The organism is Kribbella ginsengisoli (genome assembly GCF_039537185.1).
GTDB lineage: Bacteria > Actinomycetota > Actinomycetes > Propionibacteriales > Kribbellaceae > Kribbella > Kribbella koreensis.
In genome coordinates this window covers 1-55,386 of sequence record NZ_BAABAA010000002.1, presented here as the reverse complement: position 1 = coordinate 55,386, position 55,386 = coordinate 1, and the positions used below count along the sequence as shown (strand labels likewise).

The 55,386-nt window shown below is 68.4% G+C and carries 59 protein-coding genes (1 of these 59 only partly in view); 39 read left to right on the top strand and 20 right to left on the bottom strand.

What is annotated here, in order from left to right:
* On the bottom strand, positions 1-772 hold the 5' portion of the coding sequence (locus ABD768_RS07505) for an ATP-binding protein (protein WP_343982569.1). It extends 1,589 nt beyond the left edge of the window; the window shows 772 of its 2,361 coding nt (coding positions 1-772); its start codon is at positions 770-772; the stop codon falls past the left edge of the window.
* A gap of 130 nt (positions 773-902) precedes the next feature.
* Between ABD768_RS07505 and ABD768_RS07500 the strand changes: the two genes are divergently transcribed.
* The 6 genes from ABD768_RS07500 (at position 903) to ABD768_RS07475 (ending at position 9,356) form a co-directional block, all read left to right on the top strand.
* Positions 903-1,199, top strand: coding sequence for a response regulator transcription factor (locus ABD768_RS07500; RefSeq protein WP_343982572.1), 297 nt, complete (start codon positions 903-905; stop codon positions 1,197-1,199).
* A gap of 56 nt (positions 1,200-1,255) precedes the next feature.
* Positions 1,256-2,167 (top strand): N-acetyl-1-D-myo-inositol-2-amino-2-deoxy-alpha-D-glucopyranoside deacetylase, encoded by a 912-nt coding sequence (gene mshB / locus ABD768_RS07495; RefSeq protein WP_344838791.1) that lies wholly within the window; start codon positions 1,256-1,258, stop codon positions 2,165-2,167.
* 45 nt (positions 2,168-2,212) lie between these two features.
* Positions 2,213-4,555: a tetratricopeptide repeat protein gene (locus ABD768_RS07490; RefSeq protein WP_344838788.1), complete on the top strand. Its 2,343-nt coding sequence runs from the start codon at positions 2,213-2,215 to the stop codon at positions 4,553-4,555.
* A gap of 20 nt (positions 4,556-4,575) precedes the next feature.
* Positions 4,576-6,939 carry an ATP-binding protein gene (locus tag ABD768_RS07485; protein WP_344838786.1) on the top strand — a complete coding sequence of 788 codons (2,364 nt, stop codon included), beginning with the start codon at positions 4,576-4,578 and terminating at the stop codon, positions 6,937-6,939.
* 57 nt (positions 6,940-6,996) lie between these two features.
* Positions 6,997-7,512, top strand: coding sequence for a flavin reductase family protein (locus ABD768_RS07480; RefSeq protein ID WP_344838784.1), 516 nt, complete (start codon positions 6,997-6,999; stop codon positions 7,510-7,512).
* Positions 7,513-7,577: 65 nt separating this feature from the next.
* Positions 7,578-9,356 carry a VanW family protein gene (locus tag ABD768_RS07475; RefSeq protein ID WP_343982584.1) on the top strand — a complete coding sequence of 593 codons (1,779 nt, stop codon included), beginning with the start codon at positions 7,578-7,580 and terminating at the stop codon, positions 9,354-9,356.
* A 73-nt stretch (positions 9,357-9,429) separates the two neighbouring features.
* Here ABD768_RS07475 and ABD768_RS07470 read toward each other — a convergent pair whose 3' ends face one another.
* Positions 9,430-9,861 carry a type II toxin-antitoxin system PemK/MazF family toxin gene (locus tag ABD768_RS07470; protein ID WP_343982586.1) on the bottom strand — a complete coding sequence of 144 codons (432 nt, stop codon included), beginning with the start codon at positions 9,859-9,861 and terminating at the stop codon, positions 9,430-9,432.
* Positions 9,862-9,920: 59 nt separating this feature from the next.
* Here ABD768_RS07470 and ABD768_RS07465 point away from each other — a divergent pair, with 59 nt between their 5' ends.
* Positions 9,921-11,354, top strand: a complete 1,434-nt coding sequence (locus tag ABD768_RS07465; protein ID WP_344838780.1) for an MFS transporter — start codon at positions 9,921-9,923, stop codon at positions 11,352-11,354.
* On the opposite strand, the gene ABD768_RS07460 is transcribed toward ABD768_RS07465, so the two are convergent.
* Positions 11,331-12,269, bottom strand: a complete 939-nt coding sequence (locus ABD768_RS07460; RefSeq protein WP_343982592.1) for a GNAT family N-acetyltransferase — start codon at positions 12,267-12,269, stop codon at positions 11,331-11,333. The two genes, ABD768_RS07465 and ABD768_RS07460, sit on opposite strands and share 24 nt — an antisense overlap.
* Positions 12,270-12,399: 130 nt before the next feature.
* Here ABD768_RS07460 and fdxA point away from each other — a divergent pair, with 130 nt between their 5' ends.
* Entirely contained in the window at positions 12,400-12,726 is a 327-nt protein-coding gene (fdxA, locus tag ABD768_RS07455; RefSeq protein ID WP_131285641.1) for a ferredoxin, read from the top strand.
* Between the two features lie 121 nt (positions 12,727-12,847).
* Here the strand turns inward: fdxA and ABD768_RS07450 are convergent, their stop codons facing one another.
* Entirely contained in the window at positions 12,848-13,825 is a 978-nt protein-coding gene (locus ABD768_RS07450; protein WP_343982601.1) for a VldE C-terminal domain-containing protein, read from the bottom strand.
* A 115-nt stretch (positions 13,826-13,940) separates the two neighbouring features.
* Positions 13,941-14,879, bottom strand: coding sequence for a 2,3,4,5-tetrahydropyridine-2,6-dicarboxylate N-succinyltransferase (gene dapD, locus ABD768_RS07445; protein ID WP_343982604.1), 939 nt, complete (start codon positions 14,877-14,879; stop codon positions 13,941-13,943).
* An 89-nt stretch (positions 14,880-14,968) separates the two neighbouring features.
* On the opposite strand from dapD, the gene ABD768_RS07440 reads away from it, so the two are divergent.
* The 4 genes from ABD768_RS07440 (at position 14,969) to ABD768_RS07425 (ending at position 18,458) form a co-directional block, all read left to right on the top strand.
* A complete protein-coding gene (locus ABD768_RS07440) occupies positions 14,969-15,808 on the top strand; it encodes a nucleoside hydrolase (RefSeq protein ID WP_344838776.1) in 840 nt (279 codons plus the stop codon).
* A 69-nt stretch (positions 15,809-15,877) separates the two neighbouring features.
* Entirely contained in the window at positions 15,878-16,738 is an 861-nt protein-coding gene (locus ABD768_RS07435) for a phosphotransferase family protein (protein ID WP_344838774.1), read from the top strand.
* Positions 16,735-17,616: a Rossmann-fold NAD(P)-binding domain-containing protein gene (locus tag ABD768_RS07430; protein WP_344838772.1), complete on the top strand. Its 882-nt coding sequence runs from the start codon at positions 16,735-16,737 to the stop codon at positions 17,614-17,616. The genes ABD768_RS07435 and ABD768_RS07430 overlap by 4 nt, the downstream gene beginning before the upstream one ends.
* An 80-nt stretch (positions 17,617-17,696) precedes the next feature.
* Positions 17,697-18,458: a MerR family transcriptional regulator gene (locus ABD768_RS07425; protein ID WP_344838769.1), complete on the top strand. Its 762-nt coding sequence runs from the start codon at positions 17,697-17,699 to the stop codon at positions 18,456-18,458.
* Between the two features lie 8 nt (positions 18,459-18,466).
* On the opposite strand, the gene ABD768_RS07420 is transcribed toward ABD768_RS07425, so the two are convergent.
* From ABD768_RS07420 to ABD768_RS07410, 3 genes are read right to left on the bottom strand one after another with little or no spacing between them, the layout of a single operon-like run.
* A complete protein-coding gene (locus ABD768_RS07420; RefSeq protein ID WP_343982618.1) occupies positions 18,467-19,465 on the bottom strand; it encodes a LacI family DNA-binding transcriptional regulator in 999 nt (332 codons plus the stop codon).
* A 49-nt stretch (positions 19,466-19,514) separates the two neighbouring features.
* Entirely contained in the window at positions 19,515-20,516 is a 1,002-nt protein-coding gene (locus ABD768_RS07415) for a ribokinase (protein ID WP_344838766.1), read from the bottom strand.
* Positions 20,513-21,181, bottom strand: a complete 669-nt coding sequence (locus ABD768_RS07410; protein ID WP_343982624.1) for a KpsF/GutQ family sugar-phosphate isomerase — start codon at positions 21,179-21,181, stop codon at positions 20,513-20,515. The genes ABD768_RS07415 and ABD768_RS07410 overlap by 4 nt, the downstream gene beginning before the upstream one ends.
* Positions 21,182-21,320: 139 nt before the next feature.
* On the opposite strand from ABD768_RS07410, the gene ABD768_RS07405 reads away from it, so the two are divergent.
* Genes ABD768_RS07405 through ABD768_RS07395 form a run of 3 tightly spaced genes read left to right on the top strand, consistent with a single transcriptional unit; the run spans position 21,321 to position 24,398 of the window.
* Positions 21,321-22,667, top strand: a complete 1,347-nt coding sequence (locus tag ABD768_RS07405) for an ABC transporter substrate-binding protein (RefSeq protein ID WP_344838763.1) — start codon at positions 21,321-21,323, stop codon at positions 22,665-22,667.
* 8 nt (positions 22,668-22,675) lie between these two features.
* On the top strand, positions 22,676-23,611 hold the full coding sequence (locus ABD768_RS07400; protein ID WP_344838761.1) for a carbohydrate ABC transporter permease: 936 nt from the start codon (positions 22,676-22,678) through the stop codon (positions 23,609-23,611).
* Entirely contained in the window at positions 23,601-24,398 is a 798-nt protein-coding gene (locus ABD768_RS07395) for a carbohydrate ABC transporter permease (RefSeq protein WP_344838758.1), read from the top strand. The genes ABD768_RS07400 and ABD768_RS07395 overlap by 11 nt, the downstream gene beginning before the upstream one ends.
* Before the next feature lie 19 nt (positions 24,399-24,417).
* Here ABD768_RS07395 and ABD768_RS07390 read toward each other — a convergent pair whose 3' ends face one another.
* On the bottom strand, positions 24,418-24,762 hold the full coding sequence (locus ABD768_RS07390) for a TraR/DksA family transcriptional regulator (protein WP_344838755.1): 345 nt from the start codon (positions 24,760-24,762) through the stop codon (positions 24,418-24,420).
* Positions 24,763-24,794: 32 nt separating this feature from the next.
* Entirely contained in the window at positions 24,795-25,451 is a 657-nt protein-coding gene (locus ABD768_RS07385) for a maleylpyruvate isomerase family mycothiol-dependent enzyme (RefSeq protein ID WP_344838752.1), read from the bottom strand.
* A gap of 63 nt (positions 25,452-25,514) precedes the next feature.
* Between ABD768_RS07385 and ABD768_RS07380 the strand changes: the two genes are divergently transcribed.
* From ABD768_RS07380 to ABD768_RS07350, 7 genes are all read left to right on the top strand, one after another.
* A complete protein-coding gene (locus tag ABD768_RS07380; RefSeq protein WP_344838749.1) occupies positions 25,515-26,120 on the top strand; it encodes a CGNR zinc finger domain-containing protein in 606 nt (201 codons plus the stop codon).
* A gap of 16 nt (positions 26,121-26,136) precedes the next feature.
* Positions 26,137-26,838, top strand: a complete 702-nt coding sequence (locus tag ABD768_RS07375) for a VOC family protein (RefSeq protein ID WP_343982646.1) — start codon at positions 26,137-26,139, stop codon at positions 26,836-26,838.
* Positions 26,825-27,886, top strand: a complete 1,062-nt coding sequence (gene dapE, locus ABD768_RS07370) for a succinyl-diaminopimelate desuccinylase (protein WP_344838746.1) — start codon at positions 26,825-26,827, stop codon at positions 27,884-27,886. The genes ABD768_RS07375 and dapE overlap by 14 nt, the downstream gene beginning before the upstream one ends.
* A gap of 54 nt (positions 27,887-27,940) precedes the next feature.
* On the top strand, positions 27,941-28,810 hold the full coding sequence (locus tag ABD768_RS07365) for an LOG family protein (RefSeq protein WP_343982652.1): 870 nt from the start codon (positions 27,941-27,943) through the stop codon (positions 28,808-28,810).
* A 109-nt stretch (positions 28,811-28,919) separates the two neighbouring features.
* Positions 28,920-29,924: a DivIVA domain-containing protein gene (locus tag ABD768_RS07360; RefSeq protein WP_344840713.1), complete on the top strand. Its 1,005-nt coding sequence runs from the start codon at positions 28,920-28,922 to the stop codon at positions 29,922-29,924.
* On the top strand, positions 29,924-30,361 hold the full coding sequence (locus tag ABD768_RS07355) for an SRPBCC family protein (protein ID WP_344838742.1): 438 nt from the start codon (positions 29,924-29,926) through the stop codon (positions 30,359-30,361). The genes ABD768_RS07360 and ABD768_RS07355 overlap by 1 nt, the downstream gene beginning before the upstream one ends.
* A complete protein-coding gene (locus ABD768_RS07350; RefSeq protein ID WP_343982665.1) occupies positions 30,358-30,921 on the top strand; it encodes a DNA-3-methyladenine glycosylase I in 564 nt (187 codons plus the stop codon). The genes ABD768_RS07355 and ABD768_RS07350 overlap by 4 nt, the downstream gene beginning before the upstream one ends.
* Here the strand turns inward: ABD768_RS07350 and ABD768_RS07345 are convergent.
* Positions 30,918-31,796 carry an MBL fold metallo-hydrolase gene (locus tag ABD768_RS07345; protein ID WP_344838739.1) on the bottom strand — a complete coding sequence of 293 codons (879 nt, stop codon included), beginning with the start codon at positions 31,794-31,796 and terminating at the stop codon, positions 30,918-30,920. The two genes, ABD768_RS07350 and ABD768_RS07345, sit on opposite strands and share 4 nt — an antisense overlap.
* Positions 31,797-31,899: 103 nt before the next feature.
* Here ABD768_RS07345 and ABD768_RS07340 point away from each other — a divergent pair, with 103 nt between their 5' ends.
* Both ABD768_RS07340 and snpA read left to right on the top strand, forming a co-directional pair.
* Positions 31,900-32,745, top strand: a complete 846-nt coding sequence (locus ABD768_RS07340; RefSeq protein WP_344838736.1) for a LysR family transcriptional regulator — start codon at positions 31,900-31,902, stop codon at positions 32,743-32,745.
* Between the two features lie 200 nt (positions 32,746-32,945).
* A complete protein-coding gene (snpA, locus tag ABD768_RS07335) occupies positions 32,946-33,614 on the top strand; it encodes a snapalysin (protein ID WP_344838733.1) in 669 nt (222 codons plus the stop codon).
* A 69-nt stretch (positions 33,615-33,683) separates the two neighbouring features.
* Here the strand turns inward: snpA and ABD768_RS07330 are convergent, their stop codons facing one another.
* Entirely contained in the window at positions 33,684-34,475 is a 792-nt protein-coding gene (locus ABD768_RS07330; RefSeq protein ID WP_343982678.1) for an enoyl-CoA hydratase/isomerase family protein, read from the bottom strand.
* 32 nt (positions 34,476-34,507) lie between these two features.
* Positions 34,508-35,347 carry a PaaX family transcriptional regulator gene (locus ABD768_RS07325; protein WP_344838730.1) on the bottom strand — a complete coding sequence of 280 codons (840 nt, stop codon included), beginning with the start codon at positions 35,345-35,347 and terminating at the stop codon, positions 34,508-34,510.
* A gap of 185 nt (positions 35,348-35,532) precedes the next feature.
* Between ABD768_RS07325 and ABD768_RS07320 the strand changes: the two genes are divergently transcribed.
* On the top strand, positions 35,533-35,700 hold the full coding sequence (locus tag ABD768_RS07320; protein WP_012923066.1) for a DUF3117 domain-containing protein: 168 nt from the start codon (positions 35,533-35,535) through the stop codon (positions 35,698-35,700).
* Between the two features lie 123 nt (positions 35,701-35,823).
* Positions 35,824-37,359, top strand: coding sequence for a leucyl aminopeptidase family protein (locus ABD768_RS07315; RefSeq protein ID WP_344838727.1), 1,536 nt, complete (start codon positions 35,824-35,826; stop codon positions 37,357-37,359).
* A gap of 109 nt (positions 37,360-37,468) precedes the next feature.
* Here ABD768_RS07315 and glgA read toward each other — a convergent pair whose 3' ends face one another.
* Entirely contained in the window at positions 37,469-38,623 is a 1,155-nt protein-coding gene (gene glgA / locus ABD768_RS07310; protein ID WP_344838724.1) for a glycogen synthase, read from the bottom strand.
* Between the two features lie 202 nt (positions 38,624-38,825).
* A complete protein-coding gene (locus ABD768_RS07305; protein ID WP_343982690.1) occupies positions 38,826-39,365 on the bottom strand; it encodes a GNAT family N-acetyltransferase in 540 nt (179 codons plus the stop codon).
* Between the two features lie 65 nt (positions 39,366-39,430).
* Between ABD768_RS07305 and glgC the strand changes: the two genes are divergently transcribed.
* The 8 genes from glgC to ABD768_RS07265 all read left to right on the top strand — a co-directional run bounded on the left by glgC (position 39,431) and on the right by ABD768_RS07265 (position 47,771).
* Entirely contained in the window at positions 39,431-40,657 is a 1,227-nt protein-coding gene (gene glgC / locus ABD768_RS07300) for a glucose-1-phosphate adenylyltransferase (protein ID WP_343982693.1), read from the top strand.
* On the top strand, positions 40,654-42,111 hold the full coding sequence (kynU, locus tag ABD768_RS07295) for a kynureninase (protein WP_344838720.1): 1,458 nt from the start codon (positions 40,654-40,656) through the stop codon (positions 42,109-42,111). The genes glgC and kynU overlap by 4 nt, the downstream gene beginning before the upstream one ends.
* Positions 42,108-43,424, top strand: coding sequence for an FAD-dependent oxidoreductase (locus ABD768_RS07290; protein WP_344838717.1), 1,317 nt, complete (start codon positions 42,108-42,110; stop codon positions 43,422-43,424). The genes kynU and ABD768_RS07290 overlap by 4 nt, the downstream gene beginning before the upstream one ends.
* A 34-nt stretch (positions 43,425-43,458) precedes the next feature.
* On the top strand, positions 43,459-44,967 hold the full coding sequence (locus ABD768_RS07285) for a 2-hydroxymuconic semialdehyde dehydrogenase (RefSeq protein WP_344838715.1): 1,509 nt from the start codon (positions 43,459-43,461) through the stop codon (positions 44,965-44,967).
* On the top strand, positions 44,964-45,383 hold the full coding sequence (locus tag ABD768_RS07280; protein WP_343982702.1) for a RidA family protein: 420 nt from the start codon (positions 44,964-44,966) through the stop codon (positions 45,381-45,383). The genes ABD768_RS07285 and ABD768_RS07280 overlap by 4 nt, the downstream gene beginning before the upstream one ends.
* Before the next feature lie 16 nt (positions 45,384-45,399).
* Positions 45,400-45,918: a 3-hydroxyanthranilate 3,4-dioxygenase gene (locus tag ABD768_RS07275; protein WP_343982704.1), complete on the top strand. Its 519-nt coding sequence runs from the start codon at positions 45,400-45,402 to the stop codon at positions 45,916-45,918.
* Between the two features lie 91 nt (positions 45,919-46,009).
* Positions 46,010-47,020, top strand: coding sequence for an amidohydrolase family protein (locus ABD768_RS07270; RefSeq protein WP_344838711.1), 1,011 nt, complete (start codon positions 46,010-46,012; stop codon positions 47,018-47,020).
* A gap of 16 nt (positions 47,021-47,036) precedes the next feature.
* Positions 47,037-47,771, top strand: coding sequence for an alpha/beta hydrolase family protein (locus ABD768_RS07265; RefSeq protein ID WP_343982710.1), 735 nt, complete (start codon positions 47,037-47,039; stop codon positions 47,769-47,771).
* A gap of 37 nt (positions 47,772-47,808) precedes the next feature.
* On the opposite strand, the gene ABD768_RS07260 is transcribed toward ABD768_RS07265, so the two are convergent.
* The 3 genes from ABD768_RS07260 to ABD768_RS07250 all read right to left on the bottom strand — a co-directional run bounded on the left by ABD768_RS07260 (position 47,809) and on the right by ABD768_RS07250 (position 50,629).
* Positions 47,809-48,867 carry a Fic family protein gene (locus ABD768_RS07260; RefSeq protein ID WP_344838709.1) on the bottom strand — a complete coding sequence of 353 codons (1,059 nt, stop codon included), beginning with the start codon at positions 48,865-48,867 and terminating at the stop codon, positions 47,809-47,811.
* A gap of 146 nt (positions 48,868-49,013) precedes the next feature.
* Complete coding sequence (locus ABD768_RS07255) at positions 49,014-49,688, bottom strand: O-methyltransferase (RefSeq protein ID WP_343982716.1); 675 nt, start codon at positions 49,686-49,688, stop codon at positions 49,014-49,016.
* 158 nt (positions 49,689-49,846) lie between these two features.
* On the bottom strand, positions 49,847-50,629 hold the full coding sequence (locus ABD768_RS07250; RefSeq protein ID WP_328327915.1) for a DeoR/GlpR family DNA-binding transcription regulator: 783 nt from the start codon (positions 50,627-50,629) through the stop codon (positions 49,847-49,849).
* Positions 50,630-50,730: 101 nt separating this feature from the next.
* Between ABD768_RS07250 and ABD768_RS07245 the strand changes: the two genes are divergently transcribed.
* Both ABD768_RS07245 and ABD768_RS07240 read left to right on the top strand, forming a co-directional pair.
* Positions 50,731-51,615 (top strand): SIS domain-containing protein, encoded by an 885-nt coding sequence (locus ABD768_RS07245; RefSeq protein ID WP_343982720.1) that lies wholly within the window; start codon positions 50,731-50,733, stop codon positions 51,613-51,615.
* Entirely contained in the window at positions 51,612-52,085 is a 474-nt protein-coding gene (locus ABD768_RS07240; RefSeq protein ID WP_343982723.1) for an SRPBCC family protein, read from the top strand. Before ABD768_RS07245 ends, ABD768_RS07240 begins: the two co-directional genes overlap by 4 nt.
* On the opposite strand, the gene ABD768_RS07235 is transcribed toward ABD768_RS07240, so the two are convergent.
* Both ABD768_RS07235 and ABD768_RS07230 read right to left on the bottom strand, forming a co-directional pair.
* The gene (locus ABD768_RS07235; protein WP_344838703.1) at positions 52,018-52,644 is read right to left on the bottom strand and encodes a GNAT family N-acetyltransferase; all 627 of its coding nucleotides are present in this window, start codon (positions 52,642-52,644) and stop codon (positions 52,018-52,020) included. The two genes, ABD768_RS07240 and ABD768_RS07235, sit on opposite strands and share 68 nt — an antisense overlap.
* A complete protein-coding gene (locus ABD768_RS07230; protein ID WP_343982729.1) occupies positions 52,634-53,803 on the bottom strand; it encodes an MFS transporter in 1,170 nt (389 codons plus the stop codon). Before ABD768_RS07230 ends, ABD768_RS07235 begins: the two co-directional genes overlap by 11 nt.
* A 73-nt stretch (positions 53,804-53,876) precedes the next feature.
* Between ABD768_RS07230 and ABD768_RS07225 the strand changes: the two genes are divergently transcribed.
* From ABD768_RS07225 to ABD768_RS07215, 3 genes are all read left to right on the top strand, one after another.
* A complete protein-coding gene (locus ABD768_RS07225) occupies positions 53,877-54,419 on the top strand; it encodes a CGNR zinc finger domain-containing protein (RefSeq protein ID WP_344838700.1) in 543 nt (180 codons plus the stop codon).
* Positions 54,420-54,495: 76 nt separating this feature from the next.
* On the top strand, positions 54,496-54,717 hold the full coding sequence (locus tag ABD768_RS07220; protein ID WP_343982735.1) for a biotin/lipoyl-binding carrier protein: 222 nt from the start codon (positions 54,496-54,498) through the stop codon (positions 54,715-54,717).
* A gap of 165 nt (positions 54,718-54,882) precedes the next feature.
* Positions 54,883-55,386: sigma-70 family RNA polymerase sigma factor (locus tag ABD768_RS07215; protein WP_344838697.1), on the top strand; the 504-nt coding region annotated here is incomplete at its 3' end.

Sequence of the window (55,386 nt, the reverse complement as noted above, 5' to 3'; positions counted from 1 at the left end):
GCATCTCGATGGACTCCTCCAGCGGCGGCTCGCCCAGCTGGAACTGGCGACCGCCCAGCCCGGCCATACTGCGCCTGCTCGTCACGATGACCGCGCAGCCGCCCGAACCCGGGAGGAGCGGCCGGACCTGGTCCTGGTCGGAGGCGTTGTCGAGCACCAACGCCATGCGGCGCCCGGCGAGCGCAGTACGGAAGCGGGCGGTTGCTGTGGCCAGGTCGACGGGAGGTGTCTCGCCCAGGTCCTCCAGTAGGTAGGTCAGGGCGTCCAGTGGCTCCAGTGGCGGGCCGATGCCGAAGCCGCGCAGGTCCAGGTACAGCTGGCCGTCCGGGAAGTGGTCCGCGACCTGGTGGGCGGTGTGGATGGCTAGCGTTGTCTTGCCGATGCCACCCATGCCTGTGATGGCGGTCACGCTGACGCCCTTGGAAGTGGTCAGGTAGTTGGTGAGCAGCTCCATCTCCCGGACCCGGCCGGTGAAGTCGCCGCTGGCGAACGGCAGCTGCCTGGGGGAGGCCGCCAGGGACGGCTTCGGCGCCGGCTTCTCGGACTTGCCGCGGCGGGAGGCGGCAGCGGCCAGCGCTGCCGTCTGGTCGGCGTCGAGGTGGAGCGCCTCGGCCAGCGCGTCGACCGTGCTCAGCTGGGGGTAGCGCCGGGTCCCGCGCTCGAGGGTGCTGATCGCCTGGACGCTCACGCCGGAGCCTTCGGACAGCTCCTCCTGGGTCAGCCCGGCGGCCGCCCGGTGCCGCCGGAGCAGCGCCGCGAACTGCGAGTCCACTCCCGTACCTCCCGATCGACACTTTCGGCCAGGGCCTATTTGTATGGGTGAACTGTATGGGTTGTACCTGGTGACCCGGTTTGCAGCGGTCGAGAATTGAACTCGCACGACGACTGGGGAGGAGATGTGCATGTCGGTTTACCAGGCTGTTCCTGCGGTGCGACGCGAGGACTTCGCACCGGAGGTCGTCTGTGAGGTCTACGAGCTGGGCACGCATCGCAAGACGCAGGCCGCGGCCAACGAGCTCACCAGCCGCCAGGTCACGATCGGCCGGCTGATGGCCACGGGCGCCAAGGACGCCGCGATCGCCCGCCAGCTCGGGCTCTCGCTGCGGACCGTCCGGGCCGAGATCAGCGCGCTGATCGCCGGACTCGGCGCCCGGTCGCGCTTTCAGGCAGGCTGCCTGCTGGTCCGCCGGTTCGGGTGAGAACCGGTGGTCTAGCTACCCCGGGAACTGTCCGCCGGCCCACGTAGGCTGGCGGTATGAGTGAGCTTCCCGACCGCCGCCTGCTGCTGGTCCACGCCCATCCTGACGACGAGACGATCAACAACGGCGCGACGATGGCCCGGTACGTCGCCGAGGGCGCGCAGGTCACGCTGGTGACCTGCACCCTCGGTGAGGAGGGCGAGGTCCTGGTCCCCGAGCTGGCGCATCTGGCCGCGGACCAGACCGACGAGCTCGGCAAGCACCGGATCGGCGAGCTGGCCGCGGCGATGGCCGAGCTGGGCGTCACCGACCACCGGTTCCTCGGCGGGCCGGGCAAGTACCGCGACACCGGGATGATCTACAACGCCGAGGGCAACGCGGACGTCCCGCCGGACACCCGGCCGGACAGCTTCTGGAAGGCCGACCTGCTGGCCGCGGCGAACGACCTGGTCCCGGTCATCCGGGAGATCCGCCCGCAGGTCCTGGTCACCTACGACCAGTGGGGCAACTACGGCCACCCCGACCACATCCAGGCGCACCGGGTGGCGACCTACGCGGCCGCCCTGGCCGCGGCGCCGGCGTACCGGGAGGACCTGGGCGAGGCCTGGGAGATCACGAAGATCTACTGGCCGACGATCGCCGAGACGAGCATGCGGGAGAGCCTCCGCAAGCTCCGCGAGGCCGGCGACACCACCACCTTCGAGGGGATTGACCCCGACGGTCCGATGCCGCCGATGATCACTCCGGACCGGCTGGTCGACTGCGTCATCTCGGCCGGTGAGTACCTCGACCGCAAGATGAACGCGATGAAGGCGCACGCCACCCAGATCACCGTCGACGGCCCGTTCTTCGCCCTGTCGAACAACACCGGCAACGAGATCTTCGGCGACGAGGCCTACCGCCTGGTCAAGGGCACCGCGGCCCCCGGCCCCAGCGGCGTCGAGACGGACCTCTTCGCCGGTCTCTGATCCGCACGACGTCCAGTCCGGGCGGCCGGGATTACCATCGCCGGTATGGCCTTCGCCCCGGGGTTCGGAGTGGTCTTGCGCGGCTTCCGCCGGGAAGCCGCGTTGACGCAGGAAGCACTGGCCGAGCGGGCTGGGCTGAGTGTCGAGGCGGTCCGTCTCCTCGAGGCGGGTCGCCGGCGTAATCCGCGGCCGAGCACGGTCCGGCAACTGGTCGAAGCGCTCGGCCTGTCCGAGCAGGATGGCGCCCGTCTGCTGGAGGCCGCCCGTCGGCGGGTTGCGGCGACCGGCCACGAGCTGCCCCCGGACATCGACGACTTCTCCGGCCGGGCGACCGAACTCCAGGCGCTACTGGATTCGCTGACCAGTACCGCGCCCGCGGTCGCGCTCGTGTCTGTCGCGGGGATGGGCGGGATCGGAAAGACAGCGCTCGCGGTACGCGGGGCACGGCTCCTGAAAGGCACCTTCCCGGATGGCTTCCTGTATCTGAACCTCGGGGCGCATGGCGGCGGCGAACCAGCTCAGCCGCTGGAACTGCTGCAGAGGCTGCTCCGGGCGCTCGGGGTCGACGAGGGGCAGATCCCGGACGAGGTCGAGATGGCGGCCGCACGGTATCGCTCGGTTCTGGCCGGCCGGAGGGTCCTGGTTCTCCTCGACGATGCGGCCGGCACCTCTCAGGTCTCGCCACTCATTCCGGGCAAGGGTGGTTCGGCCGCGCTGATCACGAGCCGCAAACAGCTCACCGAGCTGCCAGGCCTACGGCAGCTGCGGCTGGATGTGTTGTCGGACGCCGAGGCGCTGGAGCTACTGGCGGCGCTGCTGGGCGAAGGCCGGGTCGAGGAGGAACAGGAAGCCGCGCTCGCGGTGGCCCGGTTGTGTGGGCATCTTCCGTTGGCGCTGCGGATCGCGGCCGGCTATCTGTCGGGGCAGCACGAGAAGAGCATCGGACACCTGGTGACCGAGCTCGAGTACTCACGCACGAGGGTTCTGTCCGCCGACGGAAACGGGGTTCGCGCGAGCGTCGACCTGTCCTTGCGGGCCCTCGCCGACGACCCGCGCCCGATCGCCCGGACGGCTGCCGAGGTGTTCCCGATCGCGGCCCTGCTCGGTGCCGATGACTTCGGACTGCCTGCGGCGGCAGCCGCGATGGACCGGCCGACGCGCGAGGTCGAGGACGCGCTCGAGCACCTGGTGGACATCAGCCTTCTCGAGACCCCGCAGCTGCATCGCTACCGGATGCACGACCTGGTCGCGGAGGTCGGCCGCGAGTTGGCGCAGGCGACTCTCGGGACGGCTGGTACCGAGGTTGTCCGGCTGCGGATCCTCGACCACTACCTGGCGCTGGTCTGGCGGATCGACGAGCATGCGGCACCACGTGAGGCGCTGGGCGAGTGGCCCGACCCACAATGGTCGTCGGCGGCCGAGGACCTCGATCTCGAGGCCGCGATCGAACTCCTCGACGCGGACCGCCACAGCTTGGTGGCCATCGCCCGCGCGGCGGCCGGCGGCTCCGAGGCCGAGCGTCGTGCGGTGATCCGGATCGCCGCCGGGATGAACAACTACGGCTTGTCCCGCAAACGGTGGAGCGAGTGGCGGGCGGTCCTGCAGGCCGCGGTCACCGTCGTCGGCGAGCTCGACGAGCCGGTCGCCGCGGGCATGGTGCATTTCGATCTGGGCATCGTCCACAACGAGCTGGACGACTTCGAAGCCGGCGCCGCGCAGCTGGCTCAGGCGGTCGGCTATGCCCGCGAAATAGCAGTGGCGGCGTTCCAGGCGGCCGCCGAGCTGCATCTGAGTCACGCTCTGGAGCGAGCGAACCGGCTGGCCGAGGCCCGGGCGATCGTGGAACGAGTGCAGCAGCAGCAGTGGGACGAGCAGATCGCCTCCTGGATCGCCTTGATCCTGGGAATGGTCGCCGGCAAGGAGAAGGATCTGTCCGGGCAACGCGCGGCCTTCGATCGCTCGATCGAGCTGTACCGCGTGGCGGGGGCGCCCGCGCGTGCCCTGGCGATGCGTTATCGGACCATCGGCGAGTCATTGGCCGAGGCCGGCGAGTACGAGGAAGCCGAAGCGGCCTTCCACCAGGCGCTGTCCCTCTATCGTGCCGAGAACGACGCGATGGACATCGCCGCGATCCTCGAATGCCTGGGGACTACCTATGTCGCCGCCGGTCGCTTCGACAAGGCGGAGGCGGTTCTGCTGGAGGCACTGCCGCTCGTCCGGGAGCAGCAACAGTGGGACTGCGAGGCCCGTGTCCAGGTTGCCATCGGCCGGCGTCTGGCCGCGCTGGGGCAGTTTGGCGAGGCCGAAGACGTCTGGCGGGAGGCGTTACGGATCTATCAGGACCACGGGGCGGCGGCAGCTGATGGCGTGCGTGAGTTGTTGGCGTAGGGGCAACTAGGATCGCTGGTATGAGCACCCGGCTGGGTGGATTGTTGCGGGCGCACCGGACTGCGGCTGGGTTGAGTCGGGAGGCGCTGGCTGAGCGGGCCGCTTTGAGTGTCGAGGCGATCCGGGCGCTGGAGAACGGGCGGCGGCGGTATCCGCGGGCCAGCACGATCGAGCACTTGGCCGGGGCGCTGGGGCTGCCGGAGGCCGAGCAGGAGTTGCTGGTGCAGGCCGCGCAGAGGCCGGTGGCGCAGGCTGTTCCGCGACAGATGCCGGCGGATCTCGCCGACTTCGTCGGCCGGGAGCAGGCGCTCGACGAGCTGGTCGATGCACTGACGGCTGTTCCGGGCCATCCGGGCGGAGCCGTGCTGGTGGCGATCGCCGGGATGGGTGGCATCGGCAAGACCTCGCTGGCGGTCCGCGCCGCCCAGCAGACCGTCGATGAGTTCCCCGATGGTCAGTTGTACGTCGACCTGCGTGGGCACGGTGGTGACCCGGTCCCGCCGCTGGAGGCGCTGGGCCGGGTGTTGTGGACCCTTGGCGTGCGCGACGTACCGGATGAGCTGGCGGCCGCGTCTGCGCGGTACCGGTCCCTGCTGGCCGGACGGCGCGTGCTGCTCGTGCTCGACAACGCGGCCAGTACTACCCAAGTGGGACCGCTGCTGCCCGGTACTGCGGAGACGGTCACCCTGGTCACCAGCAGGCGAAGGCTGAGCGGGCTGGACGGAGCCAAGCATCTACCTCTCGACCTGCTCTCCGAGGCCGAGGGGCTGGAGCTCCTGGCGTCAGTGGCCGAGAACCGGACGGACCAGGAGCCCGCTGCAGCCGCCGAGGTCGTCCGGCTGTGCGGGCGGTTGCCACTGGCCCTGCGGATCGCCGGCACCTACCTCGCCGACCGGCCCGGACTCTCAGTCAAGCAACTGGCTGCAGCACTGGCCGACGAGCAGTCCAAGCTCGGCGTGCTGTCGTCCACTGGGCTGGGCGATGGCGTGCGGTCGAGCCTTGGCGTCTCCGTCGAGGCGCTGGCGGCCAGTGCCCGCAAGGTCGACCAGACGGCTGCCCGGGCACTCCCGCTGGTGTCCCTGCTCGCGGGGGACGACTTCTCGCTGCGGGTTGCCGCTGCTGCGCTCGATCTGCCCGTGTTCGAGGTCGAGACGGCGCTCGAGCACCTGGTCGACGTCAATCTGCTCGAGACGCCGGCGCTGCGGCGGTACCGGATCCATGACCTGATCCGGGCTGTCGGGCACGATCTGGCCTTGTCGATGACGACCGAGGAGGACCGGGCCGCGGTGAGGCTCCGGGTGCTGGATCAGTACGTCGCGACGCTCTGGCGCGCGGATGAGCTGGACCCCCAGTCGCCGGTGCGGGTCAAGTGGCACGACCCGGCCTGGGTGGCCGGCGCGCTGGACCTGCCCGATCTGGAGAGCGCCCTCGAGGAGTTCGACGCGGACCGTAACAACCTCGTCCTGGCGACCCAGGCCGCGGCGGCCGGGTCAAGGGCAGAACGCGAGCGGGTCGTGCGGATCGCGGCCGGCGCCAGTCTGGCGTGCCGGTACCACCGGCGATGGCTGGAGTGGAAGCAGCTCAACCAGTTCGCGGTCGGGCTGGTCGACGAGCGATCGGATCCGATGGCCGCCTTCATGATCCATTTCGACCTGGGACTGGCACAGGCCGAGCTGGGCGACTTCGCCGGCGGAGCGGAGCATCTGGCCGTGGCTCGCCGGCTGGCCGCGGAGCTGGGCGACGGCGAATACCAGGCCAAGAGCCTGATGAACCTGGCGCACGTGCTCGAACAGGCCGACCGGCTGGAGGAGGGACGGCAGGCCGCGCAGGACTCGATGGCTCAGGCGATCAAGATCGGCAACGAGAACGTGGAGGCCTATTCGCGGCTGATCCTCGGCCAGATCGCCGGGAAGGAGGGCGAGTTCGAGGCTCAGCGGGCGGCCTTCGAGGCGGCGCTCGACGTGATCCGGCGGACGGATCGGCCGTCCCGGGTGGCGGCGCTGCAGTTGACGATCGCCGAGGCATACCGGACGACCGGCCGGTACGACGACGCTGTCGACGCACTGCGGCAGGCCGAGGTGATCCACCGCGCGAGCGGGTCGGACGGTGGGGTGGCCGAGGTGCTCGATCATCTCGGCGCCGTGTGGTTCGAGCTCGGGCGCTATCAGGACGCCCTGAGCACCCAGCAGAACGCGCTGAAGCTGGCGGTGGTGGTCCAGGAGCAGGATCGGGAGGCGAGCGTGCGGCTGCGGATGGGACAGACGCTGGCCGCGCTCGGCCGGGCCGGCGAGGCGCGCGCCGAGTGGCAGGCCGCATTGCGCTTCTACGACAGCCACGGCAGCCCGCGATCGGAGCAGGCGAGGAAGCTGCTGGCCGGGCAGTGACTGGTTCCACAGCCGTGAGTTGAGGCGTCAACCTTCCCGGGGTCATAGAGTGCTGGAGTGACGACAGACCCCGGCGGCAGCATCGATTCCGGGGAGTTCCGTACGGCGATGGGCCGGTTCGCCTCCGGGATCACCATCATGAGCACCCTGCAGGACGGCGTCGCGCACGCGATGACCGCCAACGCCTTCACCTCCGTCTCACTGGATCCGCCGCTGGTCCTGGTGTGCGTCGACCACGGGGTCCGGATGCACGACGCGGTCCTCGACTGCGGATACTGGGCGCTCTCGGTGCTGTCCGACGCGCACGGGGAGATCGCCGAGCGGTTCGCCAAGTCGGGCCGGGACCTCTACCGGCAGTTCGACGGGATCGCCACCCAGACCGGTCCGAAGACCGGCTGCACGCTGATCGAGGGAGCGCTCTCCTGGCTGGAGTGCCGGACCTGGGCGACCTATCCGGGCGGCGACCACACGATCGTCGTCGGCGAGGTTTTGAGCCTGGGTACCGGGCCGGCCAGTGACGCTTCGGCGCTGATCTACTACGCAGGCGGATATCGGGCACTCAAGGGCAGATAGGCCTGCCCCTTCCGGTAGTCTTTGCCGTTGCTGTTACCTGGTTACGAGCAGGAGGACTCTGTCCGGTGGGGAGAAACAAGCTCGCGGGGATCATCGCCGCGGCAGTGTTCGGGGTGCTCGTAGTCGCTTACGGTCTCGCGTTCGCGCTGACCGGCGACAAGGTACCGGGGGATACGACAGTCCTGGGGATTCCCCTCGGTGGCCTGTCCGAGAACGACGCGAAAGCCAAACTGCAGGCCGGGCTGAAGGATCGCCTGGTGCTGCCGATCAAGGTCAAGGCCGGTGAGTCGACCTTCGCGGTGAAGCCCGCCGACGCCGGACTGACCCTGGACGTCGACGCGACCGTCGCCGCGGCGGGTGCCGGGCGCAGCCTGAACCCGGCCCGGATCTGGCGCGCGATGACCGGTGGGGACGCGATCCAGCCGGTGATCGCCAAGGACGAGACCAAGCTGAAGGCCGCCGTCGAGACGCTGGCCAAGCAGGTCAACCGGCCGGCCACCGAAGGCACGATCACCTTCGTCCAGGCCAAGGCCGTCAAGCACCCGTCCGCCGACGGGCTGCAGCTGGACAACGACAAGGCCGCCGAGACCGTCGTCTCCGGCTTCCCGTCGGACGGCAACCCCAAGGATCTCCAGGTCAGCGTGACCAAGCCGAAGGCCGGTACCGAGGCCATCGACAAGGCGATGACCGAGTACGCCGTACCGGCGATGTCCGGCCCGGTCCGGCTGACCGTCGGGGACAAGAGCGCCGACCTGCAGCCCGAGGAGCTCGCTCCCGCGCTGACCCTGGTCGCCAAGGACGGCGGCTTCACGCCGAGCCTGAACGCCAAGCTGCTCGAGCCGCTGTTCGCTGAGCGGTTCAAGACGCTGGAGACGCTGCCCAAGGACGCGACGATCGGGATCGTGGCCGGCAAGGCCAAGGTGATCCCCGCCGTCGACGGCATGGTGGTCGCCCGCGACAAGGTGGTGCCGGCGATCCTGGAGATCCTGCCGAAGCCGGCCGGTCAGCGGACCGCCGCGGTCGGCCTGGCGCACACCAAGGCCAAGGTCACCACCGAGGCCGCGACCGCGCTCGGGGTCAAGGAGGTGATGGGGGAGTTCACCACGCACTTCCCCTACGCCGAGTACCGCAACGTCAACATCGGCACCGCCGCCCGCAAGATCAACGGCACGCTGCTGAAGCCGAACGAGATGTTCAGCCTGAACAAGATCGTCGGCGAGCGGACCCGGGAGAACGGCTTCACCGACGGCAACATCATCAGCGGCGGCAAGTTCGTGCTGGATCTGGGCGGCGGCGTCTCGCAGTCGGCCACCACCACCTTCAACGCGGCCTTCTTCGCCGGCCTGAAGGACGTCCAGCACAAGGCGCACAGCGTCTACATCGACCGCTACCCGGTCGGCCGCGAGGCGACCGTGGCCTGGCCGTCGGTCGACCTGAAGTTCCTCAACGACTCCGGTCACGGGATCTTCGTGCAGACCATCTTCACCGCCGCCAAGCCCGGTGGGCAGGGCACCCTGACGGTGAAGATCTGGGGCACCAAGGTCTGGGACATCACCGCGGGCAAGTCCGAGCGGACCAACTTCCGCGCGCCGGGCGAGGTCTGGGACACCGCCGCGAACTGCAGGCCGCAGGCGCCGACCGGTGGCTTCGACATCAAGATCTTCCGGTACTTCGCGAAGAACGGCGTCCGGGTCAAGACCGAGTCGTTCACCACGAACTACAACGCGGCCGACACCATCCACTGCGGCCCCAAGCCGGGCACGCCGCCGGCGACGCCGACCACTCCCGGTCCGCCCGGGATGGGCAAGCCGTCGGGCCCCAGCACCACGCGTCCGCCCAGCTGATCACTCTGTAGCGCGTTTCGGGCCGTCCCCATGCTTGGGGGCGGCCCTTTCGCTTGGCCCGGGCGGTGCGGTTTCAGGCGCGGTGGAGTTCGTGCAGGTGGGCTGCGACGTCGTTGAAGATGTCCTCGCCGATCGCCGCGCCCTCGCGACGCACCTCGGCCGGGTCGATCCGTAGTACCCGATCGATGCGTACCTCGCTGTTGCGGCCGGCCTTGTCCCACGGGCCGCTGCCGATGTCGAGCCAGACCCGGCCCCAGCGCGCCTCGTCGGCGGCGTCGCGGTCGTGGTCCTTGCTGGTCAGGATCAACGCGAGCAGCCACGGGCCGTCCGAGCCGACAACCAGTACCGGCCGGTCCTTGCCCTGGTGGTGGTCCTCCTCGAACGGCACCCAGGTCCAGACCACCTCGCCCGGATCGGCCACGCCGTCGTCGGGGTGCGGCGTGTACTCGACGTGCACCGTGCCCTCGTAGTCACCTGCGTACTCCGGTCGCACCTGCTCAGTCATGGGCCGACCCTACCGACTGCCTGCCCTCACACGATGGCCTCGCGACACGTTCCATCCCTATGCAGACACTCACGGCGACCCGCGGCCGGACGGCGATCCTCGCGATCCTGCTGACCGGTCAGTTCATGGCCAACGTCGACACCGCGGTCGCCAACATCGCGGCTCCGTCGATCGGCGCGACGCTGGGCGCCTCGGAGGGGCAGGTCGCGCTGGTGGTCTCCGGGTACGTCGTCGCGTTCGCCGTTTTGCTGATCACGGGCGCGCGGCTCGGGTCTTCGCTGGGCTATCGCCGGGTGTTCCTGCTCGGCCTGCAGGTGTTCACGGTCGCCTCGCTGGCATGCGGGCTCGCGCCGGAGACCTACTCGCTGACCGTCGCGCGGTTCGTCCAGGGCGCCGGGGCAGCGCTGATGGTGCCGCAGGTCCTCAGCGGGATCCAGCTGTACTTCGCCGGCCGCGACCGCGTGAAAGCGCTGGGATACTTCTCGATCGCCCTGTCCGGGGGAGCAGTAGCCGGACAGGTCGTCGGCGGCCTAATGATCGCCGCAGATCTCTTCGGTACTGCCTGGCGCCCGATCTTCTTGATCAATGTGCCCATCGGGGTCGCGCTGGCCTTAGTGGCCCGGCGGTACCTCCCCGCCGACGCCGCCGACGCCGCCGACGCCGCCGACGCCGCCGACGCCGCCGACGCCGCCGACGCCGCCGACGCCGGTGAGCAGCGGCAGGCGATTGATCTGCGCGGCGTGCTCACGCTGTCGATCACCGTGCTCCTGCTGATCGTCCCGCTGCTGCTGGGCTCCGAGCGTGGCTGGCCCGCGTGGGCGTGGGGCTCGCTGGTCCTCAGCCTGCCCATGGCGTTGCTGTTCGAGCGCGGCGAGCGCCACACGGCAGCCCGCGGCGGTCGTCCGTTGATCGCTCGTCCTCTGCTGCGCACGCCGGCCGTCCGGGCCGGGTTGCTCGCTCATGCGCTGACCACTGGTGCGTACTTCGGGCTGCTGTTCGTGCTGGCGTTGTACCTCCAGCAGGGGCTGGGGAAGGGCCCGGCCTACTCGGGGTTCGCCATGGTGGTGTGGGTGGCCGCGTTCGGGCTGGCCGGACCGATCCTGCCGCGGCTGCCGGAGAGCTTCCGCTGGATGCCGGTGATCGGCTGTCTCCTCCTGGCTGCGGGCTATCTGGCCGTGCTCGTCTATCTGCTGCTCGGTGGCTCGGCTGGGCCGTTGCTGTTCGCCCTGCTGGGGATCGGCGGGCTTGGGCTCGGGTTCAGCTCCAATACGCTCATCGGCGCCGTCACGTCGGCGGTGCCGACGCAGTACGCGGCTGATGCTTCCGGGGTCATTGCCACCAACGCGCAGCTGTCCGGGGCGCTAGGGGTGGCGGTGGGCGGTGCGGTCTACGTGGGGATCGCAGTGCCTGGGCGCGGGCTGAGCGTAGTACTGGCTGGGTTTGCCGGGCTTGCGCTGGCTGCGGCTTGGTCAGCTCGTCGGCTGGTTCGTTAGGTAGCGATAGCGGTACGCCATGGCGTACCCGAGGTTGGTGTAGGTCGTCATGGCCGGCTTGTTGTCCTCCACAACCTCCAGGTAGCTACGGCGGCCGCCCAACTGTCCAGACCAGCGCGCAAGCTCCTGCAGGATCGCTGTAGCGAGCCCACGTCTCCTGTACTCCGGATCGACCCGCACAGCATCCACACCGAGCCAGTGGCCGGTCATCGACCCGCGCCCAACCGCGACCACCCGGCCGTCCAGCTCCACCGAGGCGAAGGCCGCCTTGGGAGCGCCCTCCATCACAGCCGGCGCCACAGCCGGAGGAGCGCCTTCGAAGGCGGCCTCGTACCACGCAGCGTCCGGCTTATCGCTGACGGTGACCTCGTAGTCCGGGGACGCATTCACCAGCTCCAGCGTCGTGTGCATGACCTGTACGTCGGCCTGCTCCGGCCGAGCGTCGACCCAGCCCAACTGGCCTAGCTCCTGCGCCGCAGGGCTCTCCAGGCGGACCAGGGCCAACGGCTGCAGCCCCCGGTCGGTGTAGAACGCCTCAGCCAGCTTGAGAGCCTCCGAGACGGGCATCTCGGGGTCACCGGCCGGCAGGAGGGAGTTGGCGCGGCCAGTCCAGCCGTCAGAGGCCCGCAGGAGCCACTGGCCGACGTACGAGGTCTCTACTGCGGGGCGGCCCAGGGCAGTGGTGAGGAAGAGCTGCTCGACGTCCACGGGGCGCAACGGCATCGGCGGGATCCGCTTGGCTGCTGAGACGTCCTGCAAACGCACCCGGTGCAGCGTACTGTCGGAGTGCCGGACCACCAGCCAACCCGCGTCATAGCCCTGCAGCACCCCGATCACATCGGTCGACTGGCCGCCCGGAAGCCGGTGGCGGACGACGACACGGTGGCCGATATCACGGGCACTGAGGTCTGACACGATGCGGACTCCTGGCAGAGTGGGGCTGGTACTACCGTGATACTAGGTAGCCGCACCACCATATGAGCATCGGGAACACCGCACCGCAGCACCCAGTCCGCTGCGCCTGCTGGCTATAGGAGGAGTACCAGTGACCTACGTCATCGCGCAGCCGTGTGTTGACCTCAAGGACCTCGCCTGTGTCGAGGAGTGTCCGGTCGACTGCATCTACGAGGGCAACCGGATGCTTTACATCCACCCCGACGAGTGCGTCGACTGCGGAGCGTGCGAGCCGGTCTGCCCGGTAGAGGCGATCTACTACGAAGACGACACCCCGGAGCAGTGGAAGGACTACTACACCGCCAACGTCGACTTCTTCAACGACCTCGGCTCGCCGGGCGGCGCCTCCAAGATGGGCAAGATCGACAAGGACCACCCGTTCATCGCCGCGCTGCCCCCGCAGGAGCACGACGAGTAGAACCTGCCGGCCCCAGCCGACCACAAGTCGGCACCTTGAACACCCAGTGGGGAACTCGGGCACGCTATTTCATGTCCGAGGTCGCCGTTTGGTGTTCAAGGTCGCGTTCGGGGGTGGGGGACTACTGGTCGATGACGTCCACGTGGACGTGGTCGAGGTGGCGGAGGGTGTCCTTGTTGCCGGGGCGGTCGGGGGCGGTGTAGTCGCGCCAGCCGTCGTCGGACTTGCCGCCCGCGGTCCAGATCTTGTCGCTGAAGATGACCGTGCGGATGCCGAGGTGGTCGGCCCGGGCGACCAGGTACTGCGCCATCGCCCAGCCCTTGACGGTGTTGGCCGCCGAGATGGGCTTCACGAAGATGTCGACGGCGCGGCCCTCGTAGTGCGCTGAGCCCTCCATGTGGCCGGTCGTCACGCCGCCGGGCTCGTAGCCCCCGGTGGAGACCTTCCCGAAGGTGGCGACCAAGTCCTTGCGGACCTTCTCGGCACGCGGCGTCAGGCCGTTCTTGCCCATCGGCTCGGACGGCATCGACTCGGTGTTGACCGTGCAACTGAGCGCGGCCTTCGACTGCCCGGTCAGTGCGGACGCCAGGATCCGTGCATCCGCCTCATGGTCGGCATACGCGTTGGGGAAGGCGCTCCGCTGCACCTTGTCGGCTGCGACCGTCACTGCGAGCTTCTGGTAGTTCGGCACCTTCACCAGTGCGTCGTAGAACTTGCCGGCCGCGTAGTGCGGGTCCTGCACCTGCTTGATCGTCCCCCAGCCCTGCGACGGCCGCTGCTGGAACAACCCGAGCGAGTCCCGGTCCCCATGCGCCAGGTTCCGCAGTCCGGACTCCTGGTACGCCGTAGCCAGCGCGACCGTAGCGGCCCGCGGCGGCAGCCCACGGCGTACAGCGACGCCCACGATGATCGCCGCCGACTCCGCCTGCTCCAGATCCAGTACTACGGACCCGGTGCTGACCGTGGCCTCGCACTGCTCGCGTGGCGGCAGCAGTGGGCCGAAGTCCTTGCCGCTGACCCAGTGGATCCCGACACCGACAGCGACCGCGAAAGCACCCACTGCTCCCACTGCGACCAAGGCGCCCCGGTTCATCGGCATACCGGTCCCAACGTGCGACGACGGCGTACTGGTGCCCCGAGTCCGAGGCGCACTTCCGGGATATGGGTCACGCTCTGTATGACGTGCTGCCTCTCACCTTGGTTGGCGTGATTTGTCACGCGTTGGCGTGCAGGGCCTCATTGAGCGTGATGCCCTCGCCCTTGCGCGGCCGTGCCTCGACCGCGCCGGTGATCGAGTTGCGCAGGAAGAGCAGGCCGGACTGGCCGGACAGCTCGATCGCCTTCACCACGGTGCCGTCGGGCAGCTTGAGCTTGGTACCGGGGGTCACGTAGAGGCCCGCCTCGACCACGCAGTCGTCGCCGAGCGAGATGCCGATGCCGCTGTTCGCGCCGAGCAGGCAGCGCTTGCCGATCGTGAGCACTGCCTTGCCGCCGCCCGACAGGGTGCCGAGGATCGACGAGCCGCCGCCGATGTCGCTGCCGTCGTCGACGACCACGCCGGCCACGATTCGGCCCTCGACCATCGAGGTGCCGAGCGTGCCGGCGTTGAAGTTCACGAAGCCCTCGTGCATGACCGTGGTGCCCGACGCCAGGTGCGCGCCCAGGCGGACCCGGTCGGCGTCGGCGATCCGGACACCGGACGGTACGACGTAGTCCGTCATCCGCGGGAACTTGTCGACGCTCGTCACGGACAGGTGCTGCCCGGCGGCCCGCGCGCGCAGCCGCACGTGCTCGATCTCGTCGACCGGGACCGGGCCGTGCGAGGTCCACGCGTTGTTCGGCAGGGAGGCGAAGATGCCGTCCAGGCTGAGGCCGTGCGGGCGGACCAGCCGGTGCGAGAGCAGGTGCAGCCGCAGATAGGCGTCGGCGACGTCGGCCGGGGCCTGGTCGAGCGTGATCGCGGTCTTCACGACGGTACGGCGTACCTGGCGCAGGTCGTCGTTGCCCTCGGCAGCGATCAGCTCCGCCGGCGCCTTCGCACCCTCGGGCGCCTCGCCCAGTTCGGGGGCCGGGTACCAGACGTCGAGCACGTTGCCCGAGGTCGTGACGGTGGCGAGGCCGAAGCCCCAGGCGCGAGTGGCGTTCTCAGTCATACCCCAAAGCCTGCCAGACGCGTGGTCGGCGGCCGACCACCGGTCTTGCCAGTCGATAACCTGCACACTCCGCCGCGGAAAGGATCGCCATGCAGGCCTCGCTCGTCCTGGACACTGACATCGGCACCGATGTCGACGACGTGCTCGCGCTCACCGCCATCCTCGGCTCGCCTGAACTGGACCTCGCGGGGGTGACCACGGTGTACGGCGATGTGCTGCTGCGCGCCCGGATGGTTGCCAGGCTCGCGCGCGTCGCCGGTCGGTCGGTCGGGCCTGTCGTGCCTGGGCGTGGCGAGACCAGATCCGGGCGGGAGGTGTTCTGGGCGGGGCACGAGGGTGTGCTGATGCCTGATCTCGACCGGGAGACCGTTGATGGCGGTGGCGATCCGATCGGGTTGCTGGCCGGGTCGCCGACCGTGCTGGCGATCGGGCCGTTGACGAATCTGGCCGAGGCGGTGGAGGTCGAGGGGCGTGGGATCGAGCAGGTGTTCTTGATGGGTGGGGACTTCACGTCGGGGAAGATCGAGCACAACATCAAGTGCGATGTCGCGGCGGCCGGGGTGGTGTTCGGGTCCGGCGTACCGGCGACGGTGATCGGGCTGGAGCAGACGACTCGGTTGCGGCTCGATGGTTTGATGCTGGCGGAGCTTGAGAGTGCGGGGGCTTTGGGGGAGTTGCTGGGCGGTGAGATCCGGCAGTACTGGGCTTATCGGTCGCAGGACTTCAATGTGCCGCATGATCCGGCGGCGGTGTTGATGATGGTCGAGCCGTCGCTGTTCTCGTTCGCCACCGGGCGGATCGTGGTCGAGGACGATGGGTTGACCCGGTTCAGTGCGGAGGAGGGTGGGCCGCACCGGATCGTGACCGATCTGGATCCGGTACGGGTCGCGCGACGGATCGTGGATCGGATGCTGGCGGCGATCAGCTGAAGCCTGGCCTTGCTGCTCGGCCGGCGAAACCCGCTTGGTTGCGGGCGCGTGGCTTGTCAGGATGGCTGCATGCTTCCCACCTGGCTCGACGTCATCGCCGGACCGGTTCTCGAGGCGACGCAGGCGCCGGCGGTCGGCGAGCTCAAGGGCGAGGTGCTGCGGGAGTGGGATTCGTCGGAGGTTTGGCGCCTGTCCTATGGACTGCGCAGTGTGATCGTCAAGCGCGGCAGCGACGCCCAGCGGGGTGAGGGCGCGGCGTACCGGCGATTCGTCGTACCGCTTGAGTTGCCGGCGCCCCGGTTGATCCACAGCCTGGAGACGGACGACGCGGTACTGCTCGTCCTCGCCGACGTCGGCCGGGTCAATCTCGAGCAGGAGCCGTCGGCGGACGGCTTCCTGGCCGCGGCCGAACTGCTGGCCGGGATTCGTTCAAAGCCCGTCGATGCGCCGAGTGAGTTCACTTCCCGGCAACTCCTTGAGCTGGTACGCCGAAGTCCCGCCGCCCCTGAGCTTGCCGAGCGACTGTCGACCGTGGGCGTCGCGGCACTCGATCAGTTGCATGCGGCAACGGCTGCCCGCGTGGTCCACGGCGACTACGTACCGAAGAATCTGGTCAGTGACGGGACGCGGTGGTCCGTCGTGGACTGGCCGCTGGCGTACGTCGCGCCGCAGCTGAGTGATCTCTACACGCTGGTCCGCGATGCCGTTGCCGTCGGCCACCAAGCGGAACCGATCGTTGCCCGGTACGTCGATGCCGCGGGTGCTGATCCTTCGCTGGTGCAACGGCAACTGTCTGTGGGCGGGATCGCCTTCGTCTTGCGTGCGCTGACGTGGGTCGTCGAGGAGGGCGTGCGGACGGTGCCTTCTTCCACGGAGTGGATCGAGCCCTTGCTGGCCGAGCTCGATGATGTCGTGAGGGGCCTGCGATGAGGCTGTTGGTGCTGGGCGGGACGAAGAACCTCGGCCGGCATGTGGTCGAGGCGGCACTCGCGGACGGTCACGAGGTGACGCTGTTCAATCGCGGGCTGACCAACCCGGGGTTGTTCCCGTCGGTCGAGCGGATTGTGGGGGAGCGTTCTGATCCCGGCGTGCTGGCTTCTGGGGTGTGGGATGCGGTGATCGATATGTCGGGGTTCTTGGTGCGGGATATCCGGCTCAGCCTTGACGTCTTGCGCGACCGGGTCGGGCACTACACGTTCATGTCGACGATCGGGGTCTACGCGAGCAGGACGACTCCCGGGATGACCGAGTCCGGTGAGCTGCTCGCCTGGCCTGACGGTGCTCCTGAGGACGAGTTCTCGATGGATCTGTACGGTCCGTCGAAGGCTCGGGCGGAGTTGCTGCTGGCCGAGGTGTTGGGGGAGCGGTCGGCTGCCGTGCGGTCGGGGTTCGTGGTGGGGCCGTACAACCCGGACTTCGGCAACTGGGGTGAGGCGTTGGCGACGGGCAAGGCGATGGAGTGCGCGGCTCGGCCCGAGCAGGCGATTCAGTACCTCGACGCGCGGGACTTGGCGGCGTTCCTGGTGCGGCTGAGTGGTGATGGCCGGGGTGGGGCGTTCAACGCGGTGAGTGGGTCGATGGCGATGGGCGACCTGGCCGAGGCGTGGCGTTCCGTCGTACCGGGAAGTCCGGCCGTCGACTGGGATCCGCCTGAGGACCGTTTTCACCTGACCCATGACGGGACCTTCCAGCTCGACAACCGCAAGGCGCTCGCGGCGGGGCTCGTCGTGCGGCCGGCTGAGGAGTCCGCGCGGGCCTGCGTCGAGTGGATCCGGGCCGGCAACACTCCGCCTCCGCCGCCGCATTAATAAGGTTGAAGTTGACGTAGCGGCAACACCTAGCGTCCTTGCCAGTGGCCGGAAGGACCGGCCGCGATGGTGGAGGGACGGTGGGCGAGGTGGCCTGGTCGATCGCCGAGGTGGCGCGGGAATCGGGGGTCACCTCGCGGACGCTGCGGCACTACCACGCGATCGGGCTGCTGATCCCGGCCCGGACCGCGCCCAACGGCCGCCGGTACTACGAGCAGGAACAGCTGCTCCGGTTGCAGCAGATCCTGCTGCTCCGCGACCTCGGGCTCAGCCTCGACGTGGTCGGCGAAGTACTCGAACGTCGCAGCAGCACGAGCACGATCGAGGTACTCGGCCGGCACAAGGAATGGCTCCAGCGCGAGCAGCTGCGGCTCGCCCAGCTGATCCGGACCGTCGACACCACCATCGCCAACCTCACCGAAGGAGGCGAAATGAAACCCGAGAAGGTCTTCGAGGGATTCGAGCACAACCCGTACGAGGCCGAAGCGCGCGAACGCTGGGGCGACGCCCAGGTCGACGCGAGCTACGAGCGGATGCAGGGTTGGACCGAACAGGAGGCGGAGTTGGCGCGCACCGGCTTCGCCCAGGTCCACGAAGGAATCACCACCCTGAAAGCCCAAGGAGCGGAAGTGCACGACCCCACGGTCCAGGAACTCATCCAGCTCCACCACCAGGTCATCAGCCTCTTCTGGACCCCAACCCGAGAGGCCTACAAGTCCCTCGGCCAGATGTACGTAGACGACCCCCGCTTCACCCAAACCATCAACCCCACCGACCCCACCGTCGCCGAATACCTCCGAGACGCCATGACGGTCTACGCGGACCAGAACCTGTCCGAGTAGGAAGTCAGTTACTTCTTGGGCGCCGAGGTGGCTCGGATGTGGAGTTCTGTGCGGAGGGTGACTGTGGAGGGGGGTCGGCCGGGGGAGGCTATCCGGTCTTTCAGGAGGAGGCCTGCGGTGCGGCCCAGTTCGTAGGTGGGTTGGGCGACTGTGGTCAGGGAAGGGACTACGAGATCGGCCCAGGGGATGTCGTCGAAGCCGACTACGGCTATGTCGTCGGGGGCTCGGAGGCCTCGTTTGGCCAGGCATTCGAGGGCGCCGACGGTCATCAGGTTGTTGGTGACGAAGAGAGCCTCGGGGGGCTCGGGTTGGTCCAGGAGGCTTTCCATGGCGGCGAAGCCGCCGGCTTCGCGGAAGTCGGCGTGGCGGACCAGGTCTTTGTTGTAGGGGATGCCGGCGGTGCGGAGAGCCGAGCGGTAGCCGGCCAGGCGGTCCATCGCGGTGCTGACCCGGCGCGGGCCGGTGATGCAGGCGATCCGTTGGTAGCCGCCGTCGATGAGGTGTTTGACGCCTTCGGCGGCGCCGTGTTCGTTGTCGACGAGGACGGTGTCCGCCTCGACGCCCTCGACCCGGCGGTCGATCAGGACCATCGGGGTCTTGGCGCCGTTGAGCAGCGCGACACCCTCCGCGGTCGACGTCGGGGAGATCACGACGCCGGCCATCTGCTCGGTCAGTACCGCGGAGGCGTACGCCTCTTCCTTGGCCGGATCCTCGTCGGAGTTGCACAGTACGACGTGGTAGCCCTCGGTCTGGGCGACGTCCTCGAGGCCACGGACGAGCGAGGTGAAGAACGGGTTCTCGATGTCGGAGATGACGACGGCCCACAGATTGGTGCTGGCCCGGCGCAGGTTGCGGGCGACGCCGTTGGGGCGGTAGCCGAGCTCCGCCACGGCCGCCCGGACCTTCTCGGACAGCTCCGGGTCCACGTTCCGGCGGCCGCTGAGCACCCGCGACACGGTGGCCGGCGATACGCCAGATCTACGCGCGACGTCGTAGATCGTCGTCATGCTCGCTCCCCGCTCGAGGCCTACCCGCCGTCTGGACGGCACAAGGATCTCACGAGTCCAGCAAGGCCAAAGCTGCAGATCGGTCCGGGCAGGAGGTGGCTGCTCCGTGCATCGTTGTAGACAGTGCCCCCGCCGCATTCGCGAGCCGTACGGCGTCCGCAAGCGGCGCTCCGGCGGCCAACGACGCGGCAAGCGAGCCGCAGAAGGCGTCGCCGGCGCCGACCGTGTCGACGGTCGCCACCGGGTGCGCGGGGATGCGAAGCTCCCGCCCGGAGCCGGCCCGGGCCGAGCGGTCGACGACGAAGGCGCCGGCCGGGGCTGAGCGGTCGATGACGAAGGCGCCGTCGCCTGAGCGGTCCAGGACGTAGGCGCCGCGGGAGCCGAGGGTGATGACGCAGCCGCGGAGGTCCCAGTCGTCGGCCAAGCGGCGGGCGATGACCGGTACCTGGGAATCGTTGCAGTCTAGGCCGGTGAGGGCGGCGGCCTCGACCTCGTTGGGGACGAGGATGTCGACGAAGGCGGCGAGCGAAGAGTCGACCGGCCCGGCGGGCGCTGGGGTGAGGATGGTGGTGACGCCGGCCGCCGAGGCGAGTTGGAGGGCTGCGCGACTGGCTTCGACCGGCAGTTCGAGCTGGACGCTGAGGACCGCGCTCGAGGTCAGTACAGGCGAAGCCGCCTCGATGTCAGCGGCGGTGATCGCGGAGTTCGCCCGCGCCACGATGATGATCGAGTTGCTGCCGTCCGGGAGGACCAGCGGAAGCCCCACCCCGGTACCGAGTTCCGGATGCCGCACCACCCAATCGGTGTCCACGCCATCCGTCTTGAGCAGCTCGAGAAACTCCTCGCCGTAGCGATCGTCCCCGATCATCCCGACGATCGCGGTACGGGCTCCCATCCGCGCGGCAGCGATCGCCTGATTGACCCCCTTGCCGCCGAGGAATTCAGCGAAACCCGTGCCATGCAAGGTCTCTCCAGGCATCGGCCGCCGCTCGGCGCGCGCGACCAGATCCTTCATGAACGACCCGAGCACACACACGTCGTACTGCGTCATGCCTCCTCCCCGGCGTCGAGCAGCTTGCGCCCGAGCGCGCCGGAGGGATGGAACCGCGCGAAATCGTGATGCGTGAACTCCCGCAGTACGACGAGAGCGCACGCCAGCGCATCGCCCATCACCAGCGCCGCGGTCGTGGATGCCGTCGGCGCGAGGTTGAGCGGATCCGCCTCCCGCAACACCATCGTGTCCAGCGTGTACGTCGCAAGCCCGGCGAGCGTCGACTCTTCAGCCCCTGTCATCGCGATCACCGGGATCCCCCGATCGCGCAGCATCTGGGCGAAGGCGCACACCTCGGCCGTCTCGCCCGACGCCGACAACGCAAGCACCAGATCCCGCGCCGTCACCGCACCCGAGTCGCCATGCAACGCATCCCCTGCGTGGATGAAGGTCGCCGGCGTCCCCGTCGACGCCAACGTCGCCGCGATTTTCCGCCCGACCAGCCCCGACTTACCCAGACCTGTGACGACCAGATGCCCTTCGCAAGCAGCAACAGCGGTGAGGACGTCGAGGAACACCCCGTCGAGCCGGCCGGCCAAAGCGGAGACGGCCGCGGCCTCGGTCTCGATCGCATGGCGGGCTGCTGCCAAACCGCGCCCGACCAGGTCGCCGGGCAGCTCGTCAGCCGCGCGGTGGGCGGCCGCGCGGTTCGGCACTACTGGCATCCTCGACCTGCTTTCGAGTCCGACTCAGAAATCGATTTCCAGCGAGGGTAGGCAAATCCACGCTCAGCTGTCAATGAAACCTTGACCGCTCCGGCCCTCGCTCGTACTTTGTGAGAAATCGATTGCCAAGGAGTCTCCGATGGCCGCACTATCCCCTGCACCTCAGTTGAGCCGACGGACCCTGCTGGGCGCGCTGGCCGCATCCGCCGTCGCCGCGCCGCTACTGACCGCCTGCGGTGGCGACGGCGCCGGTGGCGACGGCAAGGAGCTGTCGTTCTGGAACTTCTACGGCCCGTCCGACGACAACAGCCCGCAGAGCAAGTGGTTCGTCGCTCTGGCCGAGCAGTGGAACCAGAACAACGACGTCAAGGTCAAGCTGCGCTATATCCCCGGCAAGGACTACCTCAGCGGTACGACGCTGCAGACGGCCTTCCAGTCGGGGCAAGGCCCGGACATCTTCCTGATCAGCCCCGGCGACTTCCTCCGCTACTACAACGGCGGCGTACTGCAGGATCTGTCCGGCAACCTGAGCGATGAGACCAAGGCCGACTACCTGCCCGGCCTGCTCGAGGCCCGCAGCGTCGACGGCAAGATCTACGGCCTGCCGATGGAGATCGAGCCACTCGCCTTGTACTACAGCGAATCCGCCTTCGAGAAGGCCGGCCTGTCCGAGGCAGATCTGCCCAGGACCTGGGACCAGACCCTCGCGGTCGCGCAGAAACTGACCGGCAAGGATCGGTACGGGGTGATGTTCGAGACGCTGCCCGGCTACTACCAGAACTTCACCTGGTACCCGTTCCTCTGGCAGGGCGACGGTACGCCGATCAGGGACGGCAAGGTGGCTTTCGACTCACCGGCCGCCGTCCAGGCGCTGAAGTTCTGGCAGGACACGATCAAGAACAAGGTGGCTCCCCGCAAGGCACTCGGCGACGGCGGCGGTGATGTCGTCTCCAACCTCGGTTCGGGTGCGGCCGCGATGCAGCAGAGCGGGATCTGGGCCGTCGCCGACCTGCGGGCGAAGGCGAAGAACTTCAAGTACGGCGTGATTCCGCACCCGACTCCGGAGGGCGGCAAGCCGGCCACGGACCTCGGCGGCTGGGCGTTCGTCGCGAACTCGAAGGGCAAGAATCCCGAGGCCGCGGCCAAGTTCATCGCGTGGGCGCTCGGGTCGACCGATGCCGAGGGTGTGGAGCGGCAGCGGCAGTGGAACACCGTGGTGAAGACGAATGTGCCGCCGCGTAAGTCGGTACAGACTGCCGCTGACGCGAAGGGGGCGTTCGCCGACGGCCCGCTGAAGAAGTTCGTCTCCGAGATCGCGCCGACCGGCAAGCCCGAGCCGCGCTTCCCACCTGAGGTGTACCAGCCGATCGCCGACGCGATCCAGGCCTGCCAGCTGAACGGGTCCGACCCGGCGAAGGCGGCCGCTGATGCGGCGCAGAAGATCGACACCTTCCTGAAGACCTACCAGGGCGCGCCCATCACATGACAGCGACGATGACAGCCCCGCCGGCCAAGCCTGTGGTGAAGGCTCGGAAGCAGTCGATGACCAAGAAGCGGCGCGAGGCGCTCGCGGCCTACGCGTTCCTCGCGCCCGACGTGATCGGCCTGCTGATCTTCGTCGCGTTGCCGATGGTGCTGGCCTTCGGCGTCGCGTTCTTCAAGGTCGACGGCTTCGGCAACTACCGGTACGTCGGTCTGGGCAACTACCGGTTGATGGCGGGCGACGATCAGCTCTGGGCGTCGCTCAAGGTGACCGCGATCTACGTGGTCAGCTTCGTGCCGATCGCGTTCGTGGTGAGCTTCGCGCTCGCGATGCTGGTCCGCAACCACTTCAAGGGGATCGGCTGGGTCCGCTCGGCGTTCTTCCTGCCGAACGTGGTCAGCCTGGTCGTGGTAGGCCTGATCTGGCAGTTCCTGCTGGTCGACAAACGCGGCGCGCTCTCCAAGCTGCTGGCGCCGCTGGGGCTGGGCGACGTGTCGTTCCTCGGTACGCCGTCGCTTGCCCTGGGCACCTATGTGGTGATCTCGGTCTGGTTCTTGATGGGCTATCAGATGCTGGTCTTCCTGGCCGGGCTGAAGGATGTGCCGAAGGAGCTCGAGGACGCGGCGCAGATCGACGGCGCGAGCGCGTGGCAACGGTTCCGGTACGTGATCTGGCCGCTGCTCCGGCCGACCAGCTTCTTCGTCGTGGTCAACTCGACGATCGGGGCGGTGACCGGGCTGCAGGCCTTCGACCTCGTCTACGTGCTGACCAAGGGCGGGCCGGCGCGCGCGACGAGCACGGTCGTCATCTACATCTACGAGCAGGCGTTCACCTTCAACAACATGGGGTACGCCGCTGCGCTGACCACCGTCGTCGTCGCCCTGCTCATTCTCTGCACCGGCGTGATGTTCGCCGTCACCCGAGGAGGCCGCTTCGATGAGGACTAGGTTCTTCCCGATCCTGGCGCACGTACTGGCTCTGCTCGCCGTTGCGCCGCTGCTCTGGGTGCTGATCAGTGTGCTGAAGCCTGCGGAGGATGTCTTCTCCTTCGGCTGGCCTTCGACCTGGACGCTCGACAACCTCCAGTACGTCCTGCTGAAGATCCCGCTGCCGCGCTTCCTGCTGAACAGTGCGATCGTCTCGGTCGTCGTCACCGTCGTCGCGCTGTTCTTCCACTCGATGGCTGCCTACGCCCTGGCCCGCTTGCGTTTCCCGGGCCGCGGGATCATCTTCTCCGGCATCATGTCGACGCTGCTCGTCTCGCTGCCGGTCATCCTCGTGCCGCTGTTCCTGGTCGCCAAGCAACTCGGCCTACTGGACAGCTACGCCGGCTTGATCGTGCCGAGCATCTTCCATGCCTTCGGCATCTTCCTGCTCCGCCAGTACTACCTCAACATCCCTCGCGAGCTGGAGGAGGCCGCCGACCTGGACGGCTGCGGCTACTGGCGCCGCTACTGGAGCGTCATCCTGCCGTTGAGTCGTCCGGTGCTCGCGAGTCTGTCGGTGTTGTTCTTCCTGGCCAACTGGAACGCGTTCCTCTGGCCGCTGACGGTCACTCGCAATCCCGACCTCCGGGTGATCCAGCTCGGCATCGCAGGCATGCAAGGTCAGTACGCCTCGGCCTGGAACCTCATCCTCGCCGCCGCTGTCATCGCGGCCATCCCCACGGTCATCGTCTTCGTAGCCGGCCAGAAACGACTCGTCGACGCCATGAAAACCACCGGCCTGAAGTGAGTGCTCGACGGCCGGTTGATCAGGTCGCGCAGTCGATGCAGGTCCGGGCGGTCGGCCGGGCGATCAGCCGGCCGGCCGCGATCGGGTTGCCGCAGATCTCGCAGCGGCCGTAGTCGTCGGCTTCGAGGCGGTCGAGGGCGCTGTCGAGGTCGGCGAGGTGTTTGTGGGCGTCTTCGAGGAACGTGGTCGTCTGGGAGCGTTCGAAGGCGATCGTGGCGCCTTCGGGGTCGTGTTCGTCGTCGGTTGCGACCAGGCGGGAGGCCTCGACGATCGCTTCCAGGTCGGCGGTGAGCGCGGCGATGCGGTTCGCCGTACCGGCTCGGTCGGCGAGGAGTGCTGAGCGCAGCTCTGGATCCGGTCCCACGCTTCGATTGTCGCTCGCGGCAGAGCCGGCGATCACGGCCACGGCTTGAGCTCGGGGCGATCTCCGGTGATCTCACGGACGAGCGGGCGGCCCGCGAACCAGCTGGTGAGGTCCGTCAGCCTGCCTGCGAGCAGCCGGTCCTCGCCGGTGCCGTTCTCCCAGCGGGTGGTGCCTGCGTCCAGGATCAGGTGGATCCCGTCGGGCGTCCGCGGCCGGAGGAAGTCGAGGAGGTGAAGGCAGAAGTCCTCGGACCAGTCGTCCGAGGTGGGCTCCAACGCGAGATCGACGGTGTGTACTTCGTACTCCCGCCAGCCCGCGTAGACGGTCGCCGCCAGATCGCTGTCCCGATGCCGCACCGGCCGCGACCAGTCGTCGACCTTCTCCCACGCCGCCAGCAATCCAGCGCTCGTCGCCGCCACGTGATCCCTCAGCTCATCGGCGGACCGCCCGGCACCGGCCTCGATCGCAGCATCCCGAGCGGGTCGCCCACCGTCGTACATCTCGATCAACCGGCCCGCTCGCGCCTCGTCGATCTGGCGCGTCATCGCCTCGCCGAAGTTCGCGATGTGGGTGAGGACGTGTCCGCGCGACCAGCCCGGCAGGGCGGAAGGTGCCCGGACCGTGGCGTCGTCGAGGTCGACGAGCAGGGCGTTGAGTCGGCTGATCGACGCTTCGATCGGAGGATTCACCGCAATCCCTTCCTGGCTAATGCTAGATCTGATTCTGCCGTTAGAGGCGATAGTATGCCGATCATGACCGTGCTCGCCTTCGAGATCGCCGCCACCATCCGGCACGACGGGCAAGGCGGCGTGGCGGACGGCCTCGCGACGGGGGAGCTGACCGGGGCGTGGATCCGGGCAAACGCTCCGCTCGTGGAGCAGGTGCTCGGTGGGCCGAGAGGCTTCGACGCGTCGGTGATCGCGGTTGACGACGAGGTTCGGGAGCGGCTCGTCGGCGTACGGCGGGCAGTGCGTTCGTTGTTTGCCCGGGCGGTCAGCCCGGCGCCGCCGAGCAAGGCTGATGCCGGCAGGCTGCTTGATCCGGTCACTGCGGTGCGGATGTTGAACGAGGCGGCGGACGGCCTCGGGGGTGCGCATCTGGAGTGGCCGGACGAGGGTGAGCCGGTCGTGCGCTGGACCGGCGGTGCGTCCGAGCCGGTCGGGCTGCTGCTGGGCGCAGTCGGGCGGTCGGGGATCGACTTCCTTGCGAGCCCCGAGCGACTGCGGCTGAGGGCGTGCCCGGCGGCGCGCTGCGTCAAGTACTTCCTGCAGGACGATCCGCGGCAGACCTGGTGCTCCCCATCGTGCGGCAACCGTGAGCGCGTCAACCGTCACTATCAGCGAAAGCACGCGGGCTAGCCATTAGCCTCGAGCTATGAGTCTGGGGCGGTTCAAGGATCTGTGCATCGATGTGGCGTCCCCGAGTGTGATGACGTCGTTCTGGGGGCGGCTGCTCGGGTTGACCGCGCCGGCGGACAACCCGGAGGTGCTGGTCGGTGACCGGCCCGAGAAGACGATCTGGATCAATCGGGTGCCGGAGCCGCGGACGGTCAAGCAGCGGGTGCACCTGGACGTGCACACCAGCGCGATCGAGGACCTGGTACGAGCCGGCGCGACCGTGCTGAGCCCGATCTCGGAGCGGCAGCACTGGGCCGTCCTGGCCGACCCCGAGGGCGGCGAGTTCTGCGGATTCGTGCGGGAGAAGGTTCCGGAGTACCGGTTGATGGAGCTGGCCGTGGACTCGGCCGACCCGGAGGCGCAGGCGCGCTGGTGGGCCGGGGTGGTCGGGGGTGAGGTCGGGCACGAGCCGGGCAAACCGTGGTACTGGCTGGAGAACGTGCCCGGGCTGCCGTTCAGGTACTGGGTCTTCAACCCCGTGCCGGAGCCGAAGACGGTGAAGAACCGCATCCACTGGGACATCACCGCACCCGACCTCGACGCCGTCCTGACCGCGGGTGCGACACTGCTGCGACCCAAGGACGACGAAATCGGCTGGCACGTCTGCGCCGACCCCGAGGGCAACGAGTTCTGCGTATTCCTACCAGCAGCAGTTGAGGATTCTGATGGCGAAGCTTGATCTGTCTCTGTCCGGCCCGGACCTTTGTGCTGCGCTCGTCGACGTCTCGTCGGTCAGCGGGACCGAGGAGGAGCTGGCCGACGCGGTCGAGTCGGCGCTGTCGGCGTACGCGCATCTGACCGTCTCGCGGCACGGCAACACCGTCGTCGCCCGGACCGAACTGGGGCGCCCGGAGCGGATCGTCGTCGCCGGGCATCTGGACACCGTGCCGCTGAACGACAACCTGCCGGCCCGGCGCGCGGACGGGCTGATCCACGGGCTCGGCGCCTGCGACATGAAGGGCGGCGTCGCGGTCGGACTGCGGCTGGCGGCGACGCTGACCGAGCCGAACCGCGACATCACCTATGTCTTCTACGACTGCGAAGAGATCGAGTCGGAGCGCAACGGGCTGTTCAAGCTGACGCAGACGCACCCCGAGCTGCTGGAGGGCGTGTTCGCGGTCGTGATGGAGCCGTCGAACGCGGTCGTCGAGGCGGGCTGCCAGGGCACGATGCGGGTCGAGGTGACAACGCATGGCGAGCGGGCCCACTCGGCGCGCTCATGGATGGGCAAGAACGCGATCCACGCGGCCGGGGAGATCCTCGACCGGCTGGCGGCGTACGAGCCGCGGCGGGTGCCGATCGACGGGCTCGAGTACCGCGAGGGGCTCAACGCGGTCGCGATCAGCGGCGGGGTCGCCGGGAACGTCGTACCGGATCTGTGCACGGTGTCGGTCAACTACCGGTTCGCGCCGAACCGGTCGGAGGCGGAGGCCGAGGCGCATGTGCGGGAGGTCTTCGCCGGGTACGACGTGGTGGTGACCGACTCGGCGCCGGGTGGACTGCCGGGGCTGGAGCGGCCGGCGGCGGCCGCGTTCCTGCAGGTGGTCGGGGGCGAACCGCAGCCGAAGTTCGGCTGGACCGACGTCGCGCGGTTCACGACGCTGGGGGTGCCGGCGGTGAACTACGGGCCGGGCGACCCGCTGTACGCGCACAAGCAGGACGAGTTCGTGCCGGAAGCGGAGATCGAGCAGTGTGAACAGCGGTTGAGGACTTGGTTGACGTCGTAGGGCGCGCTCGCGTTCGGCGGGCCTGGGTGGCTTGTCCGCACTAATCTTGGGGACATGGAAGAACCCTCGATCAAACCCGACCGTCCGCAGGGCTCGCAGCAGCGGGGGCCTGTCGTGATGCGCCGCAACCAGGTGCAGCACTCGACCTCCGAGCAGCGGCTGCTGGACAGCCGCGGTCCGTCGGACTGGGTGCACACCGACCCGTGGCGGGTGCTGCGGATCCAGTCTGAGTTCATCGAGGGCTTCGGGATGCTGGCCGAGCTCGGGCCGGCCATCAGCGTCTTCGGCTCGGCGCGGACCAAGCCCGAGGACCCGATGTACACGGCGGCGGAGGAGTTCGGGCGCAAGCTGGTCGGCGCCGGTTACGCAGTGATCACCGGTGGTGGACCGGGTGTGATGGAGGCGGCGAACAAGGGCGCCTCCGAGGCCGGTGGGGTGTCGGTCGGGCTGGGGATCGAGCTGCCGTTCGAGAACGGGCTGAACGAGTGGGTCGACATCGGGATGAACTTCCGGTACTTCTTCACCCGCAAGACGATGTTCGTGAAGTACGCGCAGGGGTTCGTCGTGATGCCGGGCGGGTTCGGCACGCTGGACGAGCTGTTCGAGGCGCTGACGCTGGCGCAGACGCGCAAGGTGACGTCGTTTCCGGTGGTGCTGTTCGGTACGTCGTACTGGAGCGGGCTGGCCGACTGGCTGCGCGAGACGATGCTTGCCGACGGCAAGATCTCGGCGGCGGACCTGGAGATGTTCACCATCACCGACGATGTGGACGAGGCGATCAGCTACATCGTGAAGGCCGGCGAGATGGCCGACGCGGCCGCTGAGGAAGCTGCCGCGGCCGCCGCCCGCGACGTCGCCGAGTCCGACAGCCCGGAGGCCCGGGAACGCCGGGAGACCCGCCGCCTCGGCTCCGACGGCATGTGAAACCTGTGCCGGTCCCGGCCCGGCGGCGGGTGAAAGTGGGGGTTGACAACCGGCGACCGGCCCGTGGTTGTGCGGGGTTGTCCGTCGGCATGGCACGATCGGTCACGTGATGTGGTTCTTCGGGCTGATTGTCGTGCTCCTGATCGGGGCTGTTGCCGTCGTTGCCTCGGGACGGTGGGGCGCGATGGCCCCGGCGTACGACGACCGGCCGGATCTGACGGTGCCCGCGCGGCAAGCGCTCACCGCCGACGACCTCGAGACGGCCCGCTTCGGCGTCGGCCTGCGCGGTTACCGGATGGACGAGGTCGACACCCTGCTCGAACGGGTCGCCCGCGAGGTCGCCGAACGCGACCGCCGGATCGCCGACCTCGAACGAGCCGTCAGCCCGATCATCCACGGCCCCGAAGGCGCCGGCTTCACCGCCCGCGCCGACTACGAGCCGGCCGACTTCGACGACACCGGCTACAACTTGCCCATCCTCGTAGGCGGCGACTTCCCGACGCCCGAAGAAGACGAAAAAGTCGTCGCCGAGGCGCCGGTGGCTACCCAGCCACCGGCTGAACCGCAGCCCGAACAGCCTGCTCAACCCACGGCAGCAACCCCCGCCGAGGCGCCGGCTGTACCGGCGGCCACCGAAGTACCGGCTGTACCGGCGGCCACCGAAGTACCGGCTGTACCGGCGGCCACCGAAGTACCGGCTGTACCGGCGGCCACCGAAGTACCGGCTGTACCGGTGGCCACCGAAGTACCGGCTGTACCGGCGGCCGACGAAGCACCGGCTGAGCCTTGGTTCGAGGAAGAGCCGGCTTCTGTGCTCGATGCGCAGCCGCAGGCTCCCGTGCCACTCCCGCCGATGCTGCAGGAGCTCGTCCACACCAGCGAGGAAGCCGAACCGGAGTCCTGGTTCCAGGCGAAAGAGCCACCCCCGGAGTACTCCGAGGAGACCCTCGCCGAGATGGCCGCCGCTACCTCACCCACCGACGCCACCGACGCTGACGCCACCGACTCCGATTCCGGCGCGGACGACGACTCGGACGAGGACGGCGCGGACGGGCAGCCCCGCGGCCGGCACAGTGCCGCGCCCGACGTGAGCGCCGTACAGCGTCCGAACTGATGTCCTGCCACGCCGAAGCCGCCATCGACCTGCCGCTCGACCCGCAGGCCGCCTGGGACGCGGTGATGGACTGGAACGGTCAGTCCGCCTGGATGCTGTTCACCCGCGTCTGGTCCACCGACAACGACGGCCAGGGCGTCGGCGGGGGAGTAGCGGCGCGAACAAGTGTCGGTTCCGTGGGATTCACTGACGACATGGTCATCACCCACTGGGACCCACCCCACGAATGCACGGTGAAACACCTCGGCACGATCGTCCGCGGCACCGGTACGTTCGCAGTCCGCCCCACGACGGGCGGCAGCACGTTCACCTGGTCCGAGGACGTCATCCCACCCCTGGGCGCCCTCGGCCGGATCTCCTGGCCGCTCGTCCGCCCCGCGTTCGAGCTGATGATGCGCATCTCGCTCAAGCGCCTCGCCGCGGTGGTCGCGCGATGACGGCCGTGACCGGCCCCGACGGGCTGCTGCGGTGCAGCTGGGCCACCTCCGCGCCGGAGTACATCGCGTACCACGACGACGAGTGGGGCAAGGAGATCCGCGACGACCACGGCCTGTACGAGCGGATGACGCTCGAGGGGTTCCAGTCCGGATTGTCGTGGATCACGATCCTGCGCAAGCGGGAGAACTTCCGCAAAGCCTTCGACCAGTTCGATCCGGAGCGGATCGCGGCGTACGGCGAGCAGGACTTCGACCGGCTGATGGCCGACGCGGGGATCGTCCGCAACCGGCTGAAGATCAACGCCACCATCACCAACGCCCGCGCCCTGCTCGAACTGGAGCCCGGCGAGCTGACCGACCTGCTCTGGTCGTTCCAGCCCGCCGATCGCCCGGCCCCGAAGACGATGAGCGACGTCCCGGCCACCACCCCGGAGTCGATCGCGATGGCCAAAGCCCTGAAGAAGAAGGGGTTCGTCTTCATCGGCCCCACCACCAGCTATGCCCTCATGCAGGCCACCGGCATCGTCAACGACCACCTCGCCGACTGCATCGCCCGCTAACTGTGGTCGGCGCAGAGGCAGCGAACTCCTGACGTGATCCAGTCCTGGCCGGTCCAGTCGGGGTGGCGTTTCAGCATGACGTCGGTGACCTCGGCGACGATCGTCTCCTCGTCCATCGCGGAGTCGCGGCGGCGCCAGGTCTCGTCGCGGAGCAGTTCGAGGTAGTCGCGGGTGTCGGCCAGCAGCTGAGCACCACCGACCTCGCCATGCCCCGGTACGACGGTCCGCACCGGCTCCGCATCGACCAGCCGCTGCATCACCGCCAGCCACCGAGTGCCCGACACGTCGACATCATGCGGCGGGAACCACGGGAAGATCGCGAACTGCCCAGCCTCGACCAGGTCGCCGGTGAAGAGCACGTCATCCACCCTCACCACCTGATCACCCTTGCTGTGCGCGCGACCAGTCGCCCGCAACTCAACCACCCGATCACCGAGATCCAGCGAGTGTGCCGATGCGTAGACCGTGTCCGGAGCGACGAGCTCGACTCCGTCCAACGCCTGCGCGACCGTCTCGCCCAACCCGCGGAACATCTGCAGGTACCCAGCTCCCTTGACCGCCAGGTCGTCGGCCTGCGCCTGGTTGACGAGGTATGTCGCCTCGCCCGCGAAGACCGCGGCCCCGAACGCGTGCTCGGGATGAAAGTGCGTCGTAGTCAGATACAGGCGTCGCCCAGCGGCGTACTCGAGCGCGAACTCCAGCACCCGCTCGGCATTCCGCGGCCCCATCCCGGTGTCCACGACAAGCACCGCCTCGCTACCACCGATCACCCCGATATTGGGCACCAGCGGCACACTCCGGTCGGGGATGACCACCAGGTCGCGGCCGATCTCCCGCGCACCGCCGACGTCGACAATAGGCTCAGGCAATTCCATTCGAAGGACTCCTTTCGTGTCCCGTTCAGTCCAGCGCGGGGGAGCGGCCGGCGTCCAAGCCCGATCCTGATGGCCCGATACCTTCCGGGTATCGTCGCTGGTGATGGACCTGCGCAGCCTCAACTACTTCGTCGCCGTCGCCGAGGAACTCCACTTCGGCCGCGCCGCCGCGCGGCTCGCGATGACCCAGCCCCCACTGAGCCGCGCGATCAAGCAACTCGAGACCGACCTCGACGCCATCCTCCTGACCCGCTCCCCGGCGGGCGTCGCCCTCACCCCGGCAGGCATCGCCCTGTACGACGAAACGCGCCTACTCCTCAAGCAGGTCGACCAACTCAGATCGCGCGTCGCCATCGCCGCCGGCGCCGACACGATCACCATCGGCACCCTCGGCGGCAGCGTCGAGCAGGCCGGCCCCGCCCTCATCGCCGCCTTCCGCGAACAACATCCCGGTATCACCGTGCTGATCCACGAAGCCGACTTCACCGACCCGACCATCGGCCTCCGCACCGGCCTGGTCGACGTAGCCATCACCCGCTCCCCCTTCGACGACACCGGCATCTCGACCCAGCTCCTCCGCTCCGACCCGGTCGGCGCCGTACTCCGAACCGACGACCCCCTGGCCGACCACGAATCGCTCGCCCTGACCGACCTGGCCGACCGCCCGTGGTTCCGCCTCCCCGACGGCACCGACCCGATCTGGCGCGCCTACTGGACTACGAACGACAGCACAGGACCAGTCGTGCGGACGGTCCAGGAATGCGTTCAATCAGTGCTCTGGAACGGAACTGTCGGCATCGCGCCACTCGGGCACGACCTTCCGCCCGGCCTCACCGTGGTGCCACTCAGCGATCGCCCACCGAGCCATCTCGTGCTCGCCTGGTCCAGCACCAACAAGACCGCGCCGATCCGCTCTCTGGCCCGCATCGCCGCCACCCTCTATCGGTGACAACCCCAACTCTGTCAGCGATCTCAAACGCCGGGTTACCCGGCCGGTTTTCAGATTCAACCGAGGGTGCGTGCAGGAATACCCTCGGTTATTTGCCGCCCTGGTGCGGAAAATGCCGCCCCTTGGTATCACTGCGGGGTCAGTCGCTTTCGGTAGTCCACCGATCGCTCTCCGCCCCAAGATCTGAATGAGGCCCGCCCATGCCCCATCGCAAGCTCATCTCCTCCCTGGCCGTCCTGGCCACTGCCGCCCTCGGCTTCTCGGCCGCCGCGGCCGGCCAGGCGACCGCCGCTCCCGCCCCCGAGCGCGCGGAGGCGAGCACCGTCTCGACCTACGCCGGTTCGCCGGCCGAAGCCGCCGCCAACAAGGCGTTCTACGACGCGGTGATGAAGTCCGCCACGGCCAAGCAGGCCAAGAGCGGCAACAAGCTCGCGGCCGTCACGGTCCGGTACCGGAACAACGCGTCGTCGTTCTCCAGCCAGATCTCCCAGTCGACGTCGATCTGGAACTCCTCCGTCAGCAACGTCAAGCTGCAGCAGGTGACCAGCGGCTCGTACGACTTCTACTACACCCAGGGCAACGACCCGCGCGGTTCGTACGCGTCCACCAACGGCCACGGCCGGGGCTACATCTTCCTCGACTTCGCCCAGGCCCAGCAGTACAACCCGACCCGGATCGTCGCCCACGAGACCGGTCACGTGCTCGGCCTGCCGGACCACTACTCCGGTCCGTGCAGCGAGCTGATGTCCGGTGGCGGCCCCGGCCCGTCCTGCACCAACGCCTACCCGAACTCGACCGAGCGCAGCCGGGTCAACCAGTTGTGGGCCAACGGCAAGACCGGTCTGAGCACCTTCCAGACCATCCGCTGATCCTCAGCTGAACAAGCAGCGGCCCGGAAACCCTCAGGTGGGGTTTCCGGGCCGCTGCGCGTCCGGGACCTACTTGCCGTGGAAGGTCGGCTTCTCCTTCGCGACGAAGGACGCGACCGCGTTGCGGTGGTCCTCGGTGTCGCCGGTGAGTTGCATCTTGCCGCCCTCGAAGGCGAGCGACTCGGCCAGCGTGTGCGTCGCGGAGTACGCGATCGACTGCCGGATCGACCCGTACGCGACGGTCGGCCCGTTGGCCAGCTTGGCCGCCAGCTCAGCAGTCGCGCCGGCGAGTTCCTCAGCCGGTACGACGGAAGTCGCCAACCCCAGCGTCAGCGCCTCAGCGGCCGGGATCGTCCGCGGGAAGTAGAGCAGCTCGGTCGCCCGCGCCGTACCGATCAGCCGCGGCAGCGTCCACGAGACTCCCGTGTCGCACGACAGCGCGATCCCCGCGAAGGCGAAGTTGAAGCCGGCCGTCTCCGCGACGATCCGGAAGTCGCAGGCGAAGGCCATCGACGCGCCGGCCCCGGCGGCCACCCCGTTCACCGCGGCGATCACCGGCTTCGGCATCTCGGCCAGCGCCAGCGCGATCGGCGCGTAGTGGTCGGGGACCGTGCTCCACAGCGCGTCCGTGTCGTTCGCCTCGAGCAGCCGGATGTGCTCCTTCAGGTCCTGCCCGACGCCGAAGGCGCGCCCGGTGCCGGTCAGCACGACACACCGGACGGCGTCGTCCGCGGCCGCCGCCTGGACGGTGTCCCGCAACGCCACCTTGGTCGGGGTGTCGAACGCGTTCATCGCGTCCGGCCGGTTCAGGGTGATCGTCGCGACGCCGTCGGCCACGTCGTACAGAACAGAGTCACTCATCGTTGCTGGCTCCCAACACTCGGTGAAGATAGTCAGTGAATCGTCAGGCAGTTGTCCACGAAACGCCCGGCCGCGTGGCCCAGCCGGGTGGCGTGGAAATCGAAGAACGCGGCCGCCCGGGTGCCGGCCCAGTCGGTGGGCAGCAGCTCGGCCGGCAGCCCCGGATCGAGGAACAGGAACTTGCGCCATTCGTGCAGCAGTTCCGACCGTACTGCGAACGCCTGCTCGTCGGTGAGGTCGTCCCCGGCGTCGTCCACCAGCGCCTTCGCGTCCTTCAGCCAGGAGTCGTACGACGCGCCTAGCTCGTCCAGCTTCCAGACCCGGCGCGCGAACTCCGCCGCGTCGTCCTCGACCGGCGCGCGGAACCGGTCCACGGCGATCCCTTCCAGACCGAGGATCTGGTCCACCTCGGCGTCGTTGCGCAGGCCGACCCAGGCCGCGTCGGACAGCGGAGCCCAACCCAGGAAGGCGAGTTGGCTCGCCAGCTGCTCGCGCCGGCGGGCGTTCGGCACCTCCCGCAGGATGCCCAGATGCCAGTGCCCGTCCCAGCCGCCGGGTGCCTCGCCGTTGCTGCCCGGCCCGTCCGGCCGGTCCGGCGGGAGGTTGCCGTCGGCCTCAGTCCGGTAGATCCGGACGGCGGCATCATCGAGGCGGCGACGCGCCCGGGACGTGAGCGCGTAACCAGGTTGCCCGTCGATCCGGACCGGCTCCAGCCAGCCCTGCCGGACCATCCGCGACACGGCGGTGCGGACGGCCGGAGGATGCACGCCCAGCGGGGCAAGCAGCCGAACCAGGGCGGCCACCGGTGCACGCGCTCCACGCGCGCGCAGGTGGTCGCCGTACAGGTCGAAGAGGGCTGAACGGGCGTGCACGAGACCTGAGTCTGCCGTATGGTGCACGGCTCTGGCCTGGGATCGGGGATAATGGGTCGAGATACACACTTTGCGATGCGCGCCGACGGCGCATCACCGTGCGGGCGCCGGGGACTCCAGCGCCCGTGTGGTGTCGTCGCTCAACACCGAAGAGGGCAGTATCCAATGAGGGAAGGGGTGCGCGCATGGCGGCGATGAAGCCGCGGACGGGCGATGGTCCGCTCGAGGTCACCAAGGAGGGCCGGGGCATCGTGATGCGGGTTCCGCTCGAGGGCGGCGGTCGGCTCGTCGTCGAGCTGAACGCCGATGAGGCGACCGAGCTGGGGAACGCGCTCAAAGCCGTTGTCGGCTGATCCGATTCTCCGGTGTGCTCCAGGCGGGCGCACCCACAACCACTCCACGACCCCGGTGGGTGCCTTTTCCGGCACCGGCCGGGGTCGTTACGGTGACATCGACATTTTCATCTGATCAAAACAGTGAGGACGACCAAGGTGGCTCGCCGCAGCAGCGCCCGCAACAGCTTCCCGACTCTGCCTGCCGTCGTCTGGCAGCCGGGGCTCCCCGTGCACGGGTCGCGGACCTGGGTCATCGTGATCGGCGAGGCGGGTCTGCCGGCCGCTGCCAAAGAGGCCGGCGAGCGGCTCGGCGTCGACCTCGGCAAACTGCTCGAGGCGCAGCGCGCGTCCGGGTTCAGCGCCGCGGCGGGTGCGACCGCGGCGTACCCGCTGCTGACCGGTGAGGTCGCCGAGGTGCTGCTGGTCGGCGCCGGGGACGGGACCGCCCGGGAGCTGCGACACGCCGGTGCGGCGATCGCGCGGTTCGGCCGGGGCAAGGACGAGCTGACCACGGTCGTTGCCGAGGGCATCGACGACGAGGCGCTCCAGGCGTTCGCCGAGGGGATCGCGCTCGGGTCGTTCACGTTCACCCGCAAGACGGTCGACGTGGGCAAGCCGCTGGTCGAGCGGGTCGTACTGACCGACGGGACCGAGCTGAACCGCTCCGCTGTGCTGGAGCGCGGGCTGGTGATCGGCCGGACCGGGTGGCTGGCGCGGCAGTTCGCCACCACGCCGTCCAACGAGAAGGACCCGGCCTGGATGGCCGCTCGTGCCACCGAGCTCGCGGCGCAGACCGGGCTCGAGGTCAAGGTCTGGGACGAGAAGCAGCTGGCGGCCGATGGCTTCGGTGGCATCCTCGCGGTCGGCAAGGGGTCGACCCGGCCGCCGCGGTTCATCCGGCTCGACTATGTGCCGGCGGGCGCGACCAAGAACACGCCATACGTCGTGCTGGTGGGTAAGGGCATCACCTATGACACCGGTGGCCTGTCGCTGAAGCCGCGCGAGGGCATGGTGTCGATGAAGCGGGACATGACCGGCGGCGGCTCGGTGATCGCGACGATGTCGGCCCTGCGCGACCTGGGGGCGCAGGTCAAGGTCACGGGGTTGATCTGCTCGGCGGAGAACATGCCGTCGGGGACGGCGTACCGGCCGGACGACGTGATCCGGCACTACGGCGGGCGGACGACAGAGGTCAAGAACACCGACGCCGAGGGGCGGCTGGTGCTCGCCGACGGGCTCGCTTATGCGGTCAACGAACTGAAGCCGGACGCGATCGTCGACATCGCGACGCTGACCGGCGCGATCAAGGTGTCGCTCGGCTCGATGCTGTACGGCGGCCTGTTCGCCACCGACGACGGCCTCGCGTCGCAACTGGCCGACGCCGGCGAGACCTCGGGCGAGCGCCTTTGGCGGATGCCGCTGCCGGACGAGTACGCCGACCTGATCTCCACGCCAGTCGCCGACTCGGTCAACAGCTCGAAGGGCCCCGGCTCCATCACCGCCGCCCTCTTCCTGAAGGCCTTCACCGGCGGCCTCCCGTGGGCCCACCTCGACCTGTCGAGCATCGCCGAGTCCCCCCGCGACGAGTACGAATACTCGTTGGGCGCCACCGGCGCCGGCGCCCGCCTCCTCACCACCTGGCTCACCAGCGAGTCCCCAACCGCCGGCATCGGCTAAGACCCGCGCGCCCACCACACACCAACCTCGCCGACTCAGCTGGCTCACGCTCAGCGCGGCCGCCGGCACCCCATTCTTGCCGGGTTGGCGTGTGGTGGCGGCTCGCTGTCTAGATCAGCGACTGGTAGAGCTCGACGGTGCGGTTGGCTACGGCGTCCCAGCCGAAGTCGGCGATGGCTCGGGTGCGGCCGGCCTTGCCCATCGCCTCGGCCTTGGCGGGGTTGGCGACGAGGGCGTTGATGCCTTCGGCGAGTTGGCGTTCGAAGGTGGTGGGGTCGTTCTCGTCGTACGGGACGAGCGTGCCGGTCTCGCCGTCGACGACGACGTCGGGGATGCCGCCGACCGCGCTGGCGACGACGGCCGTCTCGCAGGCCATCGCTTCCAGGTTGACGATGCCGAGTGGCTCGTAGATCGACGGGCAGCAGAACGCGAGCGCGTGGGTGAGCACCTGGCGGACCTCTTCGCGCGGCAGCATCTCGGAGACGATGAAGACGCCGTCGCGACTCGTCTTCAGCTCGTCGACGAGGGCGTCGGTCTCGGCTTTCAGTTCGGGGGTGTCGGCGGCGCCTGCCAGCAGTACGAGCTGTACCGACGGATCCAGCTGCAGCCCCGCGCGGAGCAGATGCGGCACCCCCTTCTGGCGAGTGATCCGGCCGACAAACGTCACGTACGGACGGCTGAGGTCGACGCCGAGCCGCTCGAGCACGGCCGTCGACGGGTCCGGGTGGTAGAAGTCCGCGTCGATCCCGTTGGTGATGATGTGGACCTTGGCCGGGTCGATCGCCGGGTAGCTGGCGAGGATGTCGTCCCGGGTCGCGTTGCTGACCGCGACGACGGCATCAGCAGCCTCGTACGCCGTACGCTCGGCCCAACTCGACAGCCGGTACCCGCCGCCGAGTTGCTCGGCCTTCCACGGGCGCAGCGGTTCGAGGGAGTGCGCGGTCACCACGTGCGGGATGCCGTACAGGAGCTTGGCCCAGTGGCCGGCCATGTTCGCGTACCAGGTGTGGGAGTGGACGAGCTGAGCCTCGCCGACCGCCGCCGTCATGGTCAGGTCGGTCGAGAGAATGCGCAGCGCCGCGTTCGCGTGCGGGATCCGCGGGTCGTCCTCGGAGTGCGCGATCGCGCCGGCTCGTGGTTCGCCCATGCAGTGCACCTCGACCTCGAGCAGCTTGCGCAACTCCCGGACCAGAAAGTCGACATGCACCCCGGCCCCGCCGTACACATCCGGCGGAAACTCACGCGTCAGAATCGCGATCCTCATCCCCCGACCATAAGCCACACCACCCCCTCCCCTCCCGCCCCCAGCCCCCTCTCCCGCCACCATCTGAGGGGTTAACCCCTCAGATGGTGGGTTGCCCAGCGAGAATCTGAGGGGGCAACCCACCATCTCAGGGGTTAACCCCTCAGATGGTGGCGGGAGAGGGGGCGGGCGGGAGAGGGGGCGGGCGGGAGAGGGGCGGGCTTCAGGATGTGTGGGTGGCTACCCAGAAGCGGAGTTTGCCGTGGCGTTCGTCTTCTTGTTCGCCGCCGGCGGCGAGGATGACCTTGCGGGAGGCGTCGTTGTCGGCGTCGCAGGTGACCAGGGCGGGATCGATGCCGAGCCGGGCGGCGATCGGCAGCGACTGGTGCAGCATCTGGGTGGCGTGGCCGCGGCGGCGGGCGGACGGGCGTACGCAGTACCCGATGTGCCCGCCGAGCTCGAGCAGCGGCGGTGTGAGGGTATGCCGGATCGCGAGCCGGCCGAGCCACTCGACCCCGTCGTCGACGAACCAGAGCGTCGTCTGATGCACCAGATCGGGCGGCGGCGGGATGCTCTCGTCGGCGTCCGCGCGGATCGCCTCGACCATCCGCGCGAACTCGCCCGGGTCCTCGGCCTGCTCCCGGGTCCACCGCTCGCGGAACCCGCTCGCCCCCATCCACCGCTCCTCCGAAGACCGCAACTCGTCCCAAGCTTCGAGGAAGGATCGGTGAACAGAAGTGGTGGGTTCGACGAGCATCGGCATGCCCCCAGTGTGGCGACACTCGCAACCGTCTTATGCAAAGGGGAATCGAAAGCTAAGGTGCGGACATGGCGAAGGCACCCAGAATTCTCGGAATCGTGCTGGCCGGTGGCGAGGGGAAGCGGCTGATGCCGCTCACGGCGGACCGGGCCAAACCGGCCGTGCCGTTCGGGGGCAGTTATCGGCTGATCGACTTCGTACTGTCCAACCTGGTCAACGCGGGCATCCGCAGCTTGTGCGTCCTGACGCAGTACAAGTCGCACTCGCTCGACAGACACGTCACGGTCACCTGGCGGATGTCGACCTTCCTGGGCAACTACGTCACCTGTGTGCCGGCTCAGCAACGGCTCGGCCCGCAGTGGTACCAGGGCAGCGCGGACGCGATCTACCAGTCGATGAACCTGATCAACGACGCCAAGCCCGAGATCATCGTGGTGTTCGGCGCGGATCACGTGTACCGGATGGATGCCTCGCAGATGGTCGCCGACCACATCGCCCGCGGCAATGGGGTGACGGTGGCCGGGATCCGGGTACCGCGCGCCGAGGCGTCCGAGTTCGGCGTGATCAAGACCGCCGAGGACGGGCACACGATCGCCGAGTTCCTGGAGAAGCCGGCCGACCCGCCGGGGCTGCCGGACTCGCCGGACGAGACGTTCGCCTCGATGGGCAACTACGTGTTCAGCGCCGACGTCCTGGTGGAGGCGCTGCGCAAGGACGCGGCCAACCCGGCGTCGCGGCACGACATGGGTGGCGACATCGTGCCGATGCTGGTTGCCGAGGGCAAGGCCGGGGTGTACGACTTCAAGGACAACGACGTACCGGGGGCGCTGGACCGCGACCGGTCGTACTGGCGCGACGTCGGGTCGCTCGACTCGTACCACGAGGCGCACATGGATCTGGTCTCGATCCAGCCGGTGTTCAACCTGTACAACTCCGACTGGCCGATCTTCACCTCGCACCCGCAGCTGCCCGGCGCCAAGTTCACCGACAACGCGACCGTCGGTGAGTCGATCGTCTGCGCCGGCTCGATCATCTCCGGCGCGACCGTGGACCACTCGGTGCTCGGCGCCAACGTGATCGTCAGCGCGGGCGCGAACATCAAGAACGCGGTCATCATGGACAACTGCAAGATCGGCGCGAACGCGGTGCTGAAGAACGTCATCCTGGACAAGAACGTGATCGTGCCGGACGGCGTCGAGGTCGGCGTCGACCCGGACCGCGACCGCGAACGCGGCTTCACCGTCAGCAAGGGCGGCGTGACAGCAGTCGGAAAAGACACGGTCATCGAGTCGTGAGCCCAGACAAGCTGACGCCGGACGAGGACCAGCCCGGCCCACTGGAGTCGGACTCGGAGAAGGCCGACTCGGCGGGGTCGCAGAGCGTGGGGTCGGACTCGGCGGGGCCGGACGGCCCCGGGTCGGACGGCGTGGGGTTGGGCTCGGTGAAGCGGGGGTGGGTGCGGCCGGGGTGGATCGTGGATCCGGGGGAGGCCGAGGCTGCCGCGCTTGCGCTCGATGAGGGCGATCCGGGGTGGCGGGAGTTGTTTGATGTTCCGCCGGTGCATTCCGGGGGGTATCCGGAGGTCGCGTACTTCGCGGGTAACTCGCTCGGGTTGCGGCCGAAGGCGACGCGGGTGGAACTGCTCGAGGACCTCGACTCCTGGGGACGCTGGGGTGTCGACGGGCACCACGATGCCGACCGGCCCTGGCTTCCGTACCACGCTCTGCTGACCGAGCCCGCGGCCCGGCTGGTCGGCGCGCTGCCGGCCGAGACCGTCGTGATGAACTCGCTGACGGTCAACCTGCACCTGCTGATGGTCTCGTTCTACCGGCCGACCGCCGACCGCTTCAAGATCGTCATCGAGGACGCGGCGTTCCCGTCGGACAGCTATGCCGTACGGTCGCAGGCCGCGTTCCACGGCTATTCACCCGACGCCGCGGTGGTGCGACTCCGGCCGCGCGACGGCGAGGACGTACTGCGGACTCCCGACGTCATCGAGGCCATCGGCCCCGACGTGGCGCTGGTGCTGCTGGGTGGGGTCAACTACCTGACCGGCGAGCTGATGGACATCCCGGCGATCACCGCGGCCGGTCATGCGGCCGGCGCGGTCGTCGGGTGGGATCTCGCACACGCGGTCGGCAACGTGCCGTTGTCGTTGCACGAGTGGGACGTCGACTTCGCCGCCTGGTGCTCGTACAAGTATCTGAACTCGGGTCCGGGCGCGCTCGCGGGCGCCTTTGTGCACGAGCGCCACCTGGATGCGGGATTGCCGCGCTTCGAGGGGTGGTGGAGCACGGAGGAGGCATCCCGCTTCGAGATGGCGCCCGAGTCGCGCCCGCCGGCGTCGGCCGATGCGTGGCAGGTGTCCAACCCGCCGATCTTCTCGATGAGCCCGGTGCGGACCTCGCTGGAGATCTTCGACAAGGTCGGCATCTCGGTACTCCGGGAGCGCAGCCTGCGACTCACGGCGTACCTGGAGAAATTGCTGGCCGGGATCACCGCGACCCGTCCGTTGACCGTGATCACGCCGACCGATCCGCTGCGGCGGGGTGCCCAGTTGTCGCTCCGCATCGGCGGCGGGCTGCGGGCCGGCGCGTTGTCCGAGACGCTGCGCTTCGAGCACGGCGTCATCGCGGACGCGCGCGAACCCGACGTACTGCGGCTGGCCCCTGTGCCGCTCTATTCGCTGTACCACGACTGCTGGCGCGCGGTTGAGGCGCTGGCCGAAGCCGTTCCGGAGAATGCATGACTGAGCGTGTAGCCATCGTCGGTGCCGGCCTGGCGGGGAGTCTGCTCGGGTGTTATCTGGCGCGGCGTGGGCTGTCGGTCGACCTGTACGAACGCCGGCCGGACCCGCGAGTGGGGCAACCCGAGCGGGGGCGGTCGATCAACCTGGCGATCTCCGAGCGCGGGCTGGACGCATTGCGCCGGATCGGGCTGGTCGACTCGGTGATGGCCGACGCGCTGCCGATGAAGGGACGGATGATCCATCCGGTCGCCGGCCCGCTGGACTTCCAGCAGTACAGCGCGTCGGGGGATCGGGCGATCAACTCGATCAGCCGGGGGACGCTGAACAACGCACTGCTCGACGCGGCGGCCGCGGCGCCTGGGGTCTCGGTGCATTTCGAGCATCGGTTGGCCGAGCTGGATTCGTGCACCGGGTCGATGGTCTTCGAGACACCCGGCGGCAAGGTGAAGGTGTCCGCGGACGTGGTACTGGGCGCTGACGGCGCCGGCTCGGCGGTCCGCGAACAACTGCTGGCGGAGGGTGCCGTGGGGGAGTCGGTCGACTTCCTCGACTACGGTTATAAGGAACTGAGCATCCCCGCGGTGAATGCTGATTTTGCTTTGAACCCCGGCGCCTTGCACATCTGGCCGCGCGGTACCTCGATGATGATCGCCCTCCCGAACCCGGACCGCTCCTTCACCTGCACGCTTTTCTGGCCTGCCGGCGACTTCGATGCCCTGAGCAACGCAGCCTCCATCGAGGCCCACTTCCGCACCCACTACCCAGATTTGTTGCCCCTAGCACCAACTTTGGTCGACGACTATCTCCACAACCCCGTCGGTGTCCTGGGCACGGTCCACACCCAACCCTGGCAAGCCCACGGCCGTACGGCGCTGATCGGCGACGCCGCCCACGCCATCGTCCCCTTCTACGGCCAAGGCGCCAACTGCGCCTTCGAAGACGTGGTCGAGCTGGACCGCTGCCTGGCCGACACCGGCGGCTCCTGGGCACGGGCCTTGCCCTTGTACGAACACCGCCGCCGGGAAAACACCGAGGCGATCGCCGCCATGGCCCTCGACAACTTCGTAGAAATGCGCGACAAGGTCACCAGCCCCGTCTTCCGCCTGGGCAAACGCATCGAACACACCCTCGAACGCCTCCTCCCGGGCCGCTACGTCTCCCGCTACGAGCTGGTCTCCTTCTCCACCACCCCGTACGCCGAAGTCCAACAACGCGTCCACCGCCAACACCAATTCCTGGCAGCCGCCGTTCTGCTAGGAGCCGGCGTCCTAGGCGCAGCCGCCCGCATCGCCCGCTCAGGAGCAAGACGATGACCTCCATCGGTCGCGACGAAGCGAGGTGGCGCGGATGAGCGCCGGATTGTGGCAACCCGGTCTGCTGACCGGCAAACCTTCGTCGGTCGGGCTGCTGCGCAACTTTGTTGGTGGTTCGTTTGTCGACGGGGGCTCGACGTTTGCGAAGGTCAGTCCGGTGACGGGGGAGCAGATCTTCGACGTTGCCGAGGCCGACTCCGGTGTTGTGGATGCTGCTGTGACTGCTGCTCGGGCGGCTCTCGACGGGCCCTGGGGGCGGATGAGTGAGCAGGAGCGGGCGGGGGTGTTGCGGCGGGTTGCGGATGAGTTGGAGCGGCGGTTCGAGGATCTGGTGGCCGCGGAGGTGGGGGATACGGGGAAGTCCATCAGTCAGGCTCGGACGTTGGACATTCCTCGGGGGGCGGCCAACTTCAGGGCGTTTGCGGACTTTGCGACTACCGCCTCGACGGAGTCGTTTGCTACGACGCTGGCTGACGGGCGGCGGGCGCTGAACTACGCGGTGCGCAAGCCGGTGGGCGTCGTCGCGATCATCGTGCCGTGGAATCTGCCGTTGCTGCTGCTCACCTGGAAGGTGGCGCCGGCGCTTGCCTGCGGCAACACTGTGGTGGTGAAGCCTTCGGAGGAGACGCCCTCGTCGGCGACCGTTCTCGCCGAGGTGATGGCGGCTGCCGGCGTACCGGACGGGGTCTTCAATCTGGTGCACGGCTTCGGTCCGTCGTCGGCCGGTGAGTTCCTGACCAGGCATCCGGGCGTCGACGCGATCACCTTCACCGGCGAGTCTGCCACCGGCAGCGCGATCGCCAAGGTCGCCGCCGACGGCGTGAAGGCGGTGTCCTTCGAGCTCGGCGGCAAGAACGCCGGCCTGGTCTTCGCCGACGCCGACCTCGACGCGGCGGTCGAGGGATCGGTCCGCTCGGTCTTCACCAACGGCGGCCAGGTCTGCTTGTGCACCGAACGCCTGTACGTCGAACGCCCGGTCTTCGAGGAGTTCAGCACCCGCCTCGCCGCCCGCGCCGCCGAACTCACCTTCGGCTGGCCGGCCGACGAGGCCACCGTCAACATGCCGCTGATCTCCAAGACCCACCGCGACAAGGTTCTCTCGTACTACGACCTCGCCCGGGCCGAAGGCGCCGACGTCCTCACCGGCGGCGGCGTACCGTCCTTCGGTGACGCCCGCGACAACGGTTGCTATGTGCAACCGACCGTGGTGACCGGTCTGCCGGCGACCGCCCGGACGAACACCGAGGAGATATTCGGCCCGATCTGCCACATCGCGCCGTTCGACACCGAGGACGAGGCGTTCGCCCTGGCCAACGATTCGCAGTACGGGCTCGCGGCAACTGTCTGGACGCGGGACGTCGGCCGGGCGCATCGGGCCGGCGCGGCGCTCGACGTCGGCATCGTCTGGATCAACACGTGGTTCCTGCGCGATCTGCGCACGCCATTCGGTGGTACCAAACTCTCCGGCATCGGCCGCGAGGGCGGGAACCACTCGCTCCACTTCTACTCGGAGCTGACCAACGTCTGTGTGGAGCTGTCGTGAGCGACGCGAAGGTGGTCGCCGGGAAGGCGACACCGCGGGGGCGGTTTCCGCATGTGAAGGTGGCCAACGGATTCGCCTTCGTATCGGGGACCTCGAGCCGGTTGCCGGACAACACGATCGCGGGCGCGTCGGTGGACGAGTTCGGGACGACGACGCTGGACATCCGGGTGCAGACGCGTGCGGTGCTGGAGAACATCCGGGACATCCTGGTGGCGGTCGGTGCCGGGCTCGACGATCTGGTGAGCGTTACGGCGTACCTGGTGTCGATGAACGACTTCGGTGGGTACAACGAGGTCTACGGCGAGTTCTTCGACGAGACCGGGCCGGCCCGGACGACGGTCGCCGTGCATCAGCTGCCGCATCCGCAGCTCCTGATCGAGATCCAAGCAGTCGCCGCTGTCAAGGCGCAGCCGTAAAGGAGAGGTGAAGACGATGGCGAACCTGGAGTCGACGAACTTCCCCGAGTGGGTCGAGCAGAACAAGCACCTGCTCAAGCCGCCGGTGGGCAACAAGCAGATGTTCCCGACCGGCGACGACTTCATCACGATGGTGGTCGGCGGGCCGAACCAGCGCAACGACTTCCACGTCGATCCGTACGAGGAGTTCTTCTACCAGATCAAGGGCACGATGCACGTCGACGTGATGACGGAGGACGGGCCGGCCCGGGTGGACATCAACGAGGGCGAGATGTGGATGCTGCCGCGCAACATGCCGCACTCCCCGCAGCGCGACGCGGACTCGATCGGCCTGGTGATCGAGCGGGTCCGCGAACAGGGCACGCTGGAGAAGTTCCGCTGGTACTGCGCCAACTGCAACGCGATCGTCCACGAGGTCGAGCTCCAGGTCAACGACATCGTCGAAGACCTCCCACCCGTCTTCAAAGCCTTCTACGACAGCGAAGACGCCAGGACTTGTCCGTCCTGTGGAACCCTCCATCCAGGCAAGGCCTGATGCCAGAAGCAAGGAACCGCGCGCATCGCCGCTGCGCGGCGATGCGCGCGGTGGGGAAGCGGGCGGAGCCCACACGGCGGGGGTGTTGGAGTTGAGCGGGGCGGTGGACGTGCACACCCACCTCGTGCCGAAGGGGTGGCCGGATCTGGCTGTTGCTTGTGGTGGGGAGGGGTGGCCTTGGTTGCGGGTGGATTCTGAGCGGGACGCGATGATCATGGTCGGGGAGACGGAGTTCCGGCCGGTGGGCGCGCAGGCCTGGGATCCGGGGACCCGGCGGGCGGATATGGATGCTGATGGCATCGATCTGCAGGTGGTTTCGCCTACGCCGGTGTTCTTCGCGTACGAGCGGCCGGCGGATCAGGCGATCAAGGTTTCGCGGATCTTCAACGATCTGACGCTGGATACGCTGGCGGGGGACAGCAGGCTGGTGCCGTTCTGTCAGGTGCCGTTGCAGGATCCGGATGCGGCTTGTGAAGAGCTGGATCGGTGTCTGGCGGCGGGGCACGTGGGGGTCGAGATCGGCAACCACGTGGGGGACAAGGATCTCGACGACGCCGGGATCGTTGCCTTCCTCAAGCATTGCGCCGAGGTCGGAGCGCCGGTGCTGGTGCATCCGTGGGACATGCCGGGCGGACCTCGGCTGGATCGATGGATGGCGCGCTGGCTGACCGGGATGCCTGCGGAGACACATCTCTCGCTGCTGGCGATGATCCTCGGCGGCGCCTTCGACGAGCTGCCCGAATCGTTGCGGATCTGCTTCGCCCACGGCGGCGGGAGCTTCGCCTTCTGGTTGGGGCGAGTGGAGAACGCCTGGAATCGCCGCGGCGACGTAGTACGGGGCAAGTCGCAGTACCCGCCCAGCCACTACCTCGGCCGCTTCTCCGTCGACACCGTCGTGTTTGAGCAACCAGCGTTGCGGTTACTGGTCGATACCCTCGGCGAGGACCAGGTGATGGTCGGCAGTGACTATCCGTATCCATTGGGTGAGCGACCTGTCGGGGAGGTCGTCCGGCGGGCCGACTGGCTCTCGGAGGCCCAGCAGGTCAAGCTGCTGTCAGACAACGCCTTACGTTTCCTGGGGGACCGAACTGGGAGGTCTTGATGCTGGGAGGCCCGCAATGACTGAGGACCGCTCTGTACTGACCCGCGAGGCCCGCGACCCGGACGAGGAGCTGAGCTACGGCACCTACCCGGAGCAGATGGTCGACGTCTGGCATGCGCAGGAGCAGCGCCCGGTGATCATCTTCATCCACGGCGGCTTCTGGCGCCCGGAGTACGACCGGGTGCACGCCCGTCCGCTCGGTGAGGCACTGGCCGAGGAGGGGTGGCCGGTGGCATCCATCGACTACCGCCGCGAGCCAGGCAACCCCGACGCCACCGCCACCGACGTCCGCGACGCCCTGGAGCGGCTGGAGGACCTGATGGACCTCCGGGCAGGCTTCGTACTGGCTGGCCACTCCGCAGGCGGCCACCTAGCCCTGTGGGCGGCAGCGACGTTCAACCCCATCCGCCTCCGCGGAGTAGTTGCCCTGGCCCCAGTGGCCGACCTCCTCCTGGCCGACCAACTAGAGCTCGACAAGACCGCCGTACAAGACTTCCTGGGCGGCGGAGTCCGCAACGACCTGGACCCCACCCACCTACCAGCCCCGATCATGCCGGTATCGATCGTCCACGGCACAGCCGACGCCCGGGTCCCCATCGCAGTCTCCGAGTCCTACGCCACGGCCCACCCCACCGCCCGACTCGTCCGAGTGGAAGACACCGGCCACTACGAACTGATCGACCCCCTGAGCACCGCCTGGCCCCACGTAACAGCCGAAATCACCAGATACGCCGGCTGGGCCCAGGAGTAAGCCCAGGAATCGCGTTGAGGGCAGCAGACAGGCACCGCTACCGAGTGCCCGGGATGCGGCGCCAGCGGGCTGCCCGGCCAGTGCCTTCAGGCATCACCCGCTTCTCCGCCTTGAGTTGGTCGAGCACCAGCCGGATCGTCTGGTCGCTCACCCCCGGCAACGCCGATCGGACCTCGGCCAGCTTGAAGACCGGCGCAGCGTGCTTGAGCACATGAGTACGGACACGCTCTTGTTTGGTACTACCTGAACGATCTGCCGCGGCCTTCCGAGCGAAGGTCTCGTACGCCGTTGCGAGCGTTGCGACGAAGTAGCTGAGCCACGGCCATGGATCGGATCGGTCGGAATGCCAGTCGTGGGTCGAGCGGAGCAGCGTCTCGTAGTACTCGTCGGCTGTGTCGGCGATCGACTGTTCGAGAGAGACCCACCTGCAGACCTCGTAGCCCGAATCGATGAGCAACGCATTGGTCAGCGCTCTCGCCACCCGCCCGTTGCCATCGGCGAACGGATGGATGACGAGCAGATCCAGCACAGCCAGTCCGACCAGAAGGATCGGATGATGCCTCTCGGCCAGTTGTGCTTCCTGGTACTGCTCCAGCAGGCCGACGAGGTAACTCTCGGTCTTCGCGGCGCTGACGGGGACGAATCTCACCGTGACGGTTCCGTCCGGTGATCGATCGACCACGAGGTTGTCGTCGAGCTTGAGCCTGCCGCCGTCCAGCGCGGTCTCGGACCAGAGCAGCCGGTGCAGGTGCAGGATCAAGCCAAGGTTCAGCGGCTGCCAGTCCTCCTGGAACAGGTAGTCCAGAGTCTTTCGGTAGCCGGCGAACTCCTGCTCACTCCGGTTGCGCAGTTGCACCACATCGCCATCGATGATTCGCCGCGCCCGCCGGACATCAGCCACCACTACGCCTTCGATGGCAGACGACGCAGTGATGCTCTGAACCCTGGCACGGCTGGCAAGCTCGGTCAGCAGAGCCGGGAGCTGATGGCGGTAGAGAGCCTCGCTGCCTCGACCTGTGTCGATCGCCCGGAGATGCATGACGACGTGCGCCGGTACCTGCCCGATGAGCCGATCGAGGTCCGCGAAGGAGCGCATCTCCTGAACCTCCCAAAAGAACCTACATTGATACTAATCGAAGGCCAGATTAGCACCATTGTTGGTTTCTTTAGGTAGTTTAACCGAGCGAAACTATCTGTATGTGCTCATGCGACGTCATTGAGTGACCGCCGGTTGCGACGAGGTCAGGCGCGTTTGACGGCGGCTAGGAGGCCGTCGCTGGTGGGGAGTAGGGCTGAGGTGAGGTCGTCGTTGTCGCGGATGGCTCGGATGAGGTCGCGGACGGCGGTGGTGTCGGGGTCGCGGTGGGAGGGGTCGGCTACCCGGCCGCGGAGTAGGGCGTTGTCGAAGGCGACCACGCCGCCGGGGCGGAGCAGGCGGAGGGCCTCGTGGAGGTACGCCGTGTACTCGCGCTTGTCGGCGTCGCAGAAGACCAGGTCGTAGTGGCCGTCCGTCAGTCGGGTGACGACGTCCAGGGCCGAGCCTGCGATCAGGCGGAAGCGGTTGGACGCTACGCCGGCGTCCAGGAAGGTCTTGCGGGCCAGCCGCTGGTTCTCCGCGTCCAGGTCGACCGTGGTCAGCGTGCCGTCGGCGCGCATGCCGCGCAGTAGCGCCAGGCCGGAGACACCGGTGCCGGTACCGATCTCCACGACCGCCTTGGCGCCCACCGCGGCCGCCAGCATGCTCAGCGCGGAGGCGGCACCCGGGCCGATCGAGGAGATGCCACTGTCCTCAGCGCTCGCCCGTGCACCAGTGACGACTTCGTCCTCACCGGTGTAGTCCTCGGCGTAGGCCCAGGACGTGGGGTCGATGCCCGTGGCGATGATGCCCTCCCTGATCGATGCCGCTGCGGTACTCATCTACGCCGAAGCCTAGCGTCCCGCACCTGCCAGACCGCGCCTCCCGCGCTGAGGTTGCGCACTCTTGCTCGTAACTTCTGGCCCTGAGCAGATATGATCGTGTTGACTAGGCAGCAAAGACCCAGCGAAGGAGGTGCGGAGAGATGTCGGGCCAGCGCTCAGGAGCGGATGACGTCGATCCCGGCTTCCTTGAAGATCGACAGCTGCGACTCGTCGGCCTGCGCGTCGGTGACGAGCGTGTCGATCTCGCTCAGCTCGCAGATCCGGGCGAAGGCGCGCTGGCCGAGCTTGCTGGAGTCGGCCACCACGACCACCTTGGCGGCCCGGCTGACGATCAGCTGGTTGATGTTCGCCTCACCCTCGTGATGGGCGGTGGCGCCGGTCTCGTCGATCCCGTCGACGCCGATGAAGGCGATGTCCAGCGACAGGTCGGCCAGGATCCGGTGCGACAGCGGGCCGATCATCTCGTACGACTGCGGCCGGGCGACGCCGCCGGTCAGCACCATCTTGACGTGCGGGCGGACGATCAGCTCGTTGGCGATGTTCAGCGCGTTGGTGACGAGCGTGAAGGCCGGCTCACCGTGCTCGGCCGACAGCTCCGGCCGGGTCGCCAGCGTGCGCGCCACCTCGGAGATCGTCGTCCCGCCGTTCATCCCGATCACCATGCCGCGCCGGACCAGCGTCGCCGCGGCCTGCGCGATCCGCTGCTTCTCGGACGCGAAACGCGCAGTCTTGTAGCGCAGCGGCAGGTCGTAGGAGACCGCGTTGGCGACCGCGCCGCCGCGGGTCCGGGTCAGGAGCTGCTGTTTTCCCAGGTGGTCCAGGTCGCGCCGGATCGTCGCCGCGGAGACGTGCAACTGTTCCGCGAGCTCGTCGACATCGATCGCGCCCTTTTCCGCGAGCGACTCGAGCAACGTATTCAGGCGTTCATAACGCTTCACCCGGGGCTCCTCCTTCACACAATCGGTCAGCGGGATAGCTGCCGGTTGGCACCATTCGATCACGTTCGAGCAGTTTCGACCATTACAAGTCCGGAGACGACATGACCGACACGCCATTCGTGAGCACTGAGATCGCCACTCAGCCCGAGCTGTGGCGGCAGGTGTCAGCCGGTTTCGCGCAGTACGGTGGCGCTTTGCCCACTGCCGGACAGCGCGTTGCGGCGGTCGGCTGCGGCACCTCGTGGTTCATGGCGATGGCGTACGCCGCGCTGCGCGAGGACCTCGGCCAGGGCCTGACCGACGCGTTCGCCGGATCGGAGTTTCCGGCCGGCCGCGAGTACGACGCGATCGTGGTGATCAGCCGGTCCGGTACGACGACCGAGGTGCTCGACCTGATCCGCGACACCCAGTTGCCGACGATCGCGATCACCGCGACGCCGGGCTCGCCGATCGTCGACCTCGCCGATCACACGATCATGCTCGACTTCGCCGACGAGCAGTCCGTCGTACAGACCCGGTTCGCGACCACCACGCTGGCGCTGCTGCGGGCGTCCCTCGGGCAGGACCTGTCGCAGGCCGCCGCGGATGCCGAGGTCGCCCTGACCATCGACGTCGACGAGCTGGCCAAGCTGGAGCAGGTCACGTACCTGGGCACCCGCTGGACCATTGGTCTGGCGCACGAGGCCGGCCTGAAGCAGCGCGAGGCAGCGTCGGCCTGGACCGAGGCCTACCCGGCCATGGACTACCGGCACGGCCCGATCGCCATCGCCCAGCCCGGCCGCGGCGTCTGGATCTTCGGAGAGCCGCCGGCGGACCTGCTCGACGACGTGACCGCCACCGGCGCCACGATCGTTCACCACCCAGACCTGGACCCGATGGCCTCCCTGGTCGTCGCCCAGCGGGTAGCGGTCGCCAAGGCACTCTCCCTGGGGCTCAACCCCGACCAGCCCCGCAGCTTGACCCGTTCTGTCATCCTCGGCGGGTGACTGACAAAGAACGCTTCGAAGTACGGCGACAGATCGCTGCCTCACCCGCGGAGATCTTCGCCGTACTACGAGAGCCCAGCGGCCATGTAGCGATCGACAGCTCCGGCATGCTCCAGTCGGCCGAGGGGAAGCAGGTCACGGCGGTCGGCGACGAGTTCGTCGTCCACATGGACCGGGAGGCGCTGAACGACCTCCCCATGGGCAAGTACGACGTCACGGTGATCATCACCCGCTTCATCGAGGACACCGAGATCGAGTGGACCATCTCCGGCTCCATCCAGCCGCCCATCAAGCACCTGTACGGCTACCAGCTGCAGCCGAGCGCCGTGGGCAGCCTGGTGACGTCGTACTACGACTGGAGCCAGATCGAGGAGCGCTACCGGGGACGGGTGAACTTCCCGATCATCCCCGAGGCGGGTCTGCGCGCAACTCTGGGCATTCTCGCGCGCACAGTCGAGCAGCGGTCATAGGAGACACCAGCACCCAGCCCAGCCGGTCGTAGAGCTGCTGCCCTTGCTCAGTAGCGACCAGTACTCCGGTACGCGCGCCACTGCGGCTCGCTGCCTGGCTGAGCGCTCGCATGACGGTGGTACCGAGTCCCCGGCGCTGGTGGCCGGGCTCGGTGACCACCTGATCGATCACCGCGTACTCGCGGCTCACCGCCGCCTTGCCGCGCGCCGCCAGTGCACCGTCCTTGCTGACGACTACGTCGATGACCTCGCCGACGCTGACCTCCAGCTCGTACTCCGGTGGGCAGATCGGTGCTGTGGCGGTCAACTGCGCGCTCATCAGGTACTCCGGCGCCTGGACCTCCCACCGCCCATCTAGGCGCGGTGCCGCCGCGCAGATCTTCAACCAGGTGTCTGGCGCTGTCAGTCGAGCTGCTAGCTCCGGTGCATGGGTGGGCAGCACATAACGCGTGAGGTGTCCCGGCCTGTTGACGTCGATGCGGTAGCCCTCTGGGACCTCCACCGGCGCCGGTGTTGCGCGCGCTATTGCCCAGCCGTCGGCCCAGGCTTTAACCAGCATGTGCGACCGCCTTGAAGCTCGATAGGTAGCCAAGGGCTGAAGCGCCGACCAGGCTTGCCGCGATGAGTAGGAGAGCGGTGTCGGTGCCGATAGCTGGGACTAGCAGGCCAGCGGCCGCTTGGCCGACAGCGGCGGCACCTATTCGGAGGCTGGCGGCTGTGGTGCTGACCCGGCCTTGTAGAGCTAGTGGGCTGTAGACCTGGCGGGCGGCGAACATGGCGGGCAGCGTCGGACCCTCCAGGAGGCCCGTGACGGCGGCGAACACCAGCAGCACAGCGAAGCTGCTCGCCAATGGCCAAGCGGTGAAGGCGACGCCGTAGGCGGCTATCGACAGCATCACGACGTGCTCTGGGCGCCAGCGGGTCTGGAAATGACCTAGCAGAAGGGCTGTCGTCACGCTGCCCAGCTCCAGTGCAGTCCAGAGGTAGCCGGCGGCAGAGCGTGGCATGCCGAGCGAGGCCATGTGCAGCGGCAGCGTGATGAGCAGCATGCCGATCACGCCCATCAGGAGCGTCGTGGTCACCGTGGAGGCTCGCAGACGCGGAGTGCGGGCTAGGTGGGTGAGGCCGCCTACTACTGAAGCCAGGAAGGGTTCCTGGACTTTATGGGCGGGCGGTAGTGCAGGTAGGCGGCCGATGGCCAGGATGCTGAGCGTGGCGGTCAGGGCGATCACTACGGCGGCCGCTTCTACCGATACGGCTGCGGCGATGGTGGCGGCTGCCGCAGGGCCGGTGATGGTCGCGGTGCCGAAGCTGGCTGCCTCCAGCGAGTTGGCCCGGGGGAGACGCTCCGGCGGGACCAGGCTCGGGAGCATGCTGGTGAATCCGCCGCTGACCAGTGGCAGGGTCATACCGGCGAGTGCTGCGAGCGTGGGAGTGACCCAGTGCGGGCTATGGCCCACGACGGCGAGCATGGCGACCATGACGGCGCCTACGACGGTCTGGTTGAGGGCTAGCGCAGTACGGCGGTACGGCGTTCTGTCGAGCCACGCGCCGAGCAGGGGACCGGTGACGATTGCGGGGAGCGCGTAGGCGGCTCCCGTGATGCCGGCCAGCGCAGCGCTGTCGGTGCGGTCCAGGACGAGCAGGACGAGGGTGAAGACGACCATCTCGGCGCCGACCCGCGCGATGGTCGCGGCGGTCAGGTAGCGGGCCAGCATCGTCGCTCCTCAGTGTCGTAACGGATAAGTGGTCGTTACGCGTTACGTTAACAAAGGCGTTACGATCGGTCGAGTGGATAGTTTGACGACGCCGGACCGGATGATCCGGATCGCGGTCGACCTGGTGAACACCAAGTCGCTCGATCCGGAGCAGCTGACGTCGGTCGAGGCGCTGCGCGAGTTCCTGCTCGAGCACGGCGAGCCGACGGCGACAGTCGACGACGGGGACCTCGCCGCCGTCAAGGCGGTCCGGGAGCGGATCCGGCCGGTGTTCCACGCCGAGCCGCGGGAGGCGGCCCGCATCCTGAATGAGTTGCTGAGCGACTACGCAGTACGGCCGTACCTGTCGGATCACGACGGGTCGCCGTGGCACCTGCACGTGGCCAAGCCGGAGGCGACCTGGGCCGAGTGGGTGGCGGCGGGCGCGGCGCTCGGGCTGTCCGGATTCGTGGCCGGTCATGGTTTCGACGCGATCGACACCTGCGCCGCGGCGGATTGCGAGCGGGTCTTCGTCAACGCGGCGGAGCGACGCCCACGACGGTTCTGCACGCCGACGTGCGCCGGCCGGACCCGCGTTGCGTCGTACCGGGCCCGCACCAAGGCATCCGGGGCCTAGTGTCCCGTGAGCGACGTAGCTCGACCACGGGACACTAGGATCAACTGCGAGGACCCCCGGCAACAGAGGAGCGCGCGTGAGTCACACCGTGGTGGCAGAGCTGGTGGCGAACGTCCAGACGATCATCGCCAAGGCCGGGGACACGGTGGGGCCGGAGGACACCCTCGTCATCCTCGAGTCGATGAAGATGGAGATCCCGGTGCTCGCCGAGGTGGCCGGCACGATCACCGAGCTGAAGGTCGCCGAGGGCGAAGTGGTCCGCGACGGCGACCCCATTGCCGTGATCGAAGAGAAGTAGCGTTCAACCTTCAGGGCCGCTCGTGCGTCTTGTAGATGAGAGTTCCATGAGAGCTACCGAGGCGGGGAACTTCCCGTCAGCGGGGGCCGTTGACTCGTCGTACTGGCATCCCAGGGTCGAACCAGGGTGTACCCGACGTGCGAAGAGGACGGTGAACGCGGCACCATGGTGTTCTCACTCGTTGCCGAGCGGACCCAGGGAGGCGTTGCCGTGAAACCGGTCGACACTCCCGTGGTGCCCGCTGCGAGCACCCCGAAGGTCCAGCCGGAGATCGAGGCGCTGCCGTCCTGGGACGAGATCGTCCGCGCCCACTCGGCCCGCGTCTACCGGCTCGCGTACCGGCTCACCGGCAACAAGCACGACGCCGAGGACCTGACCCAGGAGGTCTTCGTCCGGGTCTTCCGGTCGCTGTCGTCCTACACGCCCGGCACCTTCGAGGGCTGGCTCTACCGGATCACCACGAACCTGTTCCTGGACGGCGCCCGGCGCAAGCAGCGGATCCGGTTCGACGGGCTGCCCGAGGACGCGCACGACCGGCTGCCCGCCAAGGGCTCCGGCCCGGCCGAGAAGCTCGACCACGACCTGTTCGACCACGACGTGCAGTACGCGCTGGACGCGCTGCCCGAGGACTTCCGGGCGGCCGTGGTGCTCTGCGACATCGAGGGCATG

Coding starts and splice junctions, on each gene's coding strand:
- ABD768_RS07500 (WP_343982572.1), top strand. CDS start 903: ATGTCGGTTTACCAGGCTGTTCCTGCGGTGCGACGCGAGGACTTCGCA.
- mshB (WP_344838791.1), top strand. CDS start 1,256: ATGAGTGAGCTTCCCGACCGCCGCCTGCTGCTGGTCCACGCCCATCCT.
- ABD768_RS07490 (WP_344838788.1), top strand. CDS start 2,213: ATGGCCTTCGCCCCGGGGTTCGGAGTGGTCTTGCGCGGCTTCCGCCGG.
- ABD768_RS07485 (WP_344838786.1), top strand. CDS start 4,576: ATGAGCACCCGGCTGGGTGGATTGTTGCGGGCGCACCGGACTGCGGCT.
- ABD768_RS07470 (WP_343982586.1), bottom strand. CDS start 9,861: ATGACTGAGCAGGTGCGACCGGAGTACGCAGGTGACTACGAGGGCACG.
- ABD768_RS07465 (WP_344838780.1), top strand. CDS start 9,921: ATGCAGACACTCACGGCGACCCGCGGCCGGACGGCGATCCTCGCGATC.
- ABD768_RS07450 (WP_343982601.1), bottom strand. CDS start 13,825: ATGCCGATGAACCGGGGCGCCTTGGTCGCAGTGGGAGCAGTGGGTGCT.
- dapD (WP_343982604.1), bottom strand. CDS start 14,879: ATGACTGAGAACGCCACTCGCGCCTGGGGCTTCGGCCTCGCCACCGTC.
- ABD768_RS07440 (WP_344838776.1), top strand. CDS start 14,969: ATGCAGGCCTCGCTCGTCCTGGACACTGACATCGGCACCGATGTCGAC.
- ABD768_RS07435 (WP_344838774.1), top strand. CDS start 15,878: ATGCTTCCCACCTGGCTCGACGTCATCGCCGGACCGGTTCTCGAGGCG.
- ABD768_RS07430 (WP_344838772.1), top strand. CDS start 16,735: ATGAGGCTGTTGGTGCTGGGCGGGACGAAGAACCTCGGCCGGCATGTG.
- ABD768_RS07420 (WP_343982618.1), bottom strand. CDS start 19,465: ATGACGACGATCTACGACGTCGCGCGTAGATCTGGCGTATCGCCGGCC.
- ABD768_RS07415 (WP_344838766.1), bottom strand. CDS start 20,516: ATGACGCAGTACGACGTGTGTGTGCTCGGGTCGTTCATGAAGGATCTG.
- ABD768_RS07410 (WP_343982624.1), bottom strand. CDS start 21,181: ATGCCAGTAGTGCCGAACCGCGCGGCCGCCCACCGCGCGGCTGACGAG.
- ABD768_RS07405 (WP_344838763.1), top strand. CDS start 21,321: ATGGCCGCACTATCCCCTGCACCTCAGTTGAGCCGACGGACCCTGCTG.
- ABD768_RS07400 (WP_344838761.1), top strand. CDS start 22,676: ATGACAGCCCCGCCGGCCAAGCCTGTGGTGAAGGCTCGGAAGCAGTCG.
- ABD768_RS07395 (WP_344838758.1), top strand. CDS start 23,601: ATGAGGACTAGGTTCTTCCCGATCCTGGCGCACGTACTGGCTCTGCTC.
- ABD768_RS07380 (WP_344838749.1), top strand. CDS start 25,515: ATGACCGTGCTCGCCTTCGAGATCGCCGCCACCATCCGGCACGACGGG.
- ABD768_RS07375 (WP_343982646.1), top strand. CDS start 26,137: ATGAGTCTGGGGCGGTTCAAGGATCTGTGCATCGATGTGGCGTCCCCG.
- dapE (WP_344838746.1), top strand. CDS start 26,825: ATGGCGAAGCTTGATCTGTCTCTGTCCGGCCCGGACCTTTGTGCTGCG.
- ABD768_RS07365 (WP_343982652.1), top strand. CDS start 27,941: ATGGAAGAACCCTCGATCAAACCCGACCGTCCGCAGGGCTCGCAGCAG.
- ABD768_RS07360 (WP_344840713.1), top strand. CDS start 28,920: ATGTGGTTCTTCGGGCTGATTGTCGTGCTCCTGATCGGGGCTGTTGCC.
- ABD768_RS07355 (WP_344838742.1), top strand. CDS start 29,924: ATGTCCTGCCACGCCGAAGCCGCCATCGACCTGCCGCTCGACCCGCAG.
- ABD768_RS07350 (WP_343982665.1), top strand. CDS start 30,358: ATGACGGCCGTGACCGGCCCCGACGGGCTGCTGCGGTGCAGCTGGGCC.
- ABD768_RS07345 (WP_344838739.1), bottom strand. CDS start 31,796: ATGGAATTGCCTGAGCCTATTGTCGACGTCGGCGGTGCGCGGGAGATC.
- ABD768_RS07340 (WP_344838736.1), top strand. CDS start 31,900: ATGGACCTGCGCAGCCTCAACTACTTCGTCGCCGTCGCCGAGGAACTC.
- snpA (WP_344838733.1), top strand. CDS start 32,946: ATGCCCCATCGCAAGCTCATCTCCTCCCTGGCCGTCCTGGCCACTGCC.
- ABD768_RS07330 (WP_343982678.1), bottom strand. CDS start 34,475: ATGAGTGACTCTGTTCTGTACGACGTGGCCGACGGCGTCGCGACGATC.
- ABD768_RS07320 (WP_012923066.1), top strand. CDS start 35,533: ATGGCGGCGATGAAGCCGCGGACGGGCGATGGTCCGCTCGAGGTCACC.
- glgA (WP_344838724.1), bottom strand. CDS start 38,623: ATGAGGATCGCGATTCTGACGCGTGAGTTTCCGCCGGATGTGTACGGC.
- ABD768_RS07305 (WP_343982690.1), bottom strand. CDS start 39,365: ATGCCGATGCTCGTCGAACCCACCACTTCTGTTCACCGATCCTTCCTC.
- glgC (WP_343982693.1), top strand. CDS start 39,431: ATGGCGAAGGCACCCAGAATTCTCGGAATCGTGCTGGCCGGTGGCGAG.
- ABD768_RS07290 (WP_344838717.1), top strand. CDS start 42,108: ATGACTGAGCGTGTAGCCATCGTCGGTGCCGGCCTGGCGGGGAGTCTG.
- ABD768_RS07285 (WP_344838715.1), top strand. CDS start 43,459: ATGAGCGCCGGATTGTGGCAACCCGGTCTGCTGACCGGCAAACCTTCG.
- ABD768_RS07275 (WP_343982704.1), top strand. CDS start 45,400: ATGGCGAACCTGGAGTCGACGAACTTCCCCGAGTGGGTCGAGCAGAAC.
- ABD768_RS07265 (WP_343982710.1), top strand. CDS start 47,037: ATGACTGAGGACCGCTCTGTACTGACCCGCGAGGCCCGCGACCCGGAC.
- ABD768_RS07260 (WP_344838709.1), bottom strand. CDS start 48,867: ATGCGCTCCTTCGCGGACCTCGATCGGCTCATCGGGCAGGTACCGGCG.
- ABD768_RS07255 (WP_343982716.1), bottom strand. CDS start 49,688: ATGAGTACCGCAGCGGCATCGATCAGGGAGGGCATCATCGCCACGGGC.
- ABD768_RS07245 (WP_343982720.1), top strand. CDS start 50,731: ATGACCGACACGCCATTCGTGAGCACTGAGATCGCCACTCAGCCCGAG.
- ABD768_RS07235 (WP_344838703.1), bottom strand. CDS start 52,644: ATGCTGGTTAAAGCCTGGGCCGACGGCTGGGCAATAGCGCGCGCAACA.
- ABD768_RS07230 (WP_343982729.1), bottom strand. CDS start 53,803: ATGCTGGCCCGCTACCTGACCGCCGCGACCATCGCGCGGGTCGGCGCC.